Below are 56,752 nucleotides of genomic sequence, written 5' to 3'. Positions count from 1 at the left end.
GAACGCACCAGTTCGGCCAGGTCGGCCGGCGTGGTGGTCAACCCGGTCGCGGTCGAGAGCACGATCGGGAAGAAGCAGAGCAGGAACACCATGGTCAGGATCGGCTTCTGGCCCCAGCCGAGCGCCACCACCAGCAGCGGGCCCAGCGTGATCTTCGGCACCGCGTTCACAGCGACCAGCAGCGGCGTGAACATCCGCTCCACAGTGCGGGAACTGGCCAGCGAGAGCCCGATCAGCACACCGGCGGCCACCGAGAGGGCGAAGCCGGTCAGGATCTCCAGCGTGGTGTCCCAGGTGTGCTCAAGCATCTGGGCGGGCTTGTCGACGAACGCGCTGAACACGTCGCCGGGCGGCGGCAGGGCGAAAGGGTGGACCAGTTCCAGCCGGGCGATCAGCCACCACGCCGCCAGCGCGACCAGGATGCCGACCGCGGGCAGCACCGCGTCGGCCCCGGCCCGAAGACCGGCACCTCGACCCGTGCGTCCCGCCTCGGGGCCGGCACCCGGGGGCGGGGGTTCCGTCACCGCCGGGTCCGCTGACCGGACGTCGGTCATCTCTGTCCTCCTCGAAATCCCACGGCCCGCCGGGGGCCGACGAGCGACGGGGGTACGTCCCACCGGGATCGGCGGGACGTACCCCCTGATGACGACCGGACGATCAGGCCTTCGGCGCGAGGCTGAAGTCGATGATCTGCTCGGGGGTGATGTTCTGCTTCAGCGCGCCGGCACCCTGCAGGATGGCGATGCTCTTGGCGACCCGACCGCTGTCCAGCGTGCCGATCGCGGTGCCGGTGTTGCCGGAACGGACGTACGCGGCCATCAGCTCCAGCTCGGCGGCGGCGGAGACCGGGTTGGTGGCGTCGACGTTCTTCTTCAGGATGTCGGCGGCCTCCTTGGAGTTCGCCAGGCTGTACTCCAGGCCCTTGAGCAGCGCCGCGGTGAACTTCTTCACCATCTCGGGCTTCTCCTTGGCGATCTTGGAGGAGGTGATCAGCACGTTGCCGTAGAGGTCCTGCATCACGTTGCTGTACGGCAGCATGACGGCCTTCTTCTTGGCCACCGCCTCGATGGTCGGCTGACCGACGACGAACTGACCGATGCCGTCCACCGAGCCGGAGGCCAGCGTGCCGATCAGGTTCTGCGCCTCACCGTTGACCCAGGTCACCTTGGTCGCGTCCACACCGGCGAGCCGGGCGTACGTCGGGAACAGGTTGCGGACCACGGAGCCGGGAGTGTCGGCGAGCTTCTTGCCCTCCAGGTCCTTCGGCGAGCTGATGTTCTTGCCCTCGACGGTGGCGATGCCCGCCATGGTGCGCTGCTGGATCGCGGCCACCGCTGTGAAGTCCTTCGCCTGGCCGTTGCCGAGCTGGAGCAGGCCGCCGGTGAGGTCGATCGGGCCGAAGTCGGCCTGGCCGCCGACGATGGTCTGGATCACGCCACCGGTGCCCTGACCAGCCTTGATCTCGACGTCGAAGCCGGCTTCCTTGAAGAAGCCCTTGTCCTTCGCCACCCAGGCGTAGGAGTCACGGCCGAAGTTACCGAACGAGGTGAGGTAGGTCACCTTCTCCAGCGTCTTGCCGTCGCCGCCCTTGGCATCGTCGGCCGAATCCGACCCGCTGCTGCAGGCGGAGACAAGGGCGAGGGCGGTGGCCAGCGCGGCCGTAGCGACCGTACGGGTCAGCCTTCTCATCAGTGCACCATGTCCTTTCCGACCGGGGCCGGCAGGCCACCGGAGGGGGTTGTCGTGACGGGCCGGCGGGAGGGGTGGAAGCCGGGCGCCGCCGTCGTGGGGGGACTCTTCGCGGGCACAGCGTACGAGAAACCCACAGTTGCGACGCCAGGCGTATCGGGTTGCGGAACGGAAACAACCTGACGACCACCCCAGCCGGTGCCATACCTCGACGGGGCGGCTAGCCTTTGTCGGATTCCTGACCGTCGACTCAGCGGAGGTACGCCGGAGATGATCCGACTGTCCGGGGTGTCCCGTACCTTCGAGGGCCGATCCGGCCGGGTGGAGGCGCTGCGCGGCATCAACCTCGACGTCGCCGAGGGCGAGTTCGTCGCAGTGCTCGGCCGCTCCGGCTGCGGCAAGTCCACACTGCTGCGGCTGATCGCCGGGCTGCTCCCGTTGAGTGCCGGTGAGATCACCGTCGCCGGTACGCCGATCACCCGCCCCCGCCAGGACATCGCCATGCTGTTCCAGAAGCCGGCGCTGCTGCCCTGGCGCACAGTGCTGGACAACGTCCTGCTGCCGGTGGAGATCTTCGGCTGGAGCCGCGCCAAGCACCGGGAGCGGGCCCAGCAACTGCTCGACGTCGCCGGGTTGGCCGGTTTCGAGAAGCGGCTGCCGCACGAACTCTCCGGCGGCATGCAGCAGCGGGTGTCGCTCTGCCGGTCTCTGATCGGTGAGCCCCGGGTGATGCTGATGGACGAGCCGTTCTCCGCTCTGGACGCGCTCACCCGCGAGGAACTCTCCGGCGAACTCCAGCGGGTGCACATGGAGAACAAGCCGACAATCGTCTTCGTCACCCACTCGATCGACGAGGCGGTGCTGCTCGCCGACCGGGTGGTCGTGCTGAGCCCCCGCCCCGGCCGGATCCGCAAGGTCGTCGACGTGACCATCCCCCGGCCCCGCACCCTGGGCCGTAACGCCCACCTGGCCGACGTCGCCCAGGTCAGCGCCGACCTGCACGAACTGCTGATGGAACGCGAACAGCCGGCCACCGCCGGCGCGGAAGGACACTGACCATGCGGGTGTCGGTCTTCACCGAGCCGAACCGTGGCGCCAGCTACGACACCCAGCTCCGGTTCGCCAAGCTGGTCGAGGCCTGCGGCTACGAGGGTTTCCTCCGCGCCGACCACTACCAGTCGATGGGCGCCGACCCGGGCCTGCCCGGCCCCACTGACGCCTGGCTGACCCTCGCCGCGCTGGCCCGGGAAACCGAGCGGATCCGACTCGGCACCCTGGTGACGTCGGCCACGTTCCGCCTGCCCGGCCCCCTCGCGGTGATGGTCGCGCAGGTCGACCAGATGAGCGGTGGCCGGGTCGACCTCGGCATCGGCGCCGGCTGGTACGAGCGCGAGCACACCTCGTACGGCATCCCGTTCCCGGCGGTCGGCGAGCGTTTCGACCGGCTGGCCGAGCAGCTCGAGGTGATCACCGGGTTGTGGGCAACCCCGCCCGGCGGGACCTACAGCTTCACCGGCGACCACTACCGGCTGGTGGACGCTCCCGCCCTGCCCAAGCCGGTGCAGGTACCCGGCCCGCCGATCATCGTGGGCGGGCGTGGCCCCAAGCGCACACCCGAACTGGCCGCCCGGTACGCCGACGAGTTCAACATGCCGTTCAAGTCCGTTGCCGCCACCGCCGAGGCGTACGACCGGGTGCGCGAGACGTGTGAGCGCACCGGACGGACGGAGTCCGGGCGCGCCCCGTTGGTGCTGTCCGCCGGGATCGTCGTCGCCATCGGCCGGACCGACGCGGAGGCCCAGCGTCGGGCCGCGCCCCTGCACCAGAAGAGCGCGCTGCCACCGGAGGACCCGGTGGTCGGCTCCCCCGCGCAGCTCGCGCAGCGGCTCGGCGAGTTCGCCGCGATCGGCACCACCCGGGTCCACCTGCGCCTGATCGACTTCGATGATCTCGACCACCTCGAGCTGATCGCCGCCGAGGTGCTGCCCCAACTGGACGGAGCACGATGACCGACGTGATCGACGGAACCGAACTAGGGCCGGTGGGCCAGGAGATCGTGTTCGAGAACGACCGGGTCCGGGTCTGGCACATCCGCCTCGAGCCGGGCGAGCGGCAACCGCTGCACCGGCACGACCACCCCTACCTGGTGGTGGCGATCGAGGGCGCCAAGAACGTCGTACAGACCATCGACGGCACCCTGATCGACGCCGACGAGCCCACCGGCGGAGTGGTCTACCGGGACCCGGGCGCTGTGCACATGCTGACCAATGTCGGGGATACGACTTACCTGGCGCGGCTGGTCGAACTCAAGTAGACCCGCCGATGGCCACCGGCGTGCCTCGCGGCGCGCCGGTGGCGATCGGGTGTACCAGGTGCGTAACGTGCCGGACATGGCCTTTCGGACCTGGGGCAGACTGCTGCTCACGGCGCTCGGGGTGAGCGTGCTGGCCGGAGCCGGCCAGCTCGGCGTCGCGTACGGTTTCGGCATCGTCCGCCTGACCGGCGCATTCACCGGTACGACAGTCAACCAGTGGCCGGCCCAGCTCGTCTGGGTGGGCTGGTTCGCCGCGAACGCAGCCGTCGCCGGCGCCGTCCTGACCGGCCGCCTCGCTCGCCGCGACGCCCCGGCGGCCAGCACCGGGCGGCAGTTGGCGGTCGGCGGCGCGGCAGCGCTCGGCGCAACAGTCATCGCCCCGCTCTGCATGCAGCCCGCCCGCGCCGCGGAGCTGATCTCCGTTGACCCGGTCTGGGCGGTGGGCATCTGCGCCATGGTCGGTGCGGTGATCGGGGCGGGCGCGGCGATCGCCGTCCTGTTCCGGCCCGAGCTGGGATGGAACATGGCGGCCGTGGCCGGCGCGGTCTGGCTGCTGGCGCTGGTCTCCGTCCTACCGTCGCTCGGCACGGCCGGCCCGCTGCCGACCGTCCGGCTCGGCGTACTGGAGCCGAGCTGGCTCGACGACGCCGCAGCACAGCAGCTGGCGCTTCTCCTGCTGCCCATCGTGGCGCTGCTGGCCGGCGCGGCGACCGCCGGGCTGGCTCGCTGGCGCGGTCAGGCTCCACTGGTCAGCGGGGCCACCGGGGTGGCCGGTCCGGTGCTGGTGGCGTTCGCCTACCTGACCGCCGGTCCGGGCGACGCGGTGGACCGCTACCAGACCGCCCCCTACTACGGCTCGTTGATCGCGATCCTCGCCGGAGCGCTCGGCGCGGCCGCCGCCGCGCTGCTGCGCTGGCCGACGGGCACCCGTACCACCGATCCGCAGGCGATCGAGCCCACCGCCATCCTGCGCCCGCTGCCCGCCGGCCCGGCGCTACCCGGCGCGGCGAACGACCGGGACAGCGCCGAGCGCACCGACACGGAGACGACCAACGCCGAGCTGGCCACCAGCACCAAGCCCGCCGGCGTCGTTGCGGGTCCGTGGGCGACTGGCGACCCCGATGCCGTACGCACCGTCCCCGCCCACTGGGACTGGCCGGAGACCACAGCGAGCGGACAACACGGTCCGGCTCCCGCCACTACGACTCCCGCCGCCTCGACTCCCGCCGCCCCGACTCAGCCTGCGGCCTGGCTGACCGCGCCGACCGGTGAGTTCAGCGCCGCAGGGCAGACGCCCCCGCGCCAGAATGATGTCCTGGCCACGACCGAGCCTTCGGCCGGCACCGACGTCAGCAACGTCAACTCGACCGGCACCACGGCCGGACGCGCCGACGCCGCCACCCCGACGGACGCCCGAGCGGTCGACGGGCCGACCGGCAGCACCGCAACGGGCGCCAGCGGCAGCACGGCGACCAGCGGCAGACCGACCGGTGGGCGTACCACCCGCACGTCCGCCGCCACCCCGACCGGCACGGGCGCACCCGGCTCCGGCACGACCAGCGCGGTCGCTGCCAGCGCACCGACCACCTCGGACGAGCCAATCCCCGCGACCGGCAGCACGGCCCGGACCAGCGCCGCCGCGAGCACCACGGCCCCGACCAGCACGGCCCCGACCAGCACGGCCCCGACCAGCACGGACAGCGGCGCCGAGGCGACCAGCACAGGCCCGACTGGCACGGACGTTCCCAGTCCCGCCACCACTGCCTCGACGGGCACGGGGTCAGGCACGAGCACGGAGGCGAGCAGCGCGGGCACGGCCGACCACGGCACGCCCGAGGCGCCGCTGACGATCAAGCCGCGACGCGGCCGCAAGTCGAAAGCCAACCCGGACACCACCGCCTCCGACGTGGCTGACGACAGGTCCCCCGCCAGTTCGGCAAGCGCTCGCGAGACGACCACAAGCGAGACGACCACTCGCGGGACGACCACCGACGCAACGACCACCCGCGAGACGACCACCGGCGGTGCCACGAAGGGCACCCGGCCGAGCAGGTCCGCCGACAGCACCGCGTCCGACGCGGCCACCGACACTCCGGCGCCCAGCCAGGGAAGCCCGGGTGAGCGGTCGAGTTCGACCTCCGAGGTCGCCTCGGCTGCCGCCTCCGGCACGGTGGCAGACCGGACAACCTCTACCGGCGCGAAGCGAGCAACGGCCACGCCCGCCACCGGCTCGAAGCGAGCACCGGCCGCCTCGACGACCGCCGAAAACGGCGCGACACAGGCGCCGGCCAGCCCGGAGTCCCCCGCCACGGCAACCGACGCCACACCGATCCCGACCACCGGAGCCGGGGCGACACCGGCACCGGCCACCGGGAGTGAGACGACACCGGCACCGGCCACCGGGAGTGAGACGACACCAGCACCGGCCACCGCGGCCGGCGCGACGCGAGCAGCGGCGGCGCCGTCCACCATGGCCGGGCAGGTTGGCGCGGAAGCCATCCCGCGCGTCCCGAAGGCCGGCACGGGAAGCAAGGCAGCACCGGCCGACACGACGAGCGGAGCTGCGATCGCCGGGGCTCATGACACCGACAGCGCTCGGCCCGCCGCCGAGGACGTTCCCGCCGCCGGCTTGTTCGGGGCCACCGCCGCCAGTGACCCGGACACGGACCGGTGGACGCCCGCGCCGTCGGCCTGGCCGGTCACCTCGACGTGGACGGTGCCACCGCAGGCCTCCGACCCGGAGGCAACGGCATCGGAGGGGTCGAGCAGGCCCGACGCGCCGACCGGGCCGACGCCCAGGCCCCGGCATCGGGCACCGTTGCCGGACCTGAGCCGGGCCGGCACCTGGAACGCGTTCGACACCTCTCGGCGCCGCGGGCCGGCCGGGTCGCAGGACAGCTCGACGGCACGGACAACGCCGACCGAAGCGGGCGAGACGGCTGCTCCGGCCGAACACCCGGGCCGGCCGGAGTTCCCGGGCACTGTGGGCGCGCCATCCGGTGCCGCCGCCACCAGCGCCACCACCGACAGCGCCACCACCGGCACCGGCACCGGCGATCTGACGCCTACCGACACCACGTCGGCAGAGCCGAGCCACCCGAAGGTGGCAGAGCAGCCCTCCCGGCGAGGGCGGCTCGGTGGGCTGTTCCGTCGCAACCGGTCCCGCGCCGACGAGGAAAGCCCGAAGACGTCGGATGAAGCGGAGCCGCTGGCGTCCCAGGACGAGGAATTCGTCGATTGGGTCGCCGGTCTGAGCAAGCCGGTGTCGGACAACGAGCCCGAGCAGGAGAACAGCCGCCGGTCGTTGCGCTCCACCGGTCGACACCACCGCGACTGACCCACTGCCGCTGACTCCACCGCGCAGCGCGCAGACACACCGACCCGTCGCTTGATCGACTCGGGTTCACTGATACCGGGCTATCCCAAGGCGGCCGGACACCGCGACATCAATGAACCCGAGTCGATCACGCCGCGAGGGGTCAGGCGAGCGGTAGGTAGACCCGGCTCCCGCCGGAGACGAACTCCTCCGACTTGTCCTTCATGCCGCGCGCCGCGTACTCCTTGAGCTCTTGAGTGATCTTCATGGAGCAGAACTTCGGACCACACATCGAGCAGAAGTGCGCGGTCTTCGCCGGCTCCGCGGGCAGGGTCGCGTCGTGGTACGAGCGCGCCGTCTCCGGGTCCAGCGAGAGGTTGAACTGATCCTCCCAGCGGAACTCGAACCGCGCCTTGGACAGGGCGTCGTCCCAGGCCTGCGCGCCGGGATGCCCCTTGGCCAGGTCCGCCGCGTGCGCCGCGATCTTGTACGCGATCACGCCGGCCTTCACGTCGTCCCGGTCCGGCAGACCGAGGTGCTCCTTCGGCGTGACGTAGCAGAGCATCGCGGTGCCGAACATGCCGATCATCGCGGCGCCGATCGCCGAGGTGATGTGGTCGTACGCGGGCGCGATGTCGGTGGTCAGCGGACCGAGCGTGTAGAAGGGCGCCTCGTGGCACCACTCCTGCTGAAGGTCCACGTTCTCCTTGATCTTGTGCATCGGTACGTGACCGGGGCCCTCGATCATCACCTGGACGTCGTACGCCCAGGCGACAGTAGTCAGCTCACCGAGGGTGCGCAGCTCGGCGAACTGCGCCTCGTCGTTGGCGTCGGCGATCGACCCGGGGCGCAGCCCGTCGCCGAGGGAGAACGTCACGTCGTAACGCGCGAGCAGCGCGCACAGCTCCTCGAAGTTGGTGTAGAGGAAGTTCTCCTCGTGGTGCGCCAGACACCACGCCGCCATGATCGAACCGCCGCGGGACACGATCCCGGTGACCCGGTCCACTGCCAGCGGCACGTACGGCAGGAGCACCCCGGCGTGCACAGTCATGTAGTCCACGCCCTGCTCGGCCTGCTCGATGACTGTCTCCCGGAACACCTCCCAGCTCAACTTCACCGGGTCGCCGCCGACCTTCTCCAGCGCCTGGTAGATCGGCACCGTCCCGATCGGCACCGGCGAGTTCCGCACGATCGCCTCACGGGTCTCGTGGATCCGCTTACCAGTGGACAGGTCCATCACGGTGTCCGCGCCCCAGCGGGTGGCCCAGGTCAGCTTCTCCACCTCCTCGGCGACCGACGAGCTGACCGCCGAGGTGCCGATGTTGGCGTTCACCTTGACCAGGAACGCCTTACCGATGATCGCCGGCTCGCACTCCGGGTGGTTGACGTTGAGTGGGAGCACCGCCCGACCGGCGGCGATCTCGGCCCGCACGAGTTCCGGGTCGACGTTCTCCCGGACCGCCACGAACTCCATCTCCGGCGTCACCACACCGGCCCGCGCGTACGCGAGCTGGGTGGGCCGACGACCGTCCACCCCGGCCAGTGGGGTGCCCGCACCCCGCACCGGGGCCACGTCACCCCGCTCGGCGATCCACGGGCCGCGCAGCGGCGGCAGCCCCACCTCCGGGTCCGAACCAGGGCCGGACGTGTCGTACAGCCGCACCGGCGGCAGGTCCCCGGTCAGCCCCACCTCCGCGAACGGCACCCGGACATCCGGCCGCGAACCCTCGACGTACACCTTGCCTCGTGCGTGCATGACAGCCTCCCTGGTGATCAAGCGGACCAACCGAAGTGGTTCAGCGGCCCACGCCCCGCGCCCAGCTCCCAGCCCCGCGCGCCGGTCAGCGCACGGAGCACGTACTCCTTGGCGGCCCCCACGGCGGCCGGCACCGGATCGCCCAGACCGAGCCGCACCGCGATCGCCGCCGAGAACGAGCACCCGGTGCCGTGGGTGTGCCGGGTGGTCACTCGCGGCGCGCGCAGCAGTGTGGTGACGCCGCCGCCGTGCAGCACGTCGACCGCTTCGCCCCCGTCCAGGTCACCGCCAGTGACCACCACGTACTCCGGGCCGCCGGCCACCAGGGCCTCGGCCGCCACGACCATCGCGGCCACGTCGTCGACCGGGCGTCCGGTGATCGCCGCGGCCTCCGCGCAGTTCGGGGTCGCCACAGTGGCGTACGGCAGCAGCCGCTCCACAGCGCCCACCACGCCGAGCCGGTGACCACTCGTGGCGACCAGCACCGGGTCGACGACGAGTTGAGGCAGCCGACCGTCCCGGGCGGCCTCGGCCACCACGTCCGCGATCGCCGGGGTGCCGAGCATCCCCGTTTTCACGGCGCAGACGGTGAAATCGGTGAGCACGCTGTCCAACTGCTCGGTGACAGTGCGCGGGGGCAGCGGCAACACCGCGTCGACACCCCTGGTGTTCTGCGCGGTGACCGCCGTGAGGACGCTGGTGCCGTACGCGCCCAGCGCGGCGAAGACCTTGAGGTCGGCCTGGATGCCTGCGCCGCCGCCGGAGTCCGAGCCGGCGATGGTGAGGATGGTGCTCGGGGTCATTGTTTTTCCCTGGTCGCGGTTGGGGGCTGCGGCCGACCGTGCCCACTCCGGGCGGTCAGGCTTGATCCCTGCGTGGGCACGGTCGGCCGCAGCCCTGACGTGGAGACCTGGGTGACCCCGCGCCGGGTTTGGGTCAGCACAGGGGTGACCGCCTCTTTGAAGGCTCTGGTCAAACTCGCGGCTGTTTCGGTGGGGTCTTTGGCTCGCATGATCGCGCCGAGCACCGCAACCCCGACGGCTCCTGCCTTGACGCAGGCGGTTACCTGTTCTGGGGTTTCCACTCCGCCGAGGGCCAGCAGGGGTACCGGGCTGGTCTCGACAAGCTTTCGCAGGCCGTCCGGCGCCAGGGGTGGGCCGTAACCCGGTTTTGTCTTTGTGGGCCAGACCGGGGAGATGGTGGCGTAGTGCTCGGCGGTCAGGCGGTCCAGCTCGGGTTGGTGATGGCAGGAGCGGCCGACCAGACCGTGGGTTGGCGGTGGGTACGGGCCGGCTGCGGGCAGGTGCACAGCGTCGCCGCCGAGCGGGTCGGGGCCGGCCACGATGAGGATTCCGCCGACGTCGGCGAGGATCGCGCGCAGGCCGGCGGCGAGGGCGGCGCGTTCGGCGCGCGGCAGGTCCTTCTCCCGCAGCACCACCCAGCGCACTCCCCCGGCCACGGCGCCCGCCACTACCTGGTCGAGCCCACTCCGCGCGACGCGCCGATCGGTCAGCACGACAACCCCGGACGGCGGGGTCACAGCTCCGGTCTTCCCTCGTCGGGGGTGGAGGCGAGCGCGTGGAAACGGCGCTCGATCCGACCGGCGCCGGCCGCCAGGCGCCCGGCCTCGACCGCGTACCGCATCGCGGTGGCCATCGCCACCGGGTCGGCCGCCCGGGTGACAGCGCTCGCCAGCAGCACCCCGTCGCAGCCCAGCTCCATGGCCAGCGCCGCGTCGGACGCGGTGCCGATGCCGGCGTCGAGGATCACCGGCACGTCCACACCCTGCCTGATGAGTCGAATGTGGTGCGGGTTGCCGATGCCGAGGCCCGAGCCGATCGGGGAGCCGGCCGGCATCACCGCGGCGCAGCCCACGTCGGCGAGACGGCGGGCGAGCACCGGGTCGTCGCTGGTGTACGGCAGCACTGTGAAGCCGTCGGCGACCAACTCCTCGGCGGCGCGGAGCAACTCCACCCCGTCGGGCAGCAGCGTCCGCTCGTCGCCGATCACCTCCAGCTTGACCCAGTCGGTGTCGAACGCGTCCCGGGCCAATCGGGCCACCTTCACCGCCTCGGTGGCGGTGTGGCAGCCGGCGGTGTTCGGCAGCAGGCGTACGCCGCATCGGTCCAGCAGTTCCAGCAGCCCACCGGTGGAGCCCGGTGCCGTGCCCACCCGGCGCAGCGCCAGTGTGACCAGCTCGGTGCCGGACGCCCGGATCGCCTGCTCCAGGACGTGCAGGTTCGCGGCGCCACCGGTGCCGAGGATCAGCCGTGAGGTGAAGGTCTCGCCACCCAGTTCGAACGCCACGCCGCTCACCCGCCCTGCGCCGCGGTGAGAACCTCGACCCGGTCACCGTCGCGCAGCGCTCGGTCTGGCCAGCCGGTCCGGGGGACCACCTCGCCGTTGACAGCGACCGCCACCCCGCGTGGGTGCGCCACGACGTCGCGGACCAGGTCCGCCACTGACGCGCCGGCGGCGACGCTTCGCCCGGCCCCGTTCACGGTCAACTCCACAGGTCCCCCTCCATCGTCTGTTCAGTTCCGCCCGACGTGGCCAACGCGGCTCCGCCGAAGCGGTCGGCACGGAAGGGCGCGAGCAGCGGGTCGGGTACGCCGCCGAGCACCAGGTCGGCGATCAGGTCGGCGGTGATCGGGGTGAGCACGATGCCGTGCCGGTGGTGCCCGGTGGCGGCCAGGACGTCCGGTCGGTCCGGCAGCGGCCCGATGATCGGCGCGTTGTCCGGGGTGCCCGGACGCAGCCCGGCGACCGCCTCGACCAGGTCGTACTCGGCCAGCTCGGGCAGCAGGTCGACTCCGGCGCGCAGCAGCCGTTGCACGGCACCGGCGGTGACAGTGGCGTCCGAGCGCTCCTCGACAGTGGCGCCGAGCACTACCTCACCGTCGGCGCGGGGCACCAGGTAGACGTGCTCGCCGTCGGCGTACCCCCGGATCACGTGCCGGAAGCCCGGCGCGACGCCGTCGGGCGCGCGGAGCCGGAGGATCTGACCCTTGACCGGCCGCACGGGCAGGCCGGTGAGCGCGGCCGCCCCGCAGCCGGCGGCTACCACGGTGACCAAGGCGTCCACATCGGACAGCGACCGGACCGGCTGCGGCACGAGCACCGCGCCGGCCCGCTGCGCGGCCGTGCGCAGCGCCGGCACCAGCAGCCGGGGGTCGACCTGGTGGTCGGTGGGCGCGAGCGCGCCTCCGCGCACCCGTGGGGCGAGCGCCGGTTCGCTGTCGCGCAGCTCGCTGGGGCGCAGCGGCGTCACGGGCAGACCCAACCCCTGCTGGTACGCCCACAGCCGGCGCGCCTCGGCCAGGTCGTCGCCGGTGAGCCCGACCATCAGGGTGCCCTCGGTCCGGTAGCCGATCTCGACTCCGGTCGTCTCGGTCAACTCGGCGGCGAACGCCGGCCAGCGGGCGGCGGACGCCAGCAGCAACCCGGTCAGCTGCCGCTCGCCGAAGTACGCCTCGGCGACCGGGGAGAGCATGCCGGCGGCCACCGCCGACGCCCCCGAGCCGGGCGCCGGATCGTGCACCACCACGCGCAGCCCCCGCGCGGCGCAGCGCCAGGCGATCGCCAGCCCGATCGGCCCCGCCCCCACCACCGCCACGTCCGGCCGGACCCGGTCGCTCGACGGCGGTGACGGGGACCGGCCGGTCAGCACGTCAGGGCCTCGATCAGCTCGGCGGTTGCCAGTGCCGGGTCGGCGGCGGCGGAGACGGCACCGACCACCGCCACCCCGTACGCCCCGGCGGCCCGCAGCGCCGCCACCCGGGCGGCGGTCACTCCGCCGATCGCGATGACGGGCACGTCGACGGCGTCGACGACGGCGCGTACCCCGGCGGGCCCGATGGGATCCGGCAGGCCGGTCTTGGTGCTGGTGGTGTGACACGGCCCGACGCCCAGGTAACTCGCGCCCGAAGCGACGGCCTCGCGCGCCGGGCCCGGCGCGCGGGCGGTGGCGCCCAGCACACCGGTGGGGCCGAGCACCCGGCGGGCGGCGGCGACCGGCAGGTCGTCGGCGCCGACGTGGCCTCCGGCGGCGCCAACCGCCAGCGCCACGTGCAACCGGTCGTTGACCAGGCAGGTCGCGCCGTACGACGCGCAGAGCGCCAACACCCGCCGGGTCAGGTCGTACGCCTCGCGGTCGGTGGCGGAATCCTCGACCCGGACCTGCACCACGAGGTCGGCGTGGGCCACCGTGAGGGCGGCGCGAACCACGGCGAGTGGGTCGCGACCTTCTCGGGTGTCGGTGATGAGATGCAAACGCCCCAGGGACGGCACGGCAACGCTCCTCCCTGCGCCGGCATTACCCGGATCAGGTTCAACGGTCGGGGGCTGTCAGCCCCCCTCTCAGCCCGGTACACCGGGCTCCCGTGGGTTACTTGCGTGTCACCGTACGACAGATCCGCCGGCCTGCCAAGGCGCGGGGTCGGCGGTGGCCGGCCGGCGGGCCGCGTCAAAACGAGCGAGATCCAATGGGGCACTTCATACGGTCCTGTTCGGAATGTCGCCCCCCGTTGCAGAACCGTTACCCGTCCGCATCTTGCCCGACATCGAGCCAGCCGAATTAATTTGTTCAGCGATTCGACAAAATGTCGGTGGGGGCACCCTGGCAGGGTGTGACCACCGGCTCCATCAGGGACGGCCTTCGGCGAGCCGACTCCCGCGAGCTCTGTCACTACGACACAGGAGGCGGCGTGTCCCGTTCTCGTCGTGCCCGCGTACCCATCACCGCAACCCTGATCTCCCTGGCCATGGCCTCGACCACCCTGTTCGGCGCGCCCGCGCAGGCGGCCGCCCAGGTTCCCCCACGGGATGCGAAAGCCGCAGCCCCGGTCAGCCAGGTGGCGCCGAAGGCGCCAAAGGCAGCGGCCGATCCCTTCTCCGTCCTCGTCTTCTCCAAGACCGCCGGCTTCCGGCACGACTCCATCCCCACCGGCGTCGCCGCCATCCAGCAGCTCGGCGTCGACAACGGATTCACGGTTGACAACTCCGAGGACGGCGCCGCATTCAACGACGCCAACCTGGCCAAGTACAAGGCGGTGATCTGGCTCTCCACCACCGGTGACGTGCTCAACGCCGACCAGCAGGCCGCCTTCGAGCGCTACGTGAAGGCCGGCGGCGGTTACGTTGGCATCCACGCCGCGTCGGACACCGAGTACAGCTGGGCCTGGTACGGCGACCTGGTCGGCGCGTACTTCGCCAACCACCCGCAGAACCAGCAGGCCACCGTCAAGGTGGAGGACCACGCCCACCCGTCCACTGCCGGTCTGCCGGACCGGTGGTCCCGGTTCGACGAGTGGTACAACTACCAGACCAACCCCCGGCCGGACGTACACGTGCTGGCCAGCCTGGACGAGAAGAGCTACACCCCCGGTGCCGGCGCGATGGGTGCGGACCACCCGGTCGCCTGGTGTCAGGACTACGACGGTGGCCGATCCTGGTACACGGGCCTGGGGCACACCCGGGAGTCGTACGCCGAGCCCGAGTTCCTCTCCCACCTGCTCGGCGGCATCCGCACCGCGGCCGGCGTCGAGAACGCCGACTGCGGCGCCTCGAAGACCTCGAACTTCGAGAAGGTCACGCTGGACAGCAACACCAGCAACCCGATGGAGCTGGACGTCGCCCCCGACGGGCGGGTCTTCTACATCGAGCGCGACGGTCGCGTGCAGATCGTGAAGCCGGACACCGGCAACACCGTCACCGCCGTCGACCTGGACGTCTTCACCGGTAACGAGGACGGCCTCATCGGCATCCGACTCGACCCGGACTTCGCCACAAACAACTGGGTGTACCTGTACTACGCCCCGAACGACGGGGTCACCCGCAACCTGCTGTCCCGGTTCACGGTTTCCGGCGACACCATCGACCTGGCCAGCGAGAAGCAGGTGCTACGGGTCGACACCCAACGCAACACCTGCTGCCACGCCGGCGGCAGCATGACCTTCGACGGCGACGGCAACCTGTACCTGGCCACCGGCGACAACACCAACCCGTTCGAGTCGAACTCGTACTCGCCGCTCGACGAGCGGTCGGGCCGCCAGGACTACGACGCGCAGCGCAGCTCCGCCAACACGAACGACCTGCGCGGCAAGGTGATCCGGATCCACCCGGAGGACGACGGGACGTACACCGTGCCGTCGGGCAACCTCTTCGCGGCGGGCACCGAGAAGACCCGTCCCGAGATCTACGCGATGGGCTTCCGCAACCCGTTCCGGATCGGCACCGACCCGAAGACCAACACGCTGTACGTCGCGGACTACGGACCGGACGCCAACGCGGACAACCCGAACCGGGGCCCCCGCGGTCTGGTCGAGTGGAACATCGTCACCCCGGGCAACTACGGCTGGCCGTACTGCACGGGCACGAACGAGGCGTACAACGACTACACGTTCCCGTCCGGCCCGAGCGGTCCGAAGTTCGACTGCGCCGCTCCGGTGAACAACTCGCCGAACAACACTGGCCTGACCAATCTCCCGCCGGTGGTTCCGGCGACAGTCGACTACGGGTACGCCGGTGACGCGCGTTACCCGGAGATCGGTGGCGGCGGCGCCCCGATGGGCGGCCCGGTCTACCGCTACGACGCCGACCTGAACTCGAACCGCAAGTGGCCGGCGTACTACGACGGCAAGGCTCTGCTCGGCGAGTGGAACCAGAACAAGATGTACACAATGCAGGTGACCCCCGACGGCAAGTCGTTGGTGGACATCAACCAGCTGCTCACCGGCATGAGCATGGTCCGGCCGATGGACTTCGAGTTCGGCCCGGACGGGGCGCTGTACCTGATCGAGTGGGGCAGCGGCTTCGGCGGCAACAACGACAACTCGGGCGTCTACCGGATCGACTACACAGCCGGTGACCGCGCCCCGATCGCTGCGGCGTCCGCCAACCCGACCTCGGGTCCGGCGCCGTTGACTGTGACCTTCTCCAGCGCCGGTTCCCGGGACCCGGACGGTGGCACGCTCACCTACGCCTGGACGTTCGGCGACGGGCAGACCTCGACCGAGGCCAACCCGACCCACACGTACGCCACGGCGGGCAACTACACCGCCCAGCTCACCGTCACCAACCCCAAGGGCCGGACCGCGGTGGCCAATGTGCCGGTCACCGTGGGCAACACCGCCCCGACGGTCTCCATCGAGTTCCCACCGGACGGCGGCTTCTTCAACTGGGGCGACCAGGTCCGCTACTCGATCAAGGTGACCGACCCCGAGGACGGGCAGATCGACTGTGACCGGGTGGGGCTTCAGGTGCTGCTCGGTCACGACGAGCACGCCCACCCGCTGGAGCAGCACACCGGCTGCACCGGCACCGTCCAGACGTCGCTCGCCTCCGGGCACGGCGCCGAGGCGAACGTCTTCGCTGTCTTCGAGGCGACCTACACCGACGAGGGTGGTGCCGGCGGCGCCGGTGCCCTGACCGGTCGGCAGATCGAGGTCCTCCAGCCGAAGCAGAAGCAGGCCGAGTTCTTCACCGCCACCGGGCGTGCCCCGGTGAGCACCGGCGGTGGAGACCCCGGCGTGCAGCGGGAGGCCGGCGCCGACACCGCCGGTGGCGGCCAGAGCATCGCGTTCATCGAGGACGGCGACTGGTGGTCGGTCGCTCCGGCGGACCTGACCAACATCACCGAGATTCGGTTCCGGGCCGCCTCCGCCGCCGCTGGCGGTCGGATCGAGGTGCGCGCGGGTGCCGTCGACGGACCGGTGGTCGCCACGGCCGTCGTACCGTCGACCGGCGCGTGGCAGACGTACACGGACGTGAGCGCACCGGTCACCGGCGCGGCGAGCGGCTCGCTGTACTTCCTGGCCCGCGATCCGAACGGCGGAACGGGTTCGCTGTTCAACGTCAACTGGATGGACTTCGTCGGCCGCGGTGTCACCGAGAACGGGCCGCCGGTGGTCAGCGCCACTGCCACCCCGGCCACCGGCACCGCACCGGTCACCGTCGCCTTCGACGGCACGGCCACCGACGCCGAGGGCGACACCCCGTTGACGTACGCCTGGGACTTCGGTGACGGAGGCTCGGCGACCACACTGGACGCCAGCCACACCTACACCAGCCCTGGCACCTTCACGGCCACCCTCACGGTGACCGACAGCAAGGGCGCCAAGTCGTACGCCACGGTGCCGGTGCGGGTCGACGCGCCGGACACGTCCTGCTTCGGGGCGCGTTCGGACGACTTCAACGGCAACAGCCTCGACAAGGAGCGCTGGACCAGCGTCGTCCGGGAGAACCAGCTCTACTCGCTCAGTGGCGGTGCCCTGCGGCTGCCCACCGGCGTGGGTGACCTCTACGGCGCTCGCAACGACGCCACCAACCTGGTGCTCCAGGCGGCCCCGACCGGCGCGTGGGAGATGACCACCAAGGTCACGCTGCCGGTGACTGCCAACTACCAGCAGGCCGGCCTTCTGGTGTACGGCGACGACGACAACTACGCCAAGGTGGACCTGCTGTACAACGGCAGCCGGCGGGTGGAGTTCATCCGGGAGACGGCGGCCACGCCTCGCAACGAGGCCGCCGACGCCACCAACGCACCGGCGGGTGACACCGTGTACCTGCGGATCACCAGCGACGGGACGAACCTGACCGCGTCCGCATCGGGCGACGGGCAGACCTTCACCCCGGTCGGCCGTTCGGCAGCGCTCGAAGGCATCACCAACCCGCGGATCGGGGTCTTCGCACTCAACGGAGGCACCGAGGCGCCGGTTGTCGACGCCGCGTTCGACTCGTTCCAGGTCACGCCGGACGCTCCGGCCGGCCCGGTCGACCCGTCGGACGAGTTCACCGGCAGCACGCTCGACAAGTGCCGGTGGGACGCCGTGACGCGGGAGGACCCGAGCGGTTACCGGGTCACCGATGGCGCGCTGCGGATCGACGTGCCCAACGGTGACATCTACGGCACCGACAACACCGGGCCGAAGAACTTCATCCTCCAGACCGCGCCGTCCGGCGACTGGACCCTGGAGACGAAGGTCGACGGCAGCCTGCTGAACGAGCAGTACCAGCAGGCCGGTCTGCTCGTGCAGGCCGACGACGACAACTACGTGAAGTTCGACTTCATCGCGGACAACCAGGCCGGCCAGGCGGTGACGCGGCGGATCGAGTTCCGCAGCGAGATCGCCGGGGTGGTCCAGAACCCGCAGCCCGAGGCGGGCAACCTGACCTCGGCGGTGTGGCACCTGCGGCTGGCCCGCACGGGCGACACGTTCACCGCGTCGTACTCGGCCGACGGGACGACGTGGACCGCGTTGCCGACGCTGACCACCAGCGCGGTCGGGGCCACCCCGAAGGTGGGACTGTTCACCCTCGGCGCCAACCAGACGGCGTCGAAGACCGCCTCGTTCGACTACTTCCGGCTCAGCACGAAGGTGGCCGACGAGACGGCGCCGGTGACCACCTCGGCGGTTTCCGGCACCCCGACCGACGGGTGGCACACCGGGCCGGTGACGATCACGCTCACCGGTGCCGACGAGGCTGGCGGTAGCGGCCTCGCCGGTACGGAGTACCAGCTGGACGGGGCCACCACCTGGACGGCGTACACCGCTCCGGTGGCGGTCAGCGGGGACGGCGAGCACGAGCTCCGGTTCCGCTCGACGGACAAGGCCGGCAACGTGGAGGCGACCAAGACCGTCTCGGTCAAGATCGACGCCACAGCGCCGGTGACCTCGGCGACGTTCGCTCCGGCGAACGACGCCGGTTGGCACAACGGGACCATCCCGGTCGTGCTGGCCGCCACCGACGCCGGTTCCGGCGTCAAGACGGTGGAGTGGTCGCTGGACGGTGGGGCGTGGGCGCCGTACTCGACGCCGATCGAGGTCACCGGCGACGGGCAGCACGAGCTGCTGTTCCGCTCGGCGGACAAGGCTGGCAACGTCGAGACGCTGAAGTCGGCGGTGCTGCGCATCGACGGCACCAAGCCGACGCTGCTGGTGTCCGGGCTGGCCGACGGCCAGCTCTACGGCGACAGCCAGGACGTCCGGGTGGCCTGGCAGGCCGTCGACCCGACCTCGGGCATCGCGAGCGTGGTCGGTCAGCTCGACGGCCAGGCGTACACCAGCGGCACTCTGCAGGCCATGTACGACCTGTCGCTCGGCCTGCACGAGCTGACCGTTACCGCTACCGACAAGGCGGGCAACAAGACCACCTCGACGGTCCGGTTCTTCGTCACCACCTCGTTCCGGGACATGCAGAGTCTGCTGGACCGGTTCAAGGCGACGGGGCGGCTCTCGACCAAGGCGCACAAGCAGCTGTCGAACAAGCTCGACGCTGTTCGCGCGTCCGAGGCGGCCGGCGACGACAAGGCTGCCGTCCGGCAGCTGACCGCGTTCCGGACGCTCGCCAGCGACGCCACGCTGGTGCCCGAGGCGGAGGTCCGGGACGTCCTGATCCGGGACGCCGACGCCATGATCGTTCGGCTCGGCGGCGCGGCCAGCAAGGCCGGGGTCAAGGCGAACGACGGCGACTCGGTAAAGGGCACCGGGCGGCTCGGTGGCGATGCCACCCGGCTGGCACCCGGTCGTCAGCTCTGATCCGACGGGGCCCCTCCCCGGCGCTGCGGCGTCGGGGAGGGGCCTCCCTCATCGGTAGGGAGGAGATGTCCGTGACGGGTATCCGCAAGGCACTGGCCGCCGTGTTCGTCGGACTGGCCCTGACCCTGTCCGCCGCCCCGGCGGCGCAGGCCGCCCCGGCGGCGCAGGCCGCCCCGGCGGCGCAGGCCGACAAGCTCAAACTCACAGTGGCCGGCGATGGGGCCCAGGGCGTCACCATCCAGGCCACCTACGCCGATGGCCGCCGGCTGGAGCAGGTGGTGCGGTTGGTCCTCACCGCCACCGGCCCGGACGGTCAGCGGGTCGGGCCGGTGCAGCTGGAACCGCAGCCCGAGGGGCAGGGTTTCTACAGCAGCGGCCCGGTGCTCTCCACCGGCACATGGAAGGTGTCGGTGAACTCCCCCGCTCCACTTCAGAGCAAGGCCACCGCCACGGTGCAGGCGAAGGCGGCGCAGTCACCGCCGGCGCCCAAGCCGGTCGCGGTGACCGAGCCGGCGGACGGCGGCGGAGCGGACTGGTGGCCGTTCGCGGCGGCCGGTCTCGTGCTCATCGCCGCCGCCATGGGCGTGGCCATGCTGTTCGGCCGCCGCCGCCGCACCAGCTAGACCAACCGGCGCACCAGCTGATAGACCGGCGCTCCGGCGCCCACGCACAGGACCGGGCCGGGCCGCGACGAGCGGCCCGGCCCGGTGTCGTTCGATCGGCTGGTGATCGACTCGGCCTCCTTGAAGTCGGGGCTTCCCGGACTGCAGGTCACCCCGACTTCAAGGAACGCGAGTGGATCATGCGCAGCGCACGCCCGCGCGTGACGCAGCGCACGCCCGCGCGCGACGCAGCGCACGCCCGCGCGCGACGCAGCGCACGCCCGCGCGCGCTCAGAGGACGCCCGCGCGCGCTCAGAGGACGGCGCGCAGCGCCGCCAGATCGTCGTCGCTGGGCTCCCAGACGCCAGCGGCGGCGTTGGCACGCACCTGCTCGGGCGTGGTGGCACCGGCGATCACCGAGGTCACCGCCGGCTGGGCGGCCAGCCCGCCGATCGCCACCTGGAGCATCGTCAGACCCCGCTCGGCCGCGTACGCCTCGATCGCCTCGATGGTGTCCCAGTCGGCTGCGGCGAGCCGCTCCGCGTACCGGCCACCGCCGGAGAGCCGGCTGCCGGCCGGCGGCTGAGCCTCGCGCTTGTACTTGCCGGTGAGCAGACCGTTGGCGAGCGGGAAGAACGGCAGCATGCCGAGGCCGAACCGCTCACAGGCAGGGATCACCTCGGCCTCCACCGAGCGCTCCACCAGGCTGTAGTGGTTCTGCGCGCTGATGAAGCGGGACCGACCGTTGGACGAGGCGACCCAGTCCGCGTCGGCGATCTGCCAGCCGGTGAAGTTGGAGTTGCCCAGGTAGCGCACCTTGCCGTCGCGGACCAGGTCGTCCAGCGCGGCGAGGGTCTCGTCGATCGGTGTGCCCGGGTCGGGTTCGTGCATCTGGTACAGGTCGATGTGGTCGGTGCCGAGCCGGCGCAGCGACGCCTCCACAGCGCGGGCGATGTAGCGCCGCGCACCCCGCGCGCCGTAGTCCGGCCCGTTGAGGCCGTTCATGTCCATGCCGAACTTGGTGGCCACCACCACGTCGTCCCGGCGTCCCTTGAGCGCCTGCCCGAGCAGTTCCTCGGAGCTGCCCTGCGGCTCGCCGTAGATGTCGGCGGTGTCGAAGAGGTTGATCCCGGCGTCCAGGGCGGCGTCCACCACCGCCCGGGTGCCGTCGAGGTCGAGCTTGCGGCCGAAGTTGTTGCAGCCGATGCCGACCACGGACACCACGAGCCCGGAGTCGCCCAGCCGGCGATAGGTCATTTGGTCGTTCATGAGACACCCTCGTCTTTAATCAGGTTGAGGTGCGGAATCAATGCACACGTTGCGCTGGTTATCGACATAACGTTGACCACCTCTGAGATCGTGCCGCCGGTTGTGGCGACGAAATGGCCATTGCTCCAAAAGATTGGCAGTCTGGATTTCCACCTCGAACGTCCCGGCACTATCTGCCGTCGAGATTTATAGTGATTGTTGTGATGGAGGTAGTGCGCTACACCTACCGGCTGCGCCCCGCCGCGACCGCGACGGCCGCACTGCTCGCCGAATGGGGCCGCTGCCGATTCCTATGGAACGAAGCCGTGCACCAGCAGGAGGTTGGCGCGAAGCCCACCTTCGGCGGGCTGTCCAAGATGCTCACTGAAGCCCGCGCCAGAAACGCTTGGCTGCGCGCCGGCTCGCAGGTCGCTCAGCAACAGACCCTGCGCACGTACGCGGCCGCGCTGCGCCACTCGTTCACCGTCAAAGGCCGGGGACGGCCGAAGGTGAAGACCCGAAAACGGTCGCTGCCCAGCATGGAGTACACCCTGCGTGGCTTCACCATCGCCGAAACGCGGCTGCGCCTTGCCGGTGGCATCAGCATGCCCGTCGTCTGGTCCCGGGACCTGCCGTCTCCGCCGACCAGCGTGCGCGTCTACCAAGACAGCCTTGGCCACTGGTACGCGTCGTTCGTCGTCCGCCGCGAGGCCGCCGCCACACCCGAGGCGTCCAAGTCGATCGGCGTTGACTGGGGCGTGAAGACCACCGCCACGACCACCGATGCCCGATTCGATTTGCCGCACCTCGGGCATCGCAAGCGGTGCGCCGCTGAGTTGGCCAGGGCGCAGCGGAAGATGGCCCGCCGACGCCGCCCGCAGGGCCATGCGCAGTCCAACGGCTACCGAAGGGCCAAGCGCGCGGCGGCGAAGTTGCACAAGAAAGCTGCCCGACAGAACATCCACGACTCCCGCCAGTGGGCGAAACGAGTCGTCGACCACCACCAGGTGATTGCCGTGGAAGACTTCAAACCGACGTTCCTGACCAGGTCCACGATGGCACGTAAAGCCGCTGACGCCGCGATCGGCACGGCGAAGCGGGAATTGATCCAGCAGGGCACGCGGGCGGGCCGAAAGGTGGTGCTGGTTCCGCCCGCCTACACAACCATGACGTGTTCCTCGTGCGCGGCGAGAGCCAAGCAGCGCATCGGTTTGAATGTCAGAATTTTCGAGTGCGCTGCCTGCGGTTTCACCGCCTGCCGCGACCTCAACGCCGCGAGGACGATCCTCGCCACGGTAGAGCGCGACCGTGCCGGTGCTGACGACGTAAGGCATGTGACCACCTCCCTTCGGGATGCGGGGTCGAATGCGGTCCGAGCCGGAAATCCCCTGGATTCATCCGTGGGTAAGCGTTAACTCAGTCACGAGATCCACCCTATGTCCACCGAGCGCAGGCCACCTCGGCGGCGGCTCAGCCGACCACCTCGGTGACCAGCTCACGGGCGGCTCCGACGGTGGCGGCCAGCTCGTCGGGGCGGCGGCCGACGGCGCCGAGCAGAGCCTGCGCCCGCTGCTCGAAGTGTGGCGGGGCCCCGGGCAGCCGCCCTGCGGCGGCGATCATCCCCTTCTCGTTGACCAACCACCGGCCCGCCCGGGCGTGCAGCACCTGGGCGAGCACCCCGATCGTCCGGAACAGGCAGCCGGCGACGTACCCGCTGTCCCCGCCGACGGCGGCCTTGGCCGCGCCGCTGAGCAGAAACCCGGCCTCCCAGCCGCCGGCCACCAGCGCGTCGGCCAGCGCGGGTGGATAGTCCCGGGTCTGCTCCTTCAGCCGGGTCAGCTGGCCGGCCGGATCCGCCAGCACCTGGCACAGCGCCACTTCGCCGACGTAGGCGGACGAGTAGAAACCGAGTGGGTGCCCGGCCTGCACGCCGACCTCGTACCGGCCGACCTGGCATTCCGTCCAGGCGCGGTGCACCCGGTCGAGATCCCGGTAGATCCAGTCCACGGCGACCCCGCCGATTCGCAGCCAACCACCACCGTCGACCCAGGGCCCCCAACCACCCGGGGCGGTGAGAACTACTTCGGGGTCATCCGCGACCGTCGCGGCCACCGCCCGCAACGCCGGCACGTCCAGCCCGTCCTTGTAGTACAGGCCCAGGTCCCAGTCGGAGTCGGGGCGGTGCTCGCCGCGGGCCCGGCTGCCACCGAGCGCCACGGCGACCACCCCCTCGACGCCGCACAGGCGGTCGGGCAGGTCGGTGGGGATCACCCGACGTCCCAGACCGGTTCCGGCGTCTCCACCACCTCGCTGTCGCCCCGGAACAGTACGAACCTGTCGAACGAACGGGTGAACCAACGATCGTGGGTGACCGCGATCACCGTTCCCTCGAAGGCGTTCAGGCCCGTTTCGAGCGCTTCCGCGCTTGCCAGATCGAGGTTGTCGGTGGGCTCGTCGAGCAGCAGCAGGGTCGCCCCGGACAGCTCCAGCAGCAGCACCAGGAACCGGGCCTGCTGCCCGCCGGAGAGCGTGCCGAAGCGCTGGTCGCCCTGCGCGGCCAGCTCGTAGCGGCTGAGCACCCCCATCGCCGCGTGCCGGTCCATTCCGGTCCGATGCTCGTCACCACGCCAGAGGATCTCGACGAGCGTCTTCGACATCAGCTCCGGCCGGTCGTGGGTCTGGGAGAAGTGCCCGGGGCGGACCCGGGCGCCGAGGCGGGCCATGCCGTCGTGCGCCACCGGCGTGAGCGCGCCCGCCCCGTCGACCGGCCCGTTCGCCGGGTCGGGGTCGGTGCCGCCACGGGCCAGCAACCGCAGGAAGTGCGACTTGCCGGTGCCGTTGGCGCCGAGCACCGCCACCCGGTCGCCGTACCAGATCTCCAGGTCGAAGGGGAATGTCAGGCCGTCCAGCTCCAACTGCTCGCAAATGACCGCGCGCTTGCCGGTCCGCCCGCCGGACAGGCGCATCCGGATGTCCTGGTCCTTCGGGGGTACGGGCGGCGGCCCGGCCTCCTCGAACTTGCGCAGCCGGGTCTGCGCGGCCTGGTAGCGCGAGGCCAACCCGTCGTTGTACGCGGCTTTCTGCTTGTACATCAGCACCAGGTCACGCAGCTTCTGGTGCTCCTCGTCCCAGCGTCGGCGCAGCTCGTCGAGACGAGCGTGCCGGGCCACCCGCGCCTCGTACCAACTGGCGAAGCCACCCGGGTGCACCCAGGCGCTGCCGCCCTCGACGGCGACCACCCGGTCGGCGCTCTGGGCCAACAACTCGCGGTCGTGCGAGACGTAGAGCACCGACTTCGTCGACTCGCGCAGTCGTGCCTCCAGCCAGCGCTTGCCGGGCACGTCGAGGAAGTTGTCCGGTTCGTCGAGCAGCAGCACCTCGTCCGGGCCGCGCAGCAGCAACTCCAGGGCGAAGCGCTTCTGCTGGCCGCCGGAGAGGGTACGCACCGGGCGGTCCCGGACGGCGTCCCACGGCTGGTCGAGCACGATTGTCGCGACGGTGTCGAACAGCACCTCGGCGTCGTACCCGCCGGCCTCGCCCCAGGCGCCGAGCGCATCGGCGTACGCCAGCTGGGCCTTGCCCGCGGCGTTGCTGAACTTGCCGTGGGCCTCGGCCGCCCGCATGGCCGCCTCGGTCTCGGCGAGCCGCCGGCCGGCGTCGCGAAGCGCCGGCGGGGCCAGCGACAGCGCCAGGTCGGCGAGGGTCGACTCGTCGCCGATCATGCCGATGAACTGGCGCATCACACCCAGCCCGCCGGCCCGTGCGACGACGCCGCTGCGTACCGGCAGGTCGCCGGCGACCATCCTCAGCAGCGTCGTCTTTCCCGCGCCGTTCGGCCCGACGAGGGCGACCTTGCTGCCCTCCCCGACCCGGAACGACACGTCGGCGAAGAGTTCCCGACCGTCGGGCAGGATGTGCCCGACCGCTGCCACGTCCACGTATCCCACGCCGGGATCCTGCCCCAACGAGGGTCGGGGGGTATATCCAATTACCGGGTGACGCGCAGCACCCGGAAGCCCTTTTGGCTGGCGTGCCGCTCGACCTGCCAGCTCTGCTCGGTGAGCCAGCGTTGCAGCGAGTCGCCGCCGAGGTGTCGGGCTACCACCAACCAGCCGACGCCGTCCGGGGCGAGTCGGGGCAGCCAGCGCAGCAACAGGTCGTGCAGCCCGTCCTTGCCGATCCGGATGGGCGGGTTCGACCAGATCTGGGCGAAGCGGACGCCGTCCGGAACGTCGTCCGGCGCGCTGACCCGGACCCGGTCGGCGGCGCCGACACGAGCCGCGTTGGCGACGGTCAGCTCGCGGGCCCGGGCGTTGACGTCGACGGCCCAGATGGTGCTGGTGGGGGCGAGGTCGGCCAGCACGCAGCTGATCGGCCCGAACCCGCAGCCGAGGTCGAGCAGGTCGCCGGTGGTACCGGCGGCGGGCAGCTCGGCCTTGCGCAGCAGCACCGCGGTGCCCGGGTCGAGTCGGCTGGCGGAGAAGACCCCGCCGGCCGAGGCGAGCCGGTAGTCGCGGTCGGCGACGGAGAACTCGACCTCGCGCGCCGGGGCGTCGCTGGTGGGCTGAGCGGTGAAGTAGTGGTCGCCGGTCACCCGGCAATTCTCGCACCGGTCCGGGGCGGACCTGACACGGCCCACACACACATTTACCCAATATTACCCCCTAAAGGGACAATGGCTCCTACTCTGGGCGACATGGTGTATCGGTACCAGTCCGATGAGGACGCTTTCGAGGAGTACCCGGAGCCCGGGTCCGACCTGTCGGTGCTCGGCGCCGGTCCGCCCCCGGCGGCCGGGCCCTCTCCGTCGCGCTTCCCCACGCCGTCGCTGCCCCGGCCGAACCAGCTCTCGCTGCCCTCGTCACAGCCGGCGCCGGCTCGCGCCGACGTGCCGCAGCCCGGGCCGGCCGCCCGCGCCGATGCGCCCCATCCACTGCCGACACGTGCCGACATCCCACCCGCCCCGCCGCGCAGCCAGATCTACACTTCGGCGACGTCGGCGGAGCCGCCCGCCCGGCGCGGCGGCGGCCGACTGTGGCAGGTACTGATCGGCGGCGCAGCCGTCCTGGTGCTGCTCGCCCTCTGCGGCCTCGGCGCCGCCGCGCTGCTCAGCAATCGCAACGAGCAGCCGCAGAGCAACCCGACGTACCAGCCGAACGCCGCCCCGACGTCGGCACCGGCGGAACGGCTGGCCCTCGACTCCCGGGACACCGACCAGGCCCCGCTCACCGCAAAGGAACTCTTCCCCGGCAGGGAGTTGAAGCTCACCGCCGACCAGCCGAGCTACCAGGTGCTCAAGACACAGTCCAGCGGCAGTTGCGCCGTCGCCGCCACCGACGAGGTAGCCGACCTGCTGGTCCGGCTCGGCTGCAACCAGGTCGTCCGGGCCACGCTGAGTACGCCCGACGACAGCCACCTGGTCACCGCCGGCCTGTTCAACCTCACCGACAAGGTCAGCGCGGAACGAGCCCGAGACCGGCTCCGGCAACTGCTCGACGATCGGCAGGGCCGTTTCCGTGGCCTCACCGCCGACGACGGCGACGGCACCGATGTTCTGGCCAACGCTCCGGCACGCGTCGGCTGGCAGGTCCGTGGCCACTACCTGGCGTACGCGCTGGTGGTCCGCAAGGACGGGGCTGCGGTCAAGGCCGGTGACGCCAAGGTCCGCGAAATCCTGTTCGACATGATCGAGCTGCACCTCAGCCGGGGCGTGCTGCAGAGCCGGGCCGACGGTGGCACCGCCGCGCAACCGACGGCGGCACCTACCGGCAGCAGCGCCAACCAGGGCGATCTGCCGGGCGAGTGACAGTGCGGACGGTCAACCCTCGATCGGGACCCGCAACCGGCGGGTGAGGGTGGCGCGGTGGGCGTACTCGGCCGGATCCGCCGGGTAGCCGACGGCGACCAGTGTCAGCCCGCGCGCGGGGGCCACCGTCACCTCGCTGGACCGCTCCCGCTGGGTGAGCAGAGTTCCCGGCCACTCGACCGGGCGGCGGCCGTCCCCGGCCACCAGCATGGCTCCCACCAGGCTGCGCACCATCGCCTGGCAGAACGCGTCGGCCTGCACTGTGGCGACCAGGATGCCGTCCGCGTCGCGACGCCAGTCCAGCCGGGTCACCTCACGCAGCGTGGTGGCGTGCTCCTTGCGTCGGCAGTACGCGGCGAAGTCGTGCTCCCCCACCAACCCGGTCGCTGCGGCGTTCAGCGCGGCCAGGTCCAACGGCTTCGGCCAGGCCAGCACCTCGTGGCGGCGCAACGGCTCGGCGCCGAAGGGCGCATCGGTGACCCGGTACTCGTAGCGCCGGAAGGTGGCCGAGAACCGGGCGTCGAAGTCGGCCGGCACCTCGGTCATCGCCCGTACCCGCACGTCGGTGGGGAGCAGCCGGGCAACGCGACGCAGCAGCCGTCCCTCGTGCTGGCGCCACACCTCCACGGGCAGGTCCACGTGGCACACCTGCCCGGTGGCGTGCACTCCGGCGTCGGTCCGCCCGGCCACCGTCAGGCCGGTGGCCGTACCGGCGCCCAGGACCAGGTCCAGGGTTTCGACGAGCACCCCCGCGACAGTGCGCCTGGTCGGCTGGGCTGCCCAGCCGGAGAAGTCGGTGCCGTCGTACGAGACGTCCAGCCGCAGCCGGATCCACTCGTCCACCTCGTACCTCCTGTTACGGGTCAGGCCCGACACCCCGATGGGGTGCCGGGCCCGACAATGCCCTTGATCAGGCCTTGTTCTCGGTGGCCTCGTCGCTGTCCTCGCGGGCGGCGTCGGTGTCACCGGACGCCGACACCGGCGCCTCGGAGTCCTGGTCGGCCGGAGCCGACTTCGGGGACTCGTCGGCCGGGGCGAGCGCCTCGACCTTGTCCTGCTGCGCGGCCTTGCGGGCGGCGGTCTTCTTGTTCACCTTCGGCTCGGCGACCTGAAGCTCCTCCACCAGCTCGATGATGGCCATCGGCGCGTTGTCACCCTTGCGCGGACCGGTCTTCACGATCCGGGTGTAACCGCCGGGGCGGTTGGAGTACCGGGGCGCGATCTGGTCGAACAGGGCGTAGACCACGTCCTTGTCCTTGACGACACCCAGCACCCGACGCCGCGAGGCGAGGTCACCGCGCTTGGCCTTCGTGATGAGCTGCTCGGCCAGCGGGCGCAGCCGCCGGGCCTTCGTCTCGGTGGTCTGGATCTTCCCGTGCTGGAACAGCGCGGTCGCCAGGTTGGCCAGCATCAGCCGCTCGTGCGAGGGGCTGCCGCCGAGGCGGGGGCCCTTGGTGGGCGTGGGCATTTTTGGTGCTCCTCAGTTGTGGCGGCAGCGCGGACTAGAGCTGCTCGGTCTCGCGGTAGTCGTCGGTGTCGTAGTCGGCCTCGCCGAAGGTGTCCACGACGTGCGCCGGGTCGAAGTTCGGAGCCGAGTCCTTCAGCCCGAGACCCATCCCGGCGAGCTTCATCTTGACCTCGTCGATCGACTTCTGACCGAAGTTGCGAATGTCGAGGAGGTCGGCCTCGGTACGCCCGATGAGCTCACCAACGGAGTTGATGCCCTCGCGCTTGAGGCAGTTGTAGGAGCGGACGGTGAGGTCCAGCTCCTCGATCGGCAGAGCGAGGTCCGCCGCCAGCTGGGCGTCCTGCGGGGACGGCCCGATGTCGATGCCCTCGGCGGTCTCGTCCAGCTCCCGGGCGAGCCCGAACAGCTCCACGAGCGTCGAACCGGCGGAGGCCAGCGCGGTACGCGGACCCATCGACGGCTTGGTCTCGACGTCGATGATCAGCCGGTCGAAGTCGGTGCGCTGCTCGACACGGGTCGCCTCGACGCGGTAGGTCACCTTCAGCACCGGCGAGTAGATCGAGTCGACCGGGATGCGGCCGATCTCGGCGCCGGACTGCTTGTTCTGCGCCGCCGTCACGTAGCCCCGGCCCCGCTCGACGGTCAGCTCCATGTCGAGCCGGCCCTTGCCGTTCAGGGTGGCGAGCTTGAGGTCCGGGTTGTGCACCGAGACGCCGGCCGGGGGCTGGATGTCGCCCGCGGTCACGTCGCCCGGGCCCTGCTTACGCAGGTACATGCTGACCGGCTCGTCGTGCTCGGAGCTGACGCACAGCTCCTTGATGTTCATGACGAGCTCGACCACGTCCTCCTTGACACCGGGGATCGTGGTGAACTCGTGCAGCACACCGTCGATCTTGATCGAGGTGACGGCCGCGCCCGGGATCGACGACAGCAGCGTACGCCGCAGCGAGTTACCCAGGGTGTAGCCGAAGCCCGGCTCCAGCGGCTCGATGGCGAACCGGGACCGGGTCTCGTTGATCGACTCCTCGGAGAGGGAGGGTCGCTGGCTGATGAGCATCTTTTCTCTTCTCTTCCGGGGCGCCCGCTATTTGACGCCCACGACACAAACTGTTCCGGTGGCCCGCCCCGAAGGGCGGGCCACCGAACGAGCTCGGACTACTTGGAGTAGAGCTCGACGATCAACTGCTCCTGGACCTGCGTGTCGATGACCTGCCGGGCCGGGAGGGAGTGCACGAGCACCTTCATCTGGCTCGGGATGGCCTCAAGCCACGCCGGAACCGTCTTCGAGCCGGCCTGAGCCTGCGCGACGATGAACGGGGTGAGCTCCTTGCTCTTGCCCCGAACCTCGATGATGTCGTGCTCCTTGACGCGGTACGACGGGATGTCGACCTTCTTGCCGTTCACCGTGAAGTGACCGTGCTTGACCAACTGGCGGGCCATGTCCCGCGAGTGGGCGTAGCCGGCCCGGTAAACGACGTTGTCCAGCCGCGACTCGAGGATCTGCAGGAGGACCTCACCGGTCTTGGCCTGCTTGCCAACGGCTTCCTCGTAGTAACCGCGGAACTGCTTCTCCAGCACGCCGTAAACCCGACGGGCCTTCTGCTTCTCGCGGAGCTGGAGCAGGTACTCCGTCTCCTTCGTGCGGCCGCGGCCGTGCTGCCCGGGCGGGAACGGCCGGGACTCGAACGGGCACTTCGGACCATCGCACTTGCTGCCCTTGAGGAACAGCTTCATCTTCTCCCGCCGGCAACGGCGGCAGTCTGCACCGGTGTAACGAGCCATCTCTCTCTACCTCTCAGACCCGGCGACGCTTCGGCGGACGGCATCCGTTGTGCGGCTGCGGGGTGACGTCGGCGATCTGGCCGACCTCGAGGCCCACGGCCTGCAGCGAACGGATGGCGGTTTCCCGGCCGGAGCCGGGGCCCTTGACGAACACGTCGACCTTGCGCATGCCGTGCTCCATGGCGCGACGCGCGGCAGCCTCGGCGGCCAGCTGCGCAGCGAACGGAGTCGACTTGCGGGAGCCCTTGAAGCCGACCTGGCCAGCGGAGGCCCAGGAGATGACCGCACCGGTCGGGTCCGTGATGGACACGATGGTGTTGTTGAACGTGCTCTTGATGTGCGCCTGCCCGTGGGCGACGTTCTTGCGTTCCTTGCGCCGGACCTTCTTTACAGCGGCTCCGGCACGAGCCTTCGGTGGCATAAGTCTGTGCGCTCCTAGTTGACTTTCCGGATTGGGTTGCGGCCTGACCCACCTCGGCGGCGGCCGACCCCGTCATCCGGTCAAGAACTACTTCTTGCCGGGCTTCTTCTTGCCGGCGACGGTCCGCTTCGGGCCCTTGCGGGTCCGGGCGTTGGTCTTGGTCCGCTGGCCACGCACGGGCAGGCCCCGGCGGTGCCGGATGCCGGCGTAGCAGCCGATCTCAACCTTGCGGCGGATGTCAGCGGCGACCTCGCGGCGCAGGTCGCCTTCAACCTTGTAGTTGCCCTCGATGTGGTCGCGGAGCTGCACGAGCTCCTCGTCCGTGAGGTCCCGAGCGCGCTTGTCCGGCGAGATGCCGGTAGCGGCGAGTGTCTCCAGGGCGCGGGTGCGACCGACCCCGAAGATGTAGGTGAGCGCGATCTCCAACCGCTTTTCGCGGGGGAGATCCACGCCGACTAGACGTGCCATGTGCGGGCGTACTCCTTGTGATGTGTGGCGGAGGTGTGGACCCGTCCCACCCCGCTACCGGCCGTCCCGTCTTTCCGACGCGGTGAGCGCCGGCGACCGGGATCGGTCGCTGCCCGAGCGGGCCCCGGCCTCCGACCGGGGGTCAGCCACGCAGAGGTACGTCTGGCGTACCGCTCGCGGCTGGGACGAGCATGTGTGATGTGTGTGTCGCTGGGGATCCACCTGGACCAACGCCACCCGGCCGTGCTCCGGCCGGACGGGCTGAGTCAGCCCTGGCGCTGCTTGTGGCGCGGGTCGCTGCAGATGACCATGACCCGGCCGTGCCGGCGGATAACCCGGCACTTCTGGCAGATCCTCTTGACGCTCGGCTTGACCTTCACGGTTGCCTTACTTCCCATCTGGCCCGGGGACGCGCTACGCGACACCGGACGTCGAAGACGGACACGGGACTTCCCGGCCGTCGTCAGGACTACTTGTAGCGGTAGACGATGCGCCCGCGGGTCAGGTCGTACGGCGAAAGTTCGACGACGACCCGGTCCTCCGGAAGGATGCGGATGTAGTGCTGCCGCATCTTGCCGCTGATGTGAGCCAACACCTTGTGGCCGTTCGCGAGCTCCACCCGGAACATGGCGTTCGGCAGGGGCTCGATGACCCGACCCTCGATCTCAATGGCTCCGTCTTTTTTCGGCATGTCCTCCGCTGTCCTGACGTCGATTGCTCCGGGCGGCCCACAACGTCTTACACGGAAATCTGATCAGAATCAGAAGCCCGCGCCAGCCGCGGCTCCAGCTCCCACCGAAGCGCAGGGTGGGCATGCCGGAGTGGACGCTGTGCGCCGATCTGAAAGTGTACGCCGGCCTGCGCTCCCCCGCCAAACCGACCACCCACCCCACGGTGCGGCAACCCAAACGGCCCCGCCCCCGACCCCGTTGATCATGAGGTTATTGTCACGACACGCCGGGATCGGCGGCAATAACTCCATGATCAACGGGGGGTGCGGGGGTGCGGTCCGGGGGTGCGGGGGGTGCGGGGGGGTTAGGGGGTTGGGGGCTTGTCGTCCAGTTTGCGGGCGCGCTTTGCCTGCTTGCGCTCTCGGCGACGTTGGCGCTTGACGGCCTGGCGTTGGGGCTCCTTCGCGGCCAGCCCGCCGACCGTGCGGACCACAAGCACCGCGCCCCACGGCCCCGCCACCCAGGCCGGCCAGAAGTAGAGCAGGTCCTGGCTGAGCACCGACGTCACCGCCCAGATGGTCACCACGATGGGGATCACCCACAGGTACGGGAACCACACCTCGGCCAACCAGCGGGCGGTGACGCCCCTGCTGAAGGCCGGATCGAGCTCGTCACCCAGCAGGCTCACCGTCGGCCCGGCGGCCGGCGCCAGGCCCGACCGCTGCGCCGGCGTCACCGGCGGCAGGTCGGTCAGCAGGGCCTCGAGGTCGGCGTACGTGCGTGCCGCGTAGGCCCGCTGCAACCGCTCGTCGTACTCGTGCAGATCCAGTCGGCCCTCGTCCAGGGCGACCCGCAACCGGTCGGCCACCGCCGCACGGTCCGCGTCCGCGGCTCGCATCCCGTCGCGCCCGTCCATGCCGGCAAGCATGCCACCGTCGCGCCACCCCGCCGGGCCCCGAACAACGGACGATCATGAACTTGTTGCCCGCCTCACCGGCGTGTCAGAGCAATAACTTCATGATCGACGGGAGGGAAACGGGGTTAGGGGGTTTTTGTGGCCGCGGGTTGGCGGGCGGTTACCAGGTCGCCCAGGCGGGCGCGACCACCGTCGAACGCGGTGAGCACCCAGACGCCGTCCGGCAGCAACGCCATCGAGTGCTCGACGTGCGCGGCCACCGAGCCGTCCCGGGTGACGACAGTCCACCCGTCGGCCAACTCGGCGGTACGCGGGGACGCCATGGTGATCATCGGCTCGATGGCCAGGGCCATCCCGGGGACCAGCCGCGGACCCTTGCCCGGCCGACCGTGGTTGAGCACGTGCGGGTCCTGGTGCATCTCGGTGCCGATGCCGTGCCCGCCGTAGCCGTCGACGATGCCGTACCGGCCGCCCTTGCGGACAGCGGTCTCCACGGCGTGCGAGATGTCGGTGAGGCGGCCCTTGCCACTGGCCGCACCACGGGCGGCGGCGGCGATGCCCGCCCACATCGCGTCCTCGGCGACCTCGGCCATCTTCAGCAGCGCCGGGTCGACATCACCGACCCCTACCGTGATCGCGGAATCGCCGTGCCACCCGTCCAGCACCGCGCCGCAGTCGATGGAGATCAGATCACCGGCCTGGAGCACCTGCTTCGGCGACGGGATGGCGTGCACGATCTGCTCGTTGACCGAGGAGCAGATCGACGCCGGAAAACCGTGGTAGCCCTTGAACGACGGCACGCCGCCCGCCTCGCGGATGGTCGCCTCGGCGATGGCGTCCAGATCGGCGGTGCTCACACCGGGGGCCACAGCCTCCCGCATCCGGCGTAGCGCCTCGGCCACCACCAGCCCGGCGGCCCGCATCTTCTCGATCTGGTCAGGGGTCTTCAGCTGGATGTCCAGCTGGGGACGACGCATGGAGCGGTTACCTTTCGTTGCCGAACAGCGGGGCACATAATGCGTACCCCGCTGTTCGCACTCTATCCGCCGTGGCCCGGCCGGACCTCAGCCGCCGTACGACCGCAACGCGTCGATGGCCCGGGTGGTGACGTCCTCCACCGGCCCGGTGGCGTCGATCCCGACCAGCTTGCCCTGAGCGCCGTAGTAGTCGACCAGGGGTGCGGTCTTCTCGCTGTATTCGCGGAGCCGCGTGGCGATCGTCTCCGGCTTGTCGTCGTCGCGCTGGAACAACTCGGCGCCGCACCGGTCACAGATGCCGGGCCGGGTGGTGGCGTCGAACTCGACGTGCCAGATCTTGCCGCAGCCCCGGCAGGTACGCCTGCCGGAGAGCCGCCTGATCACCTCGTCGTCGTCGACGACCAGCTCCAGGACCAGATCCAGGGCGGTGCCCAGATCGGCCAGGAGCTTGTCCAGAGCGGCCGCCTGCGGAGTCGTCCGCGGGAAGCCGTCGAGCAGGAAACCCTCGCTGGCGTCGGGCTCGGCCAGCCGGTCCCGGACCATGTTGATGGTGACCTCGTCCGGAACCAGCTCGCCCGCGTCCATGTACCGCTTCGCCTCGACACCGAGCGGCGTGCCCTGGGTGACGTTCGACCGGAAGATGTCTCCGGTCGAAATCTTCGGCACCGAGAGGTGCGCGGCGATGAACTCGGCCTGCGTGCCCTTGCCCGCGCCCGGCGGGCCAACCAGAACGAGTCTCATCTACCGCAGGAACCCTTCGTAGTTCCGCTGCATGAGTTGGCTCTCGATCTGCTTCACGGTCTCCAGACCGACGCCGACCATGATGAGCACAGCGGTGCCGCCGAACGGGAAGTTCTGGTACTGCTGGTTGTCCAGCCAGATGAAGAAGAAGTTCGGCAGGATCGAGATGACGCCGAGGTAGAGCGCGCCCGGCAGGGTGATCCGGCTGAGGATGAAGTCGAGGTAGTCGGCGGTCGGCTTGCCCGGGCGGATGCCCGGCACGAACCCGCCGTACTTCTTCATGTTGTCAGCGACCTCGGTCGGGTTGAACGTGATCGAGACGTAGAAGTACGTGAAGAAGATGATCATCAGGAAGTAGACGGCGATGTAGATCGGGCTGCTCGGGTTGACCAGGTTGTTCTGGATCCACGACTGGGTCTTGCCCGGGTCGGTCTGGTCGAAGAACTGCAGCGCCAACTGCGGCAGGTAGAGCAGCGACGAGCCGAAGATGACCGGGATCACACCCGCCTGGTTGACCTTGAGCGGGATGTAGGTCGAGGTGCCGCCGTACATCCGCCGGCCGATCATCCGCTTGGCGTACTGCACCGGGATCCGGCGCTGCGCCTGCTCGATGAAGGTGACAGCGGTGATGACCACCAGGACCAGCGCGATGACCAGGGCGAACATGTCCCAGCCCTTGCTGGTCTTGATCTGCCAGCCCTCGCTGGGCAGCCGCGCCGCGATCGAGGTGAAGATCAGGACGGACATGCCGTTGCCGACGCCGCGGTCGGTGATCAGCTCACCGAGCCACATGACCATGCCGGTGCCGGCGGTCATCGTCATCACCAGGATGGTCAGGGTCAGCCAGTCCGGGATGCCGGTGCCGGTGGGGATGATCGGGAACTGGTCGCAGCGGTTCTGGAACAGCTGGCCCGAGCGGGCCAGGGCCACGAACGCCGAGGCCTGCAGCACACCGAGACCGAGGGTCAGGTAGCGGGTGTACTGGGTGATCTTCGCCTGACCGGCCTGGCCCTCCTTGCGGAGCTGCTCCAGGCGGGGGATCACGACGGTCAGCAGCTGCAGGATGATCGACGCGGTGATGTAGGGCATGATGCCCAGCGCGAAGACCGAGAGCTGTAGCAGCGCTCCGCCGGAGAAGAGGTTGAGAAGGTTCACCACCCCGGTGGTGTCACCCTGGATGGTGTCGAGGCACTTCTGCACGTTGCCGTACGAGACGCCCGGGCTGGGGAGCGTTGCACCCAGCCGGTAGACCGCGATGATGCCTACTGTGAACAGCAGCTTCTTGCGCAGGTCAGGCGTACGGAACGCACTGAGAAAGGCGGACAGCAACTTCTTCCTCCTGCGCGAGGCGGGCCGCCGGTGATCCCTGGCGGGTCGGGGTGGATCACGGGCGAGTGCCCGCAATCCATGGCTGGGATGGGACTCTAACAGCCTCACCCCGGTCCGGGCAGATGCGCCCGACTACATAAATCGAAACCGATGTTACCGGGCGCTCAGGCCCCAGGTAGACCACGGCGCCCGCCAGTTGCTCTCAACTGGACGGGCGCCATGGTCGTACGCCTTACAGCTCGGTGACGGAGCCACCGGCGGCAGCGATCTTCTCCTTGGCCGACGCACTGAACGCGTGCGCAGACACCTGGAGCGCCACACCGCCGAGGTCCCCGGTGCCGAGGACCTTGACCGGGTGACCCTTGCGGACGGCGCCGGACTCAACGAGCTCCAGCGGGCCGACCTGACCACCATTCGGGAACAGCTCAGCGAGTCGGTCCAGGTTGACAACCTGGAAGACCACCTTGAACTTGTTCTTGAAGCCCTTCATCTTCGGCAGGCGCATGTGGATGGGCATCTGCCCACCCTCGAACGCCGCCGAGATGTTCTTGCGGGCCTTGGAACCCTTGGTACCGCGACCAGCGGTCTTGCCCTTGGAACCCTCACCGCGACCCACACGGGTCTTCGCGGTCTTGGAACCGGGCGCCGGGCGCAGGTGATGCACCTTGATCGTCATTACTCGACCTCCTCGACCTTCACGAGGTGGCTCACAGTGAAGATCATGCCGCGGATCTCGGGCCGGTCCTCCTTGACCACCACGTCGTTGATCCGCTTGAGACCGAGCGAACGCAGCGACTCACGCTGGTTGTGCTTGGTCCCGATACCGGACCGGAGCTGGGTGACCTTCAGGCGTGCCATCAGTGCGCCACCCCCGCACGCGACGCCAGCATGGCGGCCGGCGCGACGTCCTCCACCGGCAGACCACGACGCGCCGCGACCTGCTCGGGGGACTCAAGCCCCTTCAGGGCCGCCACGGTGGCGTGCACGATGTTGATCGGGTTCGACGAACCGAGGCTCTTGGAGAGCACGTCGTGGATCCCAGCGCACTCCAGCACGGCACGCACCGGTCCACCGGCGATGACACCCGTACCGGCCGAGGCCGGCTTGAGCAGCACCACACCAGCGGCGTCCTCACCCGTCACCGGGTGCGGGATCGACTGACCGATCCGCGGGACCTTGAAGAAGTGCTTCTTGGCCTCCTCGACACCCTTGGCGATGGCCGCGGGCACCTCCTTGGCCTTTCCGTAGCCCACGCCGACCGTGCCGTCGCCGTCGCCCACGATCACAAGGGCGGTGAAGCTGAAGCGACGACCACCCTTCACGACCTTGGCGACGCGGTTGATCGCGACGACCCGCTCAAGGTGCGGGGTCTTCTCGACGGGCGCGTTTCCGCGGCCGCCCTCACGGCGGTTGTCGCGGCGACCACCCTCGTTGCCACCGGACCCGCCGCCACGGCGCTGTTGACCTGGCATCAGCAGCCTTCCTTCTCTCTCGTGACGGGGTTGTTAGAACTCGAGCCCGGCTTCGCGGGCGGCGTCGGCAAGCGCGGCGACTCGCCCCGCGTACCGGTTACCGCCGCGGTCGAAGACGACCTTGGAGACGCCGGCGGCCTTGGCCCGCTCGGCGAGCAGCGCGCCCACCTTGCCAGCCAGGGCGCTCTTGTCGCCCTCCGCACCACGCAGCGAGGCGTCCAGGGTCGACGCCGACGCCAGGGTGTGACCCTTGGTGTCGTCGACGACCTGGGCGACCATGTGCCGCAGCGAGCGGGTGACGACCAGGCGCGGACGCTCGGCCGTGCCGCTGACGTTCTTGCGGACGCGGAAGTGTCGACGCGCACGCCCAACGGCGCGCTTGGCGGCGACACCGCGGCGGCGCTTGAGCAGCGTGGCGCTCACTTCTTACCTGCCTTTCCAGCCTTGCGGCGGATGACCTCGCCCTGGTACTTGACGCCCTTGCCCTTGTAGGGCTCCGGCGGGCGGATCTTCCGGATGTTGGCGGCGACCTCACCGACCTGCTGCTTGTCGATGCCAGCCACGTGGAACAGGGTCGGCCGCTCCACCGTGAAGGTGATGCCCGCCGGGGCGGGGACGACCACCGGGTGCGAGAACCCGAGCGCGAACTCGAGGTCCGAACCCTTGGCGGTGACCCGGTAACCGGTGCCGGCGATCTCCAGGCTCTTGCGGTAGCCCTCGGTGACCCCGACGATCATGTTGGCAACCAGCGTACGGCTCAGGCCGTGGAGTTCCTTGGCCTTGCGCTCGTCGTTCGGCCGGTTGACGCTCAGCTCGCCATCCTCGGCCCGCTCGATCGTGATCGGCTCGGCGAGGGTGTGCTGGAGCTGGCCCTTGGGGCCCTTGACCTTGACGGTCTGCCCGTCGATCGTGATGTCGACGCCGGCTGGCACCGGGATCGACTTACGTCCAATTCGCGACATTTCTACCTGTCTCCCGTTACCAGACGAAGGCGAGGACTTCCCCGCCAACACTCCGCTTGCGGGCCTGCCGGTCGGTCAGCAGCCCCTGGGACGTCGAAATGATCGCCACGCCCAGCCCACCGAGCACCCGCGGGAGCCCGTCCGACTTGGCGTACACCCGGAGACCGGGCTTGGACACGCGCTTGATGCCGGCCAGGCTCCGCTCGCGGTTCTGGCCGTACTTCAGCTCGACGACCAGTCGCTTGCCGACGGCGCCCTCCTCGGGCTCCTCGACCGACCAGGTGGCGATGTAACCCTCGGCCTTCAGGACCTCGGCGATGTTCGCCTTGATCTTGGAGTAGGGCATCTTCACCTGATCGTGGTACGCCTGGTTGGCGTTACGCAGACGCGTGAGCATGTCTGCGATCGGGTCGGTCATCGTCATGGATTTCGTCAGCCTTTCTCGCCGGGGTTCCCGGGGCATCAGCCCCGGGCCTACGGCGAAGAGCAATACCTAATCGGTGCAGGAGTTCCCGGCCGACGGCCGGGACGCGGTCGCCCTTACCAGGAAGCCTTGGACACGCCCGGCAGCTCACCACGGTGAGCCATCTCCCGGATGCAGACCCGGCAGAGCCCGAACTTGCGGTAGACCGCCTTCGGACGCCCGCACCGCTGGCAGCGGGTGTACGCGCGAACCGAGAACTTCGGCTTCGCGGCCGCCTTGATGATCAGCGCCTTCTTGGCCATCTCAGTTCTCCTTGAACGGGAAGCCCAGGAGCTTGAGCAGCGCCCGGCCCTCGTCGTCGGTCGTGGCGGTCGTGACCACCGTGATGTCCATGCCCCGCTGGCGATCGATCCGGTCCTGGTCGATCTCGTGGAACACCGACTGCTCGGTCAGACCGAACGTGTAGTTGCCGTGCCCGTCCAGCTTGCGCCCGTCCAGGCCGCGGAAGTCGCGGATACGCGGCAGCGCGATGGAGAGCAGCCGGTCCATGAACTCCCACATCCGGTCGCCGCGAAGGGTGACCTTCGCGCCGATCGGCATGCCCTCGCGGAGCTTGAACTGCGCGATGGACTTGGTCGCCCGCCGCACCTGCGGCTTCTGGCCGGTGATCGTGGCGAGGTCACGGACCGCGCCGTCGATCAGCTTGGCGTCGCGAGCAGCCTCGCCGACACCCATGTTGACGACGATCTTGACCAGCCGCGGCACCTGCATGGGGTTGCCGTAGCTGCGCTGCTCACGCAGCTGGGCCACGATCTCGTTGCGGTACCGCTCCTTGAGGCGCGGCAGGGTCTTTTCGGTAGCCGTGGTCATCACAGGTCCTTACCGGTGCTACGCGCGATGCGGACCTTCTGGCCGTTGTCGTCGATCCGGTAACCGACGCGGGTCGGCTTGCCGTCGGAGTCCAGGACCTGCACGTTCGAGACGTGGATCGGGGCCTCCTGAGTGACGATGCCGCCGGTCTTGGCGCCACGCTGGGTCGTGCTGATGCGGGTGTGCTTCTTGACCCGGTTCACGCCCTCGACCAGGACCTTGTCCTGCCGCGGGTAGGCCTGAATGACCTTGCCCTTGGCACCCTTGTCCTTGCCGGCGATGACGACGACCGTGTCGCCCTTCTTGACCTTCACGGTCACAACACCTCCGGCGCGAGGGAAATAATCTTCATGAACCGCTTGTCCCGCAGCTCCCGGCCCACCGGGCCGAAGATACGGGTTCCACGCGGGTCCCCGCCGTCCTTGATGATGACGGCGGCGTTCTCGTCGAAGCGGATGTACGAGCCGTCCGGACGCCGCCTCTCCTTGGCCGTGCGAACGACGACAGCCTTGACGACGTCGCCCTTCTTCACACCGGCACCCGGGATCGCGTCCTTGACCGTGGCCACGATGACGTCGCCGATACTCGCGTAGCGCCGACCCGAGCCGCCGAGAACCCGGATGCACAGGATCTCCCGAGCACCCGTGTTGTCGGCGACGCGCAGTCGCGACTCCTGCTGAATCACGTCTATCTCCTATGTCTGCCGGTTCTCCGGCCGCCGTAGCGGCCGGAGCCTGGCGGAACCTACGCCCGACGCAACGCCGGGCGAGCTCGAGCCTTCGCTACTTGGCCTTTTCCAGGATCTCCACGATCCGCCAACGCTTGGTGGCGCTCAGCGGCCGGGTCTCCATGATGAGAACCCGGTCACCGGTGCCAGCGGCGTTCTGCTCGTCGTGCACCTTCAGCTTGGCCGTACGGCGCATGATCTTGCCGTACAGCGCGTGCCGAACCCGGTCCTCGACCTCGACAACGACGGTCTTGTCCATCTTGTCGCTGATCACCAGGCCCTCGCGGACCTTGCGGCGCGACCGCGCGGCGGCGGTGGCGGTCTCTTCGGTCATGATGCAGTCACCTCAGTCGGCGCGGCCGAGAGCCCCAGCTCGCGCTCACGCATGATCGTGTAGATCCGGGCGATCTCCCGACGGATGACCTGCAACCGCCGGTTGTTGTCAAGCTGCCCGGTTGCGGCCTGCACGCGGAGGTTGAACAGCTCCGCCTTGGCCTCCCGCAGCTTCGTGACCAGCTCCTCTTCGGAGAGCTCACGCAGCTCGGTCGCCTTAACGCCCGCTGCCATCAGGATTCACCCACTTCGCGCGTAACAATGCGGCACTTCATCGGGAGCTTGTGGATCGCGCGACGCATGGCCTCTCGCGCGGTCTGCTCGTTGGGGAAGGACATCTCGAAGAGAACCCGCCCCGGCTTGACGTTGGCAACCCACCACTCGGGCGAGCCCTTACCGGAACCCATCCGGGTCTCGGCAGGCTTCTTGGTGAGGGCCTGGTCCGGGAAGATCGTGATCCAGACCTTGCCACCACGCTTGATGTGGCGAGTCATCGCGATACGTGCCGACTCGATCTGCCGGTTCGTCACGTACGCCGGCTCGAGAGCCTGGATCCCGAACTCGCCGAACACCACCCGGTTACCACCCTTGGACGCGCCACTGCGGTCCGGGTGGTGCGGCTTGCGGAAGCCCTTCGGGGGCTTGCGCGGCATCAGCATCTGTCAGCCCTCCTGCTGCGTTTCTGCCGGAGCAGCAGTGGCGGCGACAGCTGCGCTGTCGACCGGCTCGCCGCTCGGCGTCTCGGCCTGCTGCGCGATGGTGGTCGCAGCAGCCCGACCGGCCTCGGTGCCACCAGCCGTGGTGCCGGACGAACCCGACCGGCCACGGCGCGGACGCTCGGGACGGTCGCCGCGCTCACCACGACGCGGGCGGGACGGACCGGCCTCGGCCGGAGCTTCCCGGCCCGGGACGGCGTCGCCCTTGTAGATCCAGACCTTCACACCGATCCGACCGAACGTGGTACGGGCCTCGAAGAAGCCGTACTCGATGTTGGCCCGCAGCGTGTGCAGCGGAACCCGGCCCTCACGGTAGAACTCGGTCCGGCTCATCTCGGCGCCGCCGAGGCGACCCGAGACCTGAACCCGGATGCCCTTGCAGACCGGGTTCTTCATCGCCGACTGCATGGCCTTGCGCATCGCCCGACGGAAGCTGACCCGGCTGGACAGCTGCTCGGCCACGCCCTGCGCGACCAGCTGAGCGTCCGACTCGGGGTTCTTCACCTCGATGATGTTCAGCTGAACCTGCTTGCCGGTGAGCTTCTCAAGCTCGCCGCGGATCCGGTCGGCCTCCGCACCCTTACGGCCGATGACGATGCCCGGCCGGGCGGTGTGGATGTCGACCCGGACCCGGTCGCGGGTGCGCTCGATGTCGACCTTGGAAATCCCGGCACGCTCGAGGCCCTTGGACATCATGCGGCGGATCTTGACATCCTCGCCGATGTAGTCCTTGTAGAGCTTGTCCGCGAACCAGCGGGACTTCCAGTCGGTCGAGATGCCGAGCCGGAACCCAGTGGGGTGAACCTTCTGACCCATTACTCGGCGTCCTCCGTCTTGCTCTGCGCTTCGGCCGGTGCGGCCTCCGTGGCCGGGGCGGCCTTCTTCGCCGCGGCCTTCCTCGGCGCTGCCGGCGCGACCGCTTCGACCGCCACAGTGATGTGGCAGGTGCGCTTGCGGATTCGGTACGCCCGACCCTGCGCCCGCGGCTGGAACCGCTTCATCGTCGGGCCCTCGTCCACGAAGGCCTCGCTGACGAGCAGCGCGTCGGGGTCCAGCCGCTCGTTGTTCTCCGCGTTGGCGATCGCGCTAGCGAGCACCTTGTACACCTGCTCGCTCGCAGCCTGCGGCGCGAACTGCAGCACCGTGAGCGCCTCCTTCGCGGGCAGGCCGCGGACGAGGTTGACCACCCGGCGCGCCTTCATCGGCGAGATGCGCACGTGCCGCGCAACCGCCCGCGCGCCCGGAAGCACCGGAGCGTCGCCCTTTCCTGGCATCGCTGTAACCCCTTGTTCCCTCTATCCGTATGCCCGCGGCGTCAGCGCCGACGGCTCTTCCGGTCGTCCTTCTCGTGACCCTTGAAAGTGCGGGTCAGCGCGAACTCGCCGAGCTTGTGCCCGACCATCGCCTCGGTCACGAACACCGGGACGTGCTTGCGTCCGTCATGCACGGCGATCGTGTGCCCCAGCATCTCGGGGATGATCGTCGAGCGCCGCGACCAGGTCTTGATCACGTTCTTGGAGCCCTTGTCGTTCTGAACTTCCACCTTCTTGAGCAGGTGGTCGTCTACGAACGGGCCCTTCTTCAGGCTGCGAGGCATGTCTTATCTCCCTCAGCCGCGCTTACGCGTGGCGTAGCGGCGGCGGACGATCAGCCGGTCACTCGGCTGGCCCTTACGGCGGGTGCGGCCCTCGGGCTTACCCTGCGGGTTGACCGGGTGGCGACCACCGGAGGTCTTACCCTCACCACCACCGTGCGGGTGGTCGACCGGGTTCATGGCGACACCACGGACGGTCGGGCGCTTGCCCTTCCACCGCATCCGGCCGGCCTTGCCCCAGTTGATGTTCGACTGATCGGCGTTGCCGATCTCGCCGACGCTGGCGCGGCAGCGCACGTCCACCCGCCGGATCTCGCCGGACGGCATACGCAGGGTCGCGTACGCGCCCTCGCGGCCGAGCAGCTGGATGCCGACGCCGGCGGAACGGGCCAGCTTGGCCCCGCCACCCGGACGCAGCTCCACGTTGTGGATCGTGGTACCGACCGGGATGTTGCGCAGCGGCAGGTTGTTACCCGGCTTGATGTCGGCGCCCGGGCCGGACTCGACACGGTCGCCCTGCTTCATGTCCTTCGGCGCGAGGATGTACCGCTTCTCGCCGTCGGCGTAGTGCAGCAGCGCGATGCGCGCCGTGCGGTTCGGGTCGTACTCGATGTGAGCGACCTTCGCCGGCACGCCGTCCTTGTCGACCCGCTTGAAGTCGATCAGACGGTACTGACGCTTGTGACCGCCGCCGTGGTGCCGCGTGGTGATCCGGCCGTGGGCGTTACGCCCGCCCTTCTTCGGCAACGGAGCCAGCAGCGACTTTTCCGGCGTGGACCGGGTGATCTCGGCGAAGTCAGCGACACTCGAGCCACGTCGGCCCGGCGTCGTCGGCTTGTACTTACGGATAGCCATTGTCTACACCCCTCAGCTGACCGGGCCGCCGAAGGCCTCGATACGGTCACCGTCAGCCAGCTTCACGATCGCCCGCTTGGTCGCCTTGCGCTGACCGAAGCCGGTCTTGGTGCGCTTGCGCTTACCCTGGCGGTTGAGCGTGTTGACCGTCAGGACGCGGACGTTGAAGATCTGCTGGATAGCGATCTTGATCTCGGTCTTGTTCGCGTCCGGGTGCACCAGGAAGGTGTACCAGTTCCGGTTCAGCTCGCTGTAGCTCTTCTCCGAGACGACCGGCGCCACGATGATGTCGCGCGGGTCGGCGATGGTGCTCACTTGCCACCCTCCTCGGTGGTCTCGGCGGGCACGCCCAGGAACTCGTCCAGGGCGTCCTTGGTGAAGACCACGTCGTCGGCCACCAGCACGTCGTACGTGTTCAGCTGGCCGGACTCGATCAGGTGCACGCGCGGCTCGTTGCGCAGCGACACCCAGTTCAGCTCGTCGGTGCTGCTCAGCACGACCAGGACCCGACGGGCCTCGGTGAGCTTGGTCAGCGTGGCCAGGGCCGCCTTGGTCGACGGCTTCTCGCCCGAGACGAACGCCTCGACGACGTGCACCTGCCCGGCGCGGGCCCGGTCGGAGAGGGCACCCCGCAGAGCGGCGGCCTTCATCTTCTTCGGGGTCCGCTGGCTGTAGTCGCGCGGCACGGGACCGTGCACGACGCCACCGCCGGCGAACTGCGGCGCGCGGATCGAGCCCTGCCGGGCGCGACCGGTGCCCTTCTGCTTGTACGGCTTCTTGCCGCCACCGGCGACCTCGCCGCGGGTCTTGGCCTTGTGCGTGCCCTGTCGGGCCGCCGCGAGCTGGGCCACCACGACCTGGTGCATCAGCGCGACGTTGGCCTGCACGTCGAAGATGTCCTCCGGCAGCTCCACGGAGCCGCTGGTGGTGCCTTCGACGGTGCGCACGTCAACGGTGGTCACTTGGCCGCACCGCCCTTCTTCACCTTGCTCTTGGCCGCGGTACGGACCAGAACGAGCGCGCCCTTGGGACCAGGAATGGCACCCCGGACGAGCAGCAGGTTGTTCTCGGTGTCGACCGCCTGGACGGTGAGGTTCTGCACGGTGTACCGAACGCCACCCATACGGCCGGCCATCCGGGTGCCCTTGAAGACACGACCCGGAGTGGCGCAGGCGCCGATGGAGCCGGGCGAGCGGTGCTTGCGCTCGACGCCGTGACCGGCGCCCAGGCCGTGGAAGCCGTGCCGCTTCATCGGGCCGGCGTAGCCCTTGCCCTTGGTCTTGCCGGTGACGTCGATGGTGACGCCAGCCGGGAACTCCTCGACAGTGACTTCCTGGCCGAGCGAGTATTCCCCAGCGTCAGTGGTGCGCAGCTCGACGATGTGCCGGCGCGGCGCCACGTCCGCCTTGGCGTAGTGCCCGCTGATCGGCTTCTTGACCTTGCGCGGGTCGATGGTGCCGTACGCGAGCTGGACCGCGGAGTAACCGTCCTTCTCGGCGCTACGAACCTGGCTGATGACGCACGGGCCGGCCTCGACCACGGTCACGGGAACAACACGGTTGTTCTCCCAGACCTGGGTCATGCCGAGCTTGGCGCCCAGGATCCCCTTGACTTGCCTGTCCATTTGTCCGGTCCCTACAGCTTGATCTCGATGTCGACGCCAGCCGGCAGGTCGAGGCGCATGAGCGAGTCGACCGTCTTCGGGGTCGGGTCGATGATGTCGATCAGCCGCTTGTGCGTGCGCATCTCGAAGTGCTCGCGCGAGTCCTTGTACTTGTGCGGCGAGCGGATAACGCAGAAACGGTTGATCTCCGTGGGCAGCGGCACCGGGCCCGCGACCTGCGCCCCGGTGCGCGTCACCGTCTCGACGATCTTCCGAGCCGAGGAGTCGACGACCTCGTGGTCATAGGCCTTGAGCCGGATGCGGATCTTCTGTCCCGCCATGGTGGCTTCTGTTCCTTCTCTCGATGCCGCTGTGTTGCGGGCGCCTGTACCGGCTGGCACAGGCCCACTTCGCCGACCCCCGCGGTCGGGCGTGTCGCGCCCTCGGGCCGAGCTCCGCCCCTAGGTACCGGAGTGGTGCTGACCGCACGGGGGGTCAAGGCGCCGATCGCATTACCGCGACCTGAACGCCGTGCGAGGGTGGTTGGCGACTGGGCCGCCAACCACCCTACGCTCGACTGCCTCGCCACCCGGAGGTTCAGCGAAAGCCGAACACAGGCGACGAACTGTCGTTACGCAACCTGACTAGTATGCCGCACGACCGGCGGCGGGTCTAATCGGGGTTACCTAGTTCACTTGTTAATCTTGGTGACGAACCCGGCGCCGACGGTGCGGCCACCCTCGCGGATCGCGAACTTGAGGTTCTCCTCCATGGCGATGGGCTGGATCAGCTTCACCGACATGGACGTGTTGTCACCCGGCATGACCATCTCGGTGCCCTCGGGGAGGGTGACGACACCGGTGACGTCAGTGGTCCGGAAGTAGAACTGCGGGCGGTAGTTCTGGAAGAACGGGGTGTGACGGCCACCCTCCTCCTTGGAGAGGATGTAGACCGTCGCCTCGAACTCCGTGTGCGGGGTGTTCGAGCCCGGCTTCACGACGACCATGCCGCGCTCGACCTCGTCGCGCTTGGTACCACGCAGCAGCAGGCCGACGTTCTCGCCTGCGCGGGCGTCGTCAAGGGTCTTCCGGAACATCTCGATCGCGGTGACCTTGGTCTTGAAGCTCTTCTCCTTGATACCGACGAGCTCAACATCCTCGTTCGGCAGGAGAACGCCGCGCTCCACGCGACCGGTGACGACGGTGCCACGACCAGTGATCGTGAAGACGTCCTCAACCGGCATCAGGAACGGCTTGTCAACCTCGCGCTCCGGCTGCGGGATCGAGGTGTCGACAGCGGTCATCAGGTCCAGCAGCTTGCCGGTCCACTCGGGGTCACCCTCGAGGGCCTTCAGCGCCGAAACCCGAACGACCGGCAGGTCGTCACCCGGGTACTCCTGCGAGGAGAGCAGCTCACGGACCTCGAGCTCGACGAGCTCCAGGAGCTCCTCGTCATCGACCATGTCGCTCTTGTTGAGCGCCACGACGATGTACGGCACACCGACCTGACGGGCCAGCAGCACGTGCTCGCGGGTCTGCGGCATCGGGCCGTCGGTCGCCGCGACCACCAGGATCGCGCCGTCCATCTGCGCGGCACCGGTGATCATGTTCTTGATGTAGTCGGCGTGCCCAGGGCAGTCGACGTGCGCGTAGTGCCGCGACTCGGTCTGGTACTCGACGTGCGCGATCGAGATCGTGATGCCGCGGGCCTTCTCCTCCGGCGCCTTGTCGATCTCGTCGAACGGCGTGTAAGGGTTCAGGTCCGGGTACTGGTCGTGCAGGACCTTGGTGATGGCCGCCGTCAGCGTCGTCTTACCGTGGTCGATGTGACCAATGGTGCCGATGTTGACGTGCGGCTTAGTCCGCTCGAACTTAGCCTTCGCCACTGGTGTCCTCCTGTGGACTTCTTGGTTCGTACGCCCGGCGCGCCGGTCGGCGCTTAGGACTCTGTCGACAGCCTTTCCGGCCTGAAGGCCGGAGAGCCTTTGTGGGTTCTGCGGCGATGAAGCCTACAGGCCCGGTCTCACGCGATCCGATCGTGGTGGTCGCGGGCGGGTGAAACCTCCCGCGACCAACCACGAATCACCTGCTCAGGGCGTTACTCGCCCGTTGCCTTGGCGATGATCTCCTTCGCGACGCTCTGCGGAACCTCGGCGTAGGAGTCGAACTGCATGCTGTAGCTAGCCCGGCCCTGGGTCTTCGACCGCAGGTCGCCGACGTAGCCGAACATCTCCGACAACGGCACCAGGGCCCGGACGATGCGGGCGCCGCTGCGCTCCTCCATCGCCTGGATGATGCCGCGGCGGGAGTTGAGGTCACCGATGACGTCACCCATGTTCTCCTCAGGAGTGGTGACTTCAACGGCCATCATCGGCTCGAGCAGTGCCGGATCGGCCTTGCGGGCCGCGTCCTTCATCACCATCGAGCCGGCGATCTTGAATGCCATTTCCGACGAGTCGACCTCGTGGTACTGGCCGTCCAGCAGGGTCAGCTTCACGCCGACCAGCGGGAAGCCCGCCAGGATGCCGTACTGCAGCGCGTCCTGCGCACCGGCGTCCACCGAGGGGATGAACTCCCGGGGGATGCGGCCGCCGCTGACGGCGTTGGCGAACTCGTAGGTCGGCGAGTCGTTGTCCAGCGGAAGCGGCTCGACGCTCACGATCACGCGGGCGTACTGGCCGGAACCACCGGTCTGCTTCTTGTGGGTGTACTCGACCTTCTCCACCTTGCGGCGGATGGTCTCGCGGTACGCCACCTGCGGCTTGCCGACGTTCGCCTCGACGTTGAACTCGCGGCGCATCCGGTCGACCAGGATGTCCAGGTGAAGCTCACCCATGCCGGAGATGACCGTCTGACCGGTCTCCTCGTCCAGCTGGACGCGGAAGGTCGGGTCCTCCTCGGCCAGGCGCTGGATGGCGGTACCCAGCTTCTCCTGGTCGGACTTGGTCTTCGGCTCGATCGCCACCGAGATGACCGGCTCCGGGAAGGTCATCGACTCCAGGATCACCGGGTTCGCCGGGTCGGAGAGAGTGTCGCCGGTGGTGGTCTGCTTGAGACCCTGCACGGCGATGATGTCGCCGGCCTGCGCCGACGGACGCTCTTCCCGCTTGTTGGCGTGCATCTGGTAGATCTTGCCGATGCGCTCCTTGCGGTCCTTGGTGGAGTTGACCACCTGGGAACCGGAATCGAGCGTGCCGGAGTAGACCCGCACGTAGGTGAGCTTGCCCAGGTGCTTGTCCGTCTGGATCTTGAAGGCCAGGCCGGAGAAGGGCTCCGAGTTGGACGGCTTACGCAGCAGCGGGGTCTCGCCGTCGGTGGCCGTACCCTCGATCGCCGGAACGTCCAGCGGCGACGGCAGGAAGTCGACCACGGCGTCGAGCATGGGCTGAACGCCCTTGTTCTTGAACGCCGAGCCGCAGAGCACCGGGTTGGCCTTGCCGGCGATCGTGGCACGCCGGATGGCGGCCTTGATCTCCTCGGCGGGGATCTCCTCGCCCTCCAGGTACTTCTCCATCACCGCGTCGTCGACGTCGGCGAGGGTCTCCATCAGCTTCTCGCGCCACTCGGCTGCGGAGTCGGCCAGCTCGGCCGGGATCTCCTCAACCGCGTAGTCCTCACCCTTCTGGGTCTCCCCGCGCCAGGTGAGCGCGCGCATGCCGATCAGGTCGACGACACCGATGTGGTCACCCTCGAGCCCGATCGGGATCTGGAGCACCAGCGGGGTGGCGTTCAACCGGTCGATCATCATCTGCACGCAGCGGAAGAAGTCGGCGCCGGTCCGGTCGAGCTTGTTGACGAAGCACATACGCGGGACGTTGTACTTGTCGGCCTGCCGCCAGACGTTCTCCGTCTGCGGTTCCACGCCGGCGACACCGTCGTAAACCGCTACCGCACCGTCCAGGACCCGCAGCGACCGCTCGACCTCGACCGTGAAGTCGACGTGGCCAGGCGTGTCGATGATCTGGATCGTGTGGTCTTTCCACTCACACTTGGTAGCAGCGGAGGTGATGGTGATACCACGCTCCTGCTCCTGCTCCATCCAGTCCATGACGGCAGCGCCCTCGTGGACCTCACCGATCTTGTACGTGATGCCGGTGTAGAACAGGATTCGCTCGGTGGTCGTGGTCTTACCGGCATCGATGTGCGCCATGATGCCGATGTTGCGTACCTTGGCGAGCGCGTCTGCGGCGGCCACTTCAATCCCTACTTATCGTCGTCTCGACTCAACTGGTGGCGGTTCCGGCGCCCGGAGGCGCCGGAACCAGGGTGTTACCAGCGGTAGTGCGCGAAGGCCTTGTTCGACTCGGCCATCTTGTGCGTGTCCTCGCGCCGCTTGACGGCGGCACCGAGGCCGTTGCTCGCGTCCAGCAGCTCGTTCATCAGCCGCTCGACCATGGTCTTCTCGCGCCGGGCGCGGGAGTACGTGACCAGCCAGCGCAGGCCCAGGGTGGTCGCCCGGGTCGGACGGACCTCGACCGGAACCTGGTAGGTGGCGCCACCGACACGACGGCTGCGCACCTCGAGGGTCGGCTTGACGTTGTCCATCGCCCGCTTGAGGGTGACGACCGGGTCGGTGCCGGACTTCTCGCGGCAGCCCTCGAGGGCCGCGTACACGATGGACTCGGCGAGCTGACGCTTGCCGCGGAGCAGGATCTTGTTCACGAGCTGGGTGACCAGCGGCGAGTTGTACACCGGGTCAGCGACCAGTGGCCGCCGCGGAGCGGGTCCCTTACGCGGCATGTCAGCTCTTCTCCTTCTTCGCGCCGTAACGGCTGCGCGCCTGCTTGCGGTTGCGGACACCCTGGGTGTCCAGCGAGCCGCGAACGATCTTGTAACGCACGCCGGGGAGGTCCTTCACCCGGCCGCCGCGAACGAGCACGATCGAGTGCTCCTGCAGGTTGTGACCGACGCCGGGGATGTAGGCGGTCACCTCGATCTGGCTGCTGAGCTTCACGCGAGCGACCTTGCGCAGCGCCGAGTTCGGCTTCTTCGGGGTGGTGGTGTACACGCGAGTGCACACGCCGCGCCGCTGAGGGGAACCCTTCAGCGCCGGGGTCTTGGTCTTGGTCGTCTTCGCCTGGCGGCCCTTTCGGACCAGCTGCTGGATCGTGGGCACCGGGTTTCTCCGCTCCCTTCGGCCGCATCGCGGCCGCGCCGTCTGCTCGTTAGCCGGCCTGATGACCGGCTCTCCTACATTCCGACCAGGGTCGCCTTGCGGAGACCCCGGCACCCGCGGTCGGGCGTGTCGCCCTCATCACGGCCCAGTTGCGACGCTTTCGCGTGCGTACCGGGTTTGGTCACCGGCGCGCGGGTCGCCCCGCCCCGGATCTTTGGCTTGTCGTGCCGCCGTCCGTAAGCCGGAAACAGCGCACGCACGAGTTGCCCGGGCATGCCCGGGCACAAGGGGAAAGAGTACCTACCACAACCGCCCAGGTCAAAACGGAATGGCCCGGCGACCGTCTCACAACCGCCAGCCGGATCTCGTCCTGCCCCGTCGCCCGCGATGGGCACCTACGAATACAAGTGTACCGGCTTCCCCGCGGAAGCACCCATCGCCCCCGGGGTGACCGGAACCCTTCCGCGGATAACCCCCGTCAGGTGCCGGATCTCTCGGTGTGACCCTCACGTCAGGGCGAGAAGCAGGGCAAGACCCAGGCCCAGAAGGCTGAGCAGCGCCCCCGCCGCGCCGCAGCTGATGCCGGCCATTGCCAGCCCGCGGCCGGTGAACTGGACCGCGGAGGGCGCAGTCGGCCGCCGGATCTGCCGCCGGGCGAGCAGCCCGATGACGACCGCCGCCCCGCCGGCCAGCACACCCAGCGCGGCGAACGCCCCGGAGGCCCAGGCCCCGCCGTCGTTAGTGAAGGCCACTCCGAAGCAGATCACCAGCAGTGAGACCAGGAGGGAGGCGATCCCCGCCACCAGCGCCCCGATGGCCAGCCCGGAGGTGACCGGTGCCACGTCCAGATGCACGACGCCGAACGGCGTACCCGAAACCGCCTCCACCCGCTTCGGGGGCCGGCGTTGGTCGTCAGTGGGCGGCGGTACCGAACGCCCCGGCGTGCCACCCCACCCTGGGCCGTGCCCTGCCGGCGGCGGACCCCAGCCGGGCGGCGCCCCCGGTCCGGACGAAGGCGGACCCCAGCCGTACGGCCCAGCCGGCCCAGACGAGGACGGACCCCACCCAGGCGGCACACTCGGCGCAGCCGACGACGGACCCCACCCAGGCGGCCCAGCCGGCGCAGACGACGGCGGGACCCAGCCGTACGGGACTCCCGAACCAGCCGCCGGCGGGCCCCAGCCGGGCGGCACCCCCGGCCCGGAGGTCGGCGGGCCCCAGCCCTGCGGCTGGTTGGCGCCGGGGGTCGCGGTCGGGCCCCAGCCGTTCGGACCCCAACCGGGGGGCGGCGCCGCAGGGGGTGGCGGGCCCGGAGTGGACACCGGTGGGTGTGGCTCGCCGCTCGGACCGGGTCGCGCCCAGTCGCTCGGCTCGGCTGGCGGAGCCGGCGGGTCCGGCTGACCGGCCGGTTCGTCCGCAGGGGGCCGCGCCGGTTCCGTCACGAGGTCCTCCTGTCGAAAGGCCGCCGCCGCCACACGGCGGACATCGGCCAGGCTACCGCCGCAAGCACCGCCGCCCGCGCCGGGCGCGGTCACCGGTGGCTCAGTCCATGTTCGCCGGGTAGTCGTGGCCGAACGGGGCACCGGCCAACCGGACCACCCCGATGACCACAGCGGCCACCACACTGACAGCGACCAGCACCAGGCCGGTCCAGGCCATCCACTCCCCCCGCCGCAGCCAGATGCCGCCGGTCAGGAAACCCCCCGAGGCGTACGCCTCCCGGCGCGCCTGCCGAGCCAGTTGCAGGGCCACAGTGGCTGGCACCACGCCACCGATGAACAGCCCGGTCAACATGCCGAGCAGGCCCAGCGCGAAGACCGCCCGTGCCTTCGAGGCTCGGGCCGGGTCCGGGTCCAGCGGGTGGCGCACGCCCTGCGGGGCGACGGACACCTGCCCGGGTGCTGTCGTCATCCCCCCATCATGCCGAACCCGGCCCAGGGGTGGGTGGGCACGGACACGACGAGGCCCCCGGCTTTCACCGGGGGCCTCGTCGTGTGACTGGTGCTTAGCGGTACGACCCGAAGTCGAAGTCGTCCAGCGGCACGGCCTGCCCGCTGGCCGGCCCGAACCCGTAGTCGGTCTCCGGGTAACCGGTCATCGAGTAGACCTTGGCCTTGGCCTCCTCGGTCGGCTCGACCCGGACGTTGCGGTACTTGCTGATGCCGGTACCGGCCGGGATGAGCTTTCCGATGATCACGTTCTCCTTGAGGCCGACCAGCGAGTCGCTGCGCGAGTTGATCGCAGCGTCGGTCAGCACCCGGGTGGTCTCCTGGAAGGAGGCCGCCGAGAGCCAGGAGTCGGTGGCCAGCGAGGCCTTGGTGATACCCATCAGCACCGGACGACCAGCGGCGGGCTCGCCGCCCTCCGAGACGAGCCGGCGGTTCTCCGACTCGAACAGCGCCCGGTCGACGAGCACACCCGGCAGGAACTCGGTCGAGCCGGAGTCGATGACCGTCACCCGCTTGAGCATCTGGCGGATGATGATCTCGATGTGCTTGTCGTGGATGAGCACACCCTGCGAGCGGTAGACCTCCTGGACCTCACTGGTCAGGTGGACCTGGACCGCCCGCGGACCCATGATCCGCAGCAACTCGTGCGGGTCGATGGTGCCCTCGGTCAGCTTCTCGCCGACCGCGACGTGACCGCCGTCGTGGGTACGGAGCTTGACGCGCTTCGAGATCTTGTCGTAGACGATCTCTTCGCTGCCGTCGTCCGGCACCACGATGATCTTGCGCGAGCGCTCGCCGTCCTCGATCCGGATCCGGCCGGGGGTGTCGGCGATGGGCGCCTTACCCTTCGGGACCCGAGCCTCGAAGATTTCCTGAACACGCGGCAGACCCTGGGTGATGTCCTCACCCGCGACACCACCGGTGTGGAAGGTACGCATCGTCAGCTGCGTACCGGGCTCACCGATGGACTGGGCGGCGATGATGCCGACCGCCTCGCCGATGTCGACCGACTTACCGGTCGGCAGCGACCGGCCGTAGCAGGCCGCGCAGACGCCCAGCTTCGACTCGCAGGTGAGCACGCTGCGCACCCGGACCGTCTCCACACCAGCGGCGACGATCTTGTCGACCCCGATGGAGTTGATGTCCTGGCCGCGCTCGGCCACCACGGTGCCGTCCGGCCCCTTGATGTCGTCGGCGAGGGTCCGGGCGTGCACGCTGGTCTCGGCGTGGGTGTGGACGACGAGCTTGCCGTCCAGCTTCTCGCCGATCTGCATCGGGATCGCCCGGTCGGTGCCGCAGTCCTCTTCGCGGATGATGACGTCCTGCGAGACGTCCACCAGACGACGGGTCAGGTAACCCGAGTCGGCGGTCCGCAGCGCGGTGTCGGCGAGACCCTTACGGGCGCCGTGCGTGGAGATGAAGTACTCCAGCACGGACAGACCCTCCCGGTAGCTGGCCTTGATCGGCCGCGGGATGATCTCACCCTTGGGGTTGGCCACCAGACCACGGATCGCCGCGATCTGCCGGAGCTGGAGCAGGTTACCGCGAGCGCCCGAGTTGATCATCTTCCACAGCGGGTTCTCCTGCGGCAGCGCGGTGTCCATCTCCTTGGCGACCTCGTTGGTCGCCTTGGTCCAGATCTCGATGAGCTCGCCGCGACGCTCCTCGGCGGTCATCAGACCACGCTGGTACTGCTTGTCGATCTGGTCGGCGTCCTTCTCGTACTTCGCCAGGATCTCCGCCTTGCGCGGCGGAGCGATGACGTCCTCCATGCCGATCGTCACGCCGGACCAGGTGGCCCAGTGGAAACCGGCCTCCTTGAGCCCGTCCAGGGTGGCGGCCAGCGCCACCTTGGGGAAGCGCTCGGCGAGGTCGTTGACGATCGCGGAGAGCTGACCCTTGCGGATCTCGTAGTTCACGAAGCGGTAGCCCTGCGGCAGCGTCTCGTTGAACAGCACCCGACCCAGGGTGGTCTCCACGGTCAGCGGGTCACCCTCGACCCAGCCCTCCGGGGCGCTCCACGCCTCGGAGCCGTTGCCGTTGTCGACACCGACCACGCCGCGCAGGCGGATCTTCACCGGCGCCTGCAGGTGCAGCTCGCCGTTGTCGAAGGCCATCCGCGCCTCGGCGTCCGAGCTGAACGCCCGGCCCTCGCCCTTCTCACCAGCGGTGAGGTGGGTGAGGTGGTACAGACCGATGACCATGTCCTGGGTAGGCATGGTGACCGGCTTACCGTCGGCCGGCTTGAGGATGTTGTTCGACGACAGCATCAGGATCCGCGCCTCGGCCTGAGCCTCGGCGGACAGCGGCACGTGCACCGCCATCTGGTCACCATCGAAGTCGGCGTTGAAGGCGGTGCAGACCAGCGGGTGGATCTGGATCGCCTTGCCCTCGACCAGCTGCGGCTCGAAGGCCTGGATGCCCAGGCGGTGCAGGGTCGGCGCCCGGTTGAGCAGCACCGGGTGCTCGCCGATGACCTCTTCCAGCACGTCCCACACGACCGGGCGCTGCCGCTCGACCATCCGCTTGGCGGACTTGATGTTCTGCGCGTGGTTGAGGTCGACCAGCCGCTTCATCACGAAGGGCTTGAACAGCTCCAGCGCCATCTGCTTGGGCAGACCGCACTGGTGCAGCTTGAGCTTCGGGCCGACCACGATGACCGAACGGCCGGAGTAGTCGACGCGCTTGCCCAGCAGGTTCTGGCGGAACCGGCCCTGCTTGCCCTTGAGCATGTCGGACAGCGACTTCAGCGGGCGGTTACCCGGACCGGTGACCGGCCGGCCGCGACGGCCGTTGTCGAACAGCGCGTCGACGGCCTCCTGGAGCATCCGCTTCTCGTTGTTGACGATGATCTCGGGCGCGCCGAGGTCGATCAGCCGCTTGAGGCGGTTGTTCCGGTTGATCACGCGGCGGTACAGGTCGTTCAGGTCGGAGGTCGCGAAGCGGCCACCGTCGAGCTGCACCATCGGGCGCAGGTCCGGCGGGATGACCGGGACGCAGTCCAGCACCATGCCGAGCGGCGAGTTGCGGGTGTTCAGGAACGCCGCGACGACCTTGAGTCGCTTGAGCGCCCGGATCTTCCGCTGACCCTTGCCGGACCGGATGGTCTCCCGCAGGCTCTCGGCCTCGGCGTCGAGGTCCATGTTCTGGACCAGCGCCTTGATCGCCTCGGCGCCCATGGACCCGGTGAAGTACTCACCGAACCGGTCGCGCAGCTCGCGGTAGAGCAGCTCGTCGGTGACGAGCTGCTTCGGCTCCAGCTTGCGGAAGGTGTCCAGCACCTCGTCCAGGCGGTCGATCTCGCGCTGGGCCCGGTCGCGGATCTGGCGCATCTCGCGCTCTCCGCCCTCCTTGACCTTGCGCCGGACGTCCGCCTTGGCACCCTCGGCCTCCAGCTCGGCCAGGTCGGCCTCGAGCTTGGCGGCCCGCTTCTCGATCTCCGAGTCGCGGCTGTTCTCGGACTGCCGCTTCTCGGCCAGGATCTCGTTCTCGATCGTCGAGAGGTCGCGGTGACGCGACTCCGCGTCCACGCTCGTCACGACGTACGAGGCGAAGTAGATGATCTTCTCGAGGTCCTTGGGAGCGAGGTCCAGCAGGTAACCCAGCCGGCTCGGAACGCCCTTGAAGTACCAGATGTGGGTCACCGGAGCGGCGAGCTCGATGTGCCCCATCCGCTCACGGCGGACCTTGGAGCGAGTCACCTCGACGCCGCAGCGCTCACAGATGATGCCCTTGAACCGGACGCGCTTGTACTTACCGCAGTAGCACTCCCAGTCCCGCTGCGGACCGAAGATCTTCTCGCAGAAGAGCCCGTCCTTTTCCGGCTTCAGGGTGCGGTAGTTGATCGTCTCAGGCTTCTTGACCTCGCCGTGCGACCACTGACGGATGTCGTCGGCGGTGGCGAGACCAATGCGCAGCTCGTCGAAGAAGTTGACGTCGAGCACTATGTCCCCTATGTCGTCGTCTGTACTGCTAATTCTCGGGTGGGGTCGGGGGGGGGGGGGCCCCCCCCCCCCCCCCCCCCCCCCCCCCACCCCCCCCCCCCAGGGGGGCGCCCCGGCGCGGGGGGTTCCCACGCCCCACCCCCCCC

General features: G+C 69.5%; 61 protein-coding genes and 1 riboswitch (1 of these 62 cut by a window edge). Of the genes, 8 read left to right on the top strand and 53 right to left on the bottom strand.

Annotation, left to right across the window (positions count from 1 at the left end):
• A protein-coding gene (locus AB0C19_RS25835; RefSeq protein ID WP_357189409.1) for an ABC transporter permease crosses the window boundary here: on the bottom strand, positions 1-554 show its 5' portion. Its footprint begins 304 nt before the window's first position; only the first 554 of its 858 coding nucleotides appear in the window; the start codon lies at positions 552-554; its stop codon lies beyond the left edge, outside the window.
• Between the two features lie 103 nt (positions 555-657).
• Positions 658-1,689 (bottom strand): ABC transporter substrate-binding protein, encoded by a 1,032-nt coding sequence (locus tag AB0C19_RS25830; protein ID WP_112584856.1) that lies wholly within the window; start codon positions 1,687-1,689, stop codon positions 658-660.
• Positions 1,690-1,959: 270 nt separating this feature from the next.
• Here AB0C19_RS25830 and AB0C19_RS25825 point away from each other — a divergent pair, with 270 nt between their 5' ends.
• The 4 genes from AB0C19_RS25825 (at position 1,960) to AB0C19_RS25810 (ending at position 7,340) form a co-directional block, all read left to right on the top strand.
• A complete protein-coding gene (locus AB0C19_RS25825; protein ID WP_091402346.1) occupies positions 1,960-2,745 on the top strand; it encodes an ABC transporter ATP-binding protein in 786 nt (261 codons plus the stop codon).
• A 2-nt stretch (positions 2,746-2,747) separates the two neighbouring features.
• Positions 2,748-3,698, top strand: coding sequence for an LLM class F420-dependent oxidoreductase (locus tag AB0C19_RS25820; RefSeq protein ID WP_357189406.1), 951 nt, complete (start codon positions 2,748-2,750; stop codon positions 3,696-3,698).
• Positions 3,695-4,003, top strand: a complete 309-nt coding sequence (locus tag AB0C19_RS25815) for a cupin (protein ID WP_282264487.1) — start codon at positions 3,695-3,697, stop codon at positions 4,001-4,003. The genes AB0C19_RS25820 and AB0C19_RS25815 overlap by 4 nt, the downstream gene beginning before the upstream one ends.
• Before the next feature lie 76 nt (positions 4,004-4,079).
• Positions 4,080-7,340: a hypothetical protein gene (locus tag AB0C19_RS25810; RefSeq protein ID WP_357189404.1), complete on the top strand. Its 3,261-nt coding sequence runs from the start codon at positions 4,080-4,082 to the stop codon at positions 7,338-7,340.
• 142 nt (positions 7,341-7,482) lie between these two features.
• Here the strand turns inward: AB0C19_RS25810 and thiC are convergent, their stop codons facing one another.
• The 7 genes from thiC to thiE all read right to left on the bottom strand — a co-directional run bounded on the left by thiC (position 7,483) and on the right by thiE (position 13,365).
• The gene (thiC, locus tag AB0C19_RS25805; protein WP_357189402.1) at positions 7,483-9,075 is read right to left on the bottom strand and encodes a phosphomethylpyrimidine synthase ThiC; all 1,593 of its coding nucleotides are present in this window, start codon (positions 9,073-9,075) and stop codon (positions 7,483-7,485) included.
• A gap of 17 nt (positions 9,076-9,092) precedes the next feature.
• Positions 9,093-9,878, bottom strand: coding sequence for a bifunctional hydroxymethylpyrimidine kinase/phosphomethylpyrimidine kinase (gene thiD, locus AB0C19_RS25800; RefSeq protein ID WP_357189400.1), 786 nt, complete (start codon positions 9,876-9,878; stop codon positions 9,093-9,095).
• Entirely contained in the window at positions 9,875-10,615 is a 741-nt protein-coding gene (locus AB0C19_RS25795; protein ID WP_357189398.1) for a thiamine phosphate synthase, read from the bottom strand. The genes thiD and AB0C19_RS25795 overlap by 4 nt, the downstream gene beginning before the upstream one ends.
• The gene (locus tag AB0C19_RS25790; protein ID WP_357189396.1) at positions 10,612-11,391 is read right to left on the bottom strand and encodes a thiazole synthase; all 780 of its coding nucleotides are present in this window, start codon (positions 11,389-11,391) and stop codon (positions 10,612-10,614) included. Before AB0C19_RS25790 ends, AB0C19_RS25795 begins: the two co-directional genes overlap by 4 nt.
• On the bottom strand, positions 11,388-11,588 hold the full coding sequence (gene thiS / locus AB0C19_RS25785) for a sulfur carrier protein ThiS (protein ID WP_357189395.1): 201 nt from the start codon (positions 11,586-11,588) through the stop codon (positions 11,388-11,390). Before thiS ends, AB0C19_RS25790 begins: the two co-directional genes overlap by 4 nt.
• Positions 11,579-12,742 carry a glycine oxidase ThiO gene (thiO, locus tag AB0C19_RS25780; protein ID WP_357189475.1) on the bottom strand — a complete coding sequence of 388 codons (1,164 nt, stop codon included), beginning with the start codon at positions 12,740-12,742 and terminating at the stop codon, positions 11,579-11,581. Before thiO ends, thiS begins: the two co-directional genes overlap by 10 nt.
• Complete coding sequence (thiE, locus tag AB0C19_RS25775) at positions 12,739-13,365, bottom strand: thiamine phosphate synthase (protein ID WP_357189393.1); 627 nt, start codon at positions 13,363-13,365, stop codon at positions 12,739-12,741. The genes thiO and thiE overlap by 4 nt, the downstream gene beginning before the upstream one ends.
• A riboswitch (TPP riboswitch) is annotated at positions 13,360-13,469 on the bottom strand. Its footprint overlaps the gene before it by 6 nt.
• Positions 13,470-13,781: 312 nt before the next feature.
• Here thiE and AB0C19_RS25770 point away from each other — a divergent pair.
• Complete coding sequence (locus tag AB0C19_RS25770; protein ID WP_357189391.1) at positions 13,782-19,613, top strand: ThuA domain-containing protein; 5,832 nt, start codon at positions 13,782-13,784, stop codon at positions 19,611-19,613.
• A gap of 71 nt (positions 19,614-19,684) precedes the next feature.
• Complete coding sequence (locus AB0C19_RS25765) at positions 19,685-20,236, top strand: hypothetical protein (RefSeq protein ID WP_357189389.1); 552 nt, start codon at positions 19,685-19,687, stop codon at positions 20,234-20,236.
• Between the two features lie 291 nt (positions 20,237-20,527).
• On the opposite strand, the gene AB0C19_RS25760 is transcribed toward AB0C19_RS25765, so the two are convergent.
• Positions 20,528-21,472, bottom strand: a complete 945-nt coding sequence (locus tag AB0C19_RS25760; RefSeq protein ID WP_238687864.1) for an aldo/keto reductase — start codon at positions 21,470-21,472, stop codon at positions 20,528-20,530.
• 215 nt (positions 21,473-21,687) lie between these two features.
• On the opposite strand from AB0C19_RS25760, the gene AB0C19_RS25755 reads away from it, so the two are divergent.
• Positions 21,688-22,878 (top strand): transposase, encoded by a 1,191-nt coding sequence (locus tag AB0C19_RS25755; protein WP_330441300.1) that lies wholly within the window; start codon positions 21,688-21,690, stop codon positions 22,876-22,878.
• Between the two features lie 55 nt (positions 22,879-22,933).
• On the opposite strand, the gene AB0C19_RS25750 is transcribed toward AB0C19_RS25755, so the two are convergent.
• The 3 genes from AB0C19_RS25750 to AB0C19_RS25740 are packed head-to-tail and all read right to left on the bottom strand — an operon-like array spanning position 22,934 to position 26,057.
• Positions 22,934-23,734 carry a nucleotidyltransferase domain-containing protein gene (locus tag AB0C19_RS25750; RefSeq protein ID WP_357189387.1) on the bottom strand — a complete coding sequence of 267 codons (801 nt, stop codon included), beginning with the start codon at positions 23,732-23,734 and terminating at the stop codon, positions 22,934-22,936.
• Positions 23,731-25,410 carry an ATP-binding cassette domain-containing protein gene (locus AB0C19_RS25745; RefSeq protein WP_357189385.1) on the bottom strand — a complete coding sequence of 560 codons (1,680 nt, stop codon included), beginning with the start codon at positions 25,408-25,410 and terminating at the stop codon, positions 23,731-23,733. Before AB0C19_RS25745 ends, AB0C19_RS25750 begins: the two co-directional genes overlap by 4 nt.
• Positions 25,411-25,451: 41 nt before the next feature.
• Positions 25,452-26,057: a methyltransferase gene (locus AB0C19_RS25740; RefSeq protein WP_357189383.1), complete on the bottom strand. Its 606-nt coding sequence runs from the start codon at positions 26,055-26,057 to the stop codon at positions 25,452-25,454.
• 102 nt (positions 26,058-26,159) lie between these two features.
• Here AB0C19_RS25740 and AB0C19_RS25735 point away from each other — a divergent pair, with 102 nt between their 5' ends.
• On the top strand, positions 26,160-27,269 hold the full coding sequence (locus tag AB0C19_RS25735; protein WP_357189381.1) for a hypothetical protein: 1,110 nt from the start codon (positions 26,160-26,162) through the stop codon (positions 27,267-27,269).
• Between the two features lie 12 nt (positions 27,270-27,281).
• Here the strand turns inward: AB0C19_RS25735 and truA are convergent, their stop codons facing one another.
• From truA to AB0C19_RS25535, 40 genes are all read right to left on the bottom strand, one after another.
• On the bottom strand, positions 27,282-28,112 hold the full coding sequence (gene truA / locus AB0C19_RS25730; RefSeq protein ID WP_357189379.1) for a tRNA pseudouridine(38-40) synthase TruA: 831 nt from the start codon (positions 28,110-28,112) through the stop codon (positions 27,282-27,284).
• Positions 28,113-28,179: 67 nt separating this feature from the next.
• A complete protein-coding gene (gene rplQ, locus AB0C19_RS25725; RefSeq protein ID WP_238687832.1) occupies positions 28,180-28,737 on the bottom strand; it encodes a 50S ribosomal protein L17 in 558 nt (185 codons plus the stop codon).
• 34 nt (positions 28,738-28,771) lie between these two features.
• Positions 28,772-29,794, bottom strand: coding sequence for a DNA-directed RNA polymerase subunit alpha (locus tag AB0C19_RS25720; protein WP_007465227.1), 1,023 nt, complete (start codon positions 29,792-29,794; stop codon positions 28,772-28,774).
• A gap of 98 nt (positions 29,795-29,892) precedes the next feature.
• Positions 29,893-30,519 carry a 30S ribosomal protein S4 gene (gene rpsD, locus AB0C19_RS25715; RefSeq protein ID WP_030489600.1) on the bottom strand — a complete coding sequence of 209 codons (627 nt, stop codon included), beginning with the start codon at positions 30,517-30,519 and terminating at the stop codon, positions 29,893-29,895.
• Between the two features lie 13 nt (positions 30,520-30,532).
• Complete coding sequence (rpsK, locus tag AB0C19_RS25710) at positions 30,533-30,940, bottom strand: 30S ribosomal protein S11 (protein WP_030329919.1); 408 nt, start codon at positions 30,938-30,940, stop codon at positions 30,533-30,535.
• Between the two features lie 87 nt (positions 30,941-31,027).
• Positions 31,028-31,408: a 30S ribosomal protein S13 gene (gene rpsM / locus AB0C19_RS25705; RefSeq protein WP_030329917.1), complete on the bottom strand. Its 381-nt coding sequence runs from the start codon at positions 31,406-31,408 to the stop codon at positions 31,028-31,030.
• Positions 31,409-31,674: 266 nt separating this feature from the next.
• Positions 31,675-31,788, bottom strand: coding sequence for a 50S ribosomal protein L36 (gene rpmJ / locus AB0C19_RS25700; RefSeq protein ID WP_088952025.1), 114 nt, complete (start codon positions 31,786-31,788; stop codon positions 31,675-31,677).
• 89 nt (positions 31,789-31,877) lie between these two features.
• Entirely contained in the window at positions 31,878-32,099 is a 222-nt protein-coding gene (infA, locus tag AB0C19_RS25695; RefSeq protein ID WP_007073013.1) for a translation initiation factor IF-1, read from the bottom strand.
• A 344-nt stretch (positions 32,100-32,443) separates the two neighbouring features.
• On the bottom strand, positions 32,444-32,995 hold the full coding sequence (locus AB0C19_RS25690) for a DUF1707 domain-containing protein (protein WP_357189377.1): 552 nt from the start codon (positions 32,993-32,995) through the stop codon (positions 32,444-32,446).
• 125 nt (positions 32,996-33,120) lie between these two features.
• On the bottom strand, positions 33,121-33,972 hold the full coding sequence (gene map / locus AB0C19_RS25685) for a type I methionyl aminopeptidase (RefSeq protein ID WP_091402377.1): 852 nt from the start codon (positions 33,970-33,972) through the stop codon (positions 33,121-33,123).
• 87 nt (positions 33,973-34,059) lie between these two features.
• Positions 34,060-34,713 (bottom strand): adenylate kinase, encoded by a 654-nt coding sequence (locus AB0C19_RS25680; RefSeq protein ID WP_088950228.1) that lies wholly within the window; start codon positions 34,711-34,713, stop codon positions 34,060-34,062.
• The gene (gene secY / locus AB0C19_RS25675) at positions 34,714-36,042 is read right to left on the bottom strand and encodes a preprotein translocase subunit SecY (RefSeq protein WP_238687834.1); all 1,329 of its coding nucleotides are present in this window, start codon (positions 36,040-36,042) and stop codon (positions 34,714-34,716) included. It abuts the gene before it with no gap.
• Between the two features lie 232 nt (positions 36,043-36,274).
• Positions 36,275-36,718 carry a 50S ribosomal protein L15 gene (rplO, locus tag AB0C19_RS25670; protein ID WP_030329906.1) on the bottom strand — a complete coding sequence of 148 codons (444 nt, stop codon included), beginning with the start codon at positions 36,716-36,718 and terminating at the stop codon, positions 36,275-36,277.
• Entirely contained in the window at positions 36,718-36,900 is a 183-nt protein-coding gene (rpmD, locus tag AB0C19_RS25665; protein ID WP_007465262.1) for a 50S ribosomal protein L30, read from the bottom strand. Before rpmD ends, rplO begins: the two co-directional genes overlap by 1 nt.
• Positions 36,900-37,514 (bottom strand): 30S ribosomal protein S5, encoded by a 615-nt coding sequence (rpsE, locus tag AB0C19_RS25660; protein ID WP_074314587.1) that lies wholly within the window; start codon positions 37,512-37,514, stop codon positions 36,900-36,902. The genes rpmD and rpsE overlap by 1 nt, the downstream gene beginning before the upstream one ends.
• Before the next feature lie 33 nt (positions 37,515-37,547).
• Complete coding sequence (gene rplR, locus AB0C19_RS25655) at positions 37,548-37,925, bottom strand: 50S ribosomal protein L18 (RefSeq protein WP_181518401.1); 378 nt, start codon at positions 37,923-37,925, stop codon at positions 37,548-37,550.
• 8 nt (positions 37,926-37,933) lie between these two features.
• Positions 37,934-38,476: a 50S ribosomal protein L6 gene (rplF, locus tag AB0C19_RS25650; protein WP_357189374.1), complete on the bottom strand. Its 543-nt coding sequence runs from the start codon at positions 38,474-38,476 to the stop codon at positions 37,934-37,936.
• Positions 38,477-38,492: 16 nt separating this feature from the next.
• The gene (gene rpsH, locus AB0C19_RS25645; RefSeq protein WP_007465270.1) at positions 38,493-38,900 is read right to left on the bottom strand and encodes a 30S ribosomal protein S8; all 408 of its coding nucleotides are present in this window, start codon (positions 38,898-38,900) and stop codon (positions 38,493-38,495) included.
• A gap of 116 nt (positions 38,901-39,016) precedes the next feature.
• Positions 39,017-39,202, bottom strand: coding sequence for a type Z 30S ribosomal protein S14 (locus AB0C19_RS25640; RefSeq protein WP_007465272.1), 186 nt, complete (start codon positions 39,200-39,202; stop codon positions 39,017-39,019).
• Between the two features lies 1 nt (position 39,203).
• Complete coding sequence (gene rplE / locus AB0C19_RS25635) at positions 39,204-39,770, bottom strand: 50S ribosomal protein L5 (RefSeq protein WP_091402385.1); 567 nt, start codon at positions 39,768-39,770, stop codon at positions 39,204-39,206.
• Positions 39,770-40,090 (bottom strand): 50S ribosomal protein L24, encoded by a 321-nt coding sequence (gene rplX, locus AB0C19_RS25630; protein WP_172899047.1) that lies wholly within the window; start codon positions 40,088-40,090, stop codon positions 39,770-39,772. The genes rplE and rplX overlap by 1 nt, the downstream gene beginning before the upstream one ends.
• Positions 40,087-40,455, bottom strand: a complete 369-nt coding sequence (gene rplN / locus AB0C19_RS25625; RefSeq protein WP_007465279.1) for a 50S ribosomal protein L14 — start codon at positions 40,453-40,455, stop codon at positions 40,087-40,089. The genes rplX and rplN overlap by 4 nt, the downstream gene beginning before the upstream one ends.
• Before the next feature lie 97 nt (positions 40,456-40,552).
• On the bottom strand, positions 40,553-40,831 hold the full coding sequence (gene rpsQ, locus AB0C19_RS25620) for a 30S ribosomal protein S17 (protein WP_030489590.1): 279 nt from the start codon (positions 40,829-40,831) through the stop codon (positions 40,553-40,555).
• A complete protein-coding gene (gene rpmC, locus AB0C19_RS25615) occupies positions 40,828-41,064 on the bottom strand; it encodes a 50S ribosomal protein L29 (protein ID WP_007465283.1) in 237 nt (78 codons plus the stop codon). The genes rpsQ and rpmC overlap by 4 nt, the downstream gene beginning before the upstream one ends.
• On the bottom strand, positions 41,064-41,489 hold the full coding sequence (gene rplP, locus AB0C19_RS25610) for a 50S ribosomal protein L16 (protein ID WP_053653940.1): 426 nt from the start codon (positions 41,487-41,489) through the stop codon (positions 41,064-41,066). Before rplP ends, rpmC begins: the two co-directional genes overlap by 1 nt.
• Before the next feature lie 3 nt (positions 41,490-41,492).
• A complete protein-coding gene (rpsC, locus tag AB0C19_RS25605; protein WP_091402401.1) occupies positions 41,493-42,362 on the bottom strand; it encodes a 30S ribosomal protein S3 in 870 nt (289 codons plus the stop codon).
• Positions 42,362-42,820 (bottom strand): 50S ribosomal protein L22, encoded by a 459-nt coding sequence (gene rplV / locus AB0C19_RS25600; RefSeq protein WP_007465297.1) that lies wholly within the window; start codon positions 42,818-42,820, stop codon positions 42,362-42,364. The genes rpsC and rplV overlap by 1 nt, the downstream gene beginning before the upstream one ends.
• 41 nt (positions 42,821-42,861) lie before the next feature.
• Entirely contained in the window at positions 42,862-43,143 is a 282-nt protein-coding gene (rpsS, locus tag AB0C19_RS25595; protein WP_007465299.1) for a 30S ribosomal protein S19, read from the bottom strand.
• A gap of 12 nt (positions 43,144-43,155) precedes the next feature.
• The gene (gene rplB, locus AB0C19_RS25590; protein ID WP_053653944.1) at positions 43,156-43,995 is read right to left on the bottom strand and encodes a 50S ribosomal protein L2; all 840 of its coding nucleotides are present in this window, start codon (positions 43,993-43,995) and stop codon (positions 43,156-43,158) included.
• Positions 43,996-44,007: 12 nt separating this feature from the next.
• Positions 44,008-44,310 carry a 50S ribosomal protein L23 gene (rplW, locus tag AB0C19_RS25585; protein ID WP_007465304.1) on the bottom strand — a complete coding sequence of 101 codons (303 nt, stop codon included), beginning with the start codon at positions 44,308-44,310 and terminating at the stop codon, positions 44,008-44,010.
• Positions 44,307-44,957, bottom strand: coding sequence for a 50S ribosomal protein L4 (gene rplD / locus AB0C19_RS25580; protein ID WP_030489587.1), 651 nt, complete (start codon positions 44,955-44,957; stop codon positions 44,307-44,309). The genes rplW and rplD overlap by 4 nt, the downstream gene beginning before the upstream one ends.
• Positions 44,954-45,619, bottom strand: coding sequence for a 50S ribosomal protein L3 (rplC, locus tag AB0C19_RS25575; protein WP_091402403.1), 666 nt, complete (start codon positions 45,617-45,619; stop codon positions 44,954-44,956). The genes rplD and rplC overlap by 4 nt, the downstream gene beginning before the upstream one ends.
• A gap of 11 nt (positions 45,620-45,630) precedes the next feature.
• Complete coding sequence (gene rpsJ, locus AB0C19_RS25570; RefSeq protein WP_007073037.1) at positions 45,631-45,939, bottom strand: 30S ribosomal protein S10; 309 nt, start codon at positions 45,937-45,939, stop codon at positions 45,631-45,633.
• A 350-nt stretch (positions 45,940-46,289) separates the two neighbouring features.
• On the bottom strand, positions 46,290-47,483 hold the full coding sequence (gene tuf, locus AB0C19_RS25565; protein WP_030489585.1) for an elongation factor Tu: 1,194 nt from the start codon (positions 47,481-47,483) through the stop codon (positions 46,290-46,292).
• 212 nt (positions 47,484-47,695) lie between these two features.
• Positions 47,696-49,792, bottom strand: coding sequence for an elongation factor G (gene fusA / locus AB0C19_RS25560; protein ID WP_357189370.1), 2,097 nt, complete (start codon positions 49,790-49,792; stop codon positions 47,696-47,698).
• A 74-nt stretch (positions 49,793-49,866) separates the two neighbouring features.
• Positions 49,867-50,337, bottom strand: coding sequence for a 30S ribosomal protein S7 (gene rpsG / locus AB0C19_RS25555; RefSeq protein WP_007465317.1), 471 nt, complete (start codon positions 50,335-50,337; stop codon positions 49,867-49,869).
• A gap of 1 nt (position 50,338) precedes the next feature.
• The gene (rpsL, locus tag AB0C19_RS25550) at positions 50,339-50,713 is read right to left on the bottom strand and encodes a 30S ribosomal protein S12 (protein WP_007465318.1); all 375 of its coding nucleotides are present in this window, start codon (positions 50,711-50,713) and stop codon (positions 50,339-50,341) included.
• A gap of 506 nt (positions 50,714-51,219) precedes the next feature.
• Complete coding sequence (locus AB0C19_RS25545; RefSeq protein WP_357189368.1) at positions 51,220-51,600, bottom strand: hypothetical protein; 381 nt, start codon at positions 51,598-51,600, stop codon at positions 51,220-51,222.
• 655 nt (positions 51,601-52,255) lie between these two features.
• Positions 52,256-52,624: a hypothetical protein gene (locus tag AB0C19_RS25540; protein WP_357189366.1), complete on the bottom strand. Its 369-nt coding sequence runs from the start codon at positions 52,622-52,624 to the stop codon at positions 52,256-52,258.
• Between the two features lie 94 nt (positions 52,625-52,718).
• Positions 52,719-56,606, bottom strand: coding sequence for a DNA-directed RNA polymerase subunit beta' (locus AB0C19_RS25535; protein WP_091402411.1), 3,888 nt, complete (start codon positions 56,604-56,606; stop codon positions 52,719-52,721).
• Positions 56,607-56,752 lie beyond the last annotated feature (146 nt).

This window comes from Micromonospora sp. NPDC048842 (assembly GCF_040649935.1).
GTDB lineage: Bacteria > Actinomycetota > Actinomycetes > Mycobacteriales > Micromonosporaceae > Micromonospora > Micromonospora hortensis.
Note: the sequence above shows the minus strand (reverse complement) of the source record. Positions and strands in the feature narration are given on the sequence as shown.

Coding starts and splice junctions, on each gene's coding strand:
- AB0C19_RS25830 (WP_112584856.1), bottom strand. CDS start 1,689: ATGAGAAGGCTGACCCGTACGGTCGCTACGGCCGCGCTGGCCACCGCC.
- AB0C19_RS25825 (WP_091402346.1), top strand. CDS start 1,960: ATGATCCGACTGTCCGGGGTGTCCCGTACCTTCGAGGGCCGATCCGGC.
- AB0C19_RS25820 (WP_357189406.1), top strand. CDS start 2,748: ATGCGGGTGTCGGTCTTCACCGAGCCGAACCGTGGCGCCAGCTACGAC.
- AB0C19_RS25815 (WP_282264487.1), top strand. CDS start 3,695: ATGACCGACGTGATCGACGGAACCGAACTAGGGCCGGTGGGCCAGGAG.
- AB0C19_RS25810 (WP_357189404.1), top strand. CDS start 4,080: ATGGCCTTTCGGACCTGGGGCAGACTGCTGCTCACGGCGCTCGGGGTG.
- thiC (WP_357189402.1), bottom strand. CDS start 9,075: ATGCACGCACGAGGCAAGGTGTACGTCGAGGGTTCGCGGCCGGATGTC.
- thiD (WP_357189400.1), bottom strand. CDS start 9,878: ATGACCCCGAGCACCATCCTCACCATCGCCGGCTCGGACTCCGGCGGC.
- AB0C19_RS25760 (WP_238687864.1), bottom strand. CDS start 21,472: ATGACCTATCGCCGGCTGGGCGACTCCGGGCTCGTGGTGTCCGTGGTC.
- AB0C19_RS25755 (WP_330441300.1), top strand. CDS start 21,688: ATGGAGGTAGTGCGCTACACCTACCGGCTGCGCCCCGCCGCGACCGCG.
- AB0C19_RS25735 (WP_357189381.1), top strand. CDS start 26,160: ATGGTGTATCGGTACCAGTCCGATGAGGACGCTTTCGAGGAGTACCCG.
- rplQ (WP_238687832.1), bottom strand. CDS start 28,737: ATGCCCACGCCCACCAAGGGCCCCCGCCTCGGCGGCAGCCCCTCGCAC.
- AB0C19_RS25720 (WP_007465227.1), bottom strand. CDS start 29,794: ATGCTCATCAGCCAGCGACCCTCCCTCTCCGAGGAGTCGATCAACGAG.
- rpsD (WP_030489600.1), bottom strand. CDS start 30,519: ATGGCTCGTTACACCGGTGCAGACTGCCGCCGTTGCCGGCGGGAGAAG.
- rpsK (WP_030329919.1), bottom strand. CDS start 30,940: ATGCCACCGAAGGCTCGTGCCGGAGCCGCTGTAAAGAAGGTCCGGCGC.
- rpsM (WP_030329917.1), bottom strand. CDS start 31,408: ATGGCACGTCTAGTCGGCGTGGATCTCCCCCGCGAAAAGCGGTTGGAG.
- infA (WP_007073013.1), bottom strand. CDS start 32,099: ATGCCGAAAAAAGACGGAGCCATTGAGATCGAGGGTCGGGTCATCGAG.
- AB0C19_RS25690 (WP_357189377.1), bottom strand. CDS start 32,995: ATGGACGGGCGCGACGGGATGCGAGCCGCGGACGCGGACCGTGCGGCG.
- map (WP_091402377.1), bottom strand. CDS start 33,972: ATGCGTCGTCCCCAGCTGGACATCCAGCTGAAGACCCCTGACCAGATC.
- AB0C19_RS25680 (WP_088950228.1), bottom strand. CDS start 34,713: ATGAGACTCGTTCTGGTTGGCCCGCCGGGCGCGGGCAAGGGCACGCAG.
- rplO (WP_030329906.1), bottom strand. CDS start 36,718: ATGACGATCAAGGTGCATCACCTGCGCCCGGCGCCCGGTTCCAAGACC.
- rpmD (WP_007465262.1), bottom strand. CDS start 36,900: ATGGCACGCCTGAAGGTCACCCAGCTCCGGTCCGGTATCGGGACCAAG.
- rpsE (WP_074314587.1), bottom strand. CDS start 37,514: ATGCCAGGTCAACAGCGCCGTGGCGGCGGGTCCGGTGGCAACGAGGGT.
- rplF (WP_357189374.1), bottom strand. CDS start 38,476: ATGTCGCGAATTGGACGTAAGTCGATCCCGGTGCCAGCCGGCGTCGAC.
- rpsH (WP_007465270.1), bottom strand. CDS start 38,900: ATGACGATGACCGACCCGATCGCAGACATGCTCACGCGTCTGCGTAAC.
- AB0C19_RS25640 (WP_007465272.1), bottom strand. CDS start 39,202: ATGGCCAAGAAGGCGCTGATCATCAAGGCGGCCGCGAAGCCGAAGTTC.
- rplE (WP_091402385.1), bottom strand. CDS start 39,770: ATGACCACGGCTACCGAAAAGACCCTGCCGCGCCTCAAGGAGCGGTAC.
- rpsQ (WP_030489590.1), bottom strand. CDS start 40,831: ATGACCGAAGAGACCGCCACCGCCGCCGCGCGGTCGCGCCGCAAGGTC.
- rpmC (WP_007465283.1), bottom strand. CDS start 41,064: ATGGCAGCGGGCGTTAAGGCGACCGAGCTGCGTGAGCTCTCCGAAGAG.
- rplP (WP_053653940.1), bottom strand. CDS start 41,489: ATGCTGATGCCGCGCAAGCCCCCGAAGGGCTTCCGCAAGCCGCACCAC.
- rpsC (WP_091402401.1), bottom strand. CDS start 42,362: ATGGGTCAGAAGGTTCACCCCACTGGGTTCCGGCTCGGCATCTCGACC.
- rplV (WP_007465297.1), bottom strand. CDS start 42,820: ATGCCAGGAAAGGGCGACGCTCCGGTGCTTCCGGGCGCGCGGGCGGTT.
- rpsS (WP_007465299.1), bottom strand. CDS start 43,143: ATGCCTCGCAGCCTGAAGAAGGGCCCGTTCGTAGACGACCACCTGCTC.
- rplB (WP_053653944.1), bottom strand. CDS start 43,995: ATGGCTATCCGTAAGTACAAGCCGACGACGCCGGGCCGACGTGGCTCG.
- rplC (WP_091402403.1), bottom strand. CDS start 45,619: ATGGACAGGCAAGTCAAGGGGATCCTGGGCGCCAAGCTCGGCATGACC.
- rpsJ (WP_007073037.1), bottom strand. CDS start 45,939: ATGGCGGGACAGAAGATCCGCATCCGGCTCAAGGCCTATGACCACGAG.
- rpsG (WP_007465317.1), bottom strand. CDS start 50,337: ATGCCGCGTAAGGGACCCGCTCCGCGGCGGCCACTGGTCGCTGACCCG.
- AB0C19_RS25540 (WP_357189366.1), bottom strand. CDS start 52,624: ATGACGACAGCACCCGGGCAGGTGTCCGTCGCCCCGCAGGGCGTGCGC.